Annotated in this window: 53 protein-coding genes and 1 tRNA gene (2 of these 54 cut by a window edge); 31 read left to right on the forward strand and 23 right to left on the reverse strand. The window is 68.2% G+C overall.

Annotated features, from left to right (window positions below):
* From JHW45_RS16690 to JHW45_RS16725, 8 genes are all read right to left on the reverse strand, one after another.
* Positions 1-302, reverse strand: partial view of a glycosyltransferase family 61 protein gene (locus tag JHW45_RS16690; RefSeq protein ID WP_272858707.1) — the start only. It extends 841 nt beyond the left edge of the window; 302 of the gene's 1,143 nt are visible here — the first part of the coding sequence; its start codon is at positions 300-302; the stop codon falls past the left edge of the window.
* 62 nt (positions 303-364) lie between these two features.
* Entirely contained in the window at positions 365-2,251 is a 1,887-nt protein-coding gene (locus tag JHW45_RS16695; protein ID WP_272858708.1) for an acyl-CoA synthetase, read from the reverse strand.
* A gap of 141 nt (positions 2,252-2,392) precedes the next feature.
* Positions 2,393-3,142: an LPS export ABC transporter ATP-binding protein gene (lptB, locus tag JHW45_RS16700; protein ID WP_272858709.1), complete on the reverse strand. Its 750-nt coding sequence runs from the start codon at positions 3,140-3,142 to the stop codon at positions 2,393-2,395.
* Positions 3,142-3,621: a lipopolysaccharide transport periplasmic protein LptA gene (lptA, locus tag JHW45_RS16705; protein ID WP_272858710.1), complete on the reverse strand. Its 480-nt coding sequence runs from the start codon at positions 3,619-3,621 to the stop codon at positions 3,142-3,144. The genes lptB and lptA overlap by 1 nt, the downstream gene beginning before the upstream one ends.
* 32 nt (positions 3,622-3,653) lie before the next feature.
* Positions 3,654-4,238 (reverse strand): hypothetical protein, encoded by a 585-nt coding sequence (locus JHW45_RS16710; RefSeq protein WP_272858711.1) that lies wholly within the window; start codon positions 4,236-4,238, stop codon positions 3,654-3,656.
* 4 nt (positions 4,239-4,242) lie between these two features.
* Positions 4,243-5,244 (reverse strand): KpsF/GutQ family sugar-phosphate isomerase, encoded by a 1,002-nt coding sequence (locus tag JHW45_RS16715; protein ID WP_419181815.1) that lies wholly within the window; start codon positions 5,242-5,244, stop codon positions 4,243-4,245.
* 18 nt (positions 5,245-5,262) lie between these two features.
* The gene (locus tag JHW45_RS16720; protein ID WP_272858712.1) at positions 5,263-5,877 is read right to left on the reverse strand and encodes a ribonuclease D; all 615 of its coding nucleotides are present in this window, start codon (positions 5,875-5,877) and stop codon (positions 5,263-5,265) included.
* Positions 5,878-6,021: 144 nt separating this feature from the next.
* Positions 6,022-6,106: transfer RNA gene (locus tag JHW45_RS16725), tRNA-Leu, on the reverse strand.
* 187 nt (positions 6,107-6,293) lie between these two features.
* Between JHW45_RS16725 and JHW45_RS16730 the strand changes: the two genes are divergently transcribed.
* The 10 genes from JHW45_RS16730 to queG all read left to right on the forward strand — a co-directional run bounded on the left by JHW45_RS16730 (position 6,294) and on the right by queG (position 18,848).
* The gene (locus JHW45_RS16730; RefSeq protein WP_272858713.1) at positions 6,294-7,280 is read left to right on the forward strand and encodes a complex I NDUFA9 subunit family protein; all 987 of its coding nucleotides are present in this window, start codon (positions 6,294-6,296) and stop codon (positions 7,278-7,280) included.
* Entirely contained in the window at positions 7,280-8,083 is an 804-nt protein-coding gene (locus JHW45_RS16735) for an undecaprenyl-diphosphate phosphatase (RefSeq protein ID WP_419181816.1), read from the forward strand. The genes JHW45_RS16730 and JHW45_RS16735 overlap by 1 nt, the downstream gene beginning before the upstream one ends.
* A gap of 154 nt (positions 8,084-8,237) precedes the next feature.
* Entirely contained in the window at positions 8,238-9,722 is a 1,485-nt protein-coding gene (locus tag JHW45_RS16740) for an NAD(P)-dependent oxidoreductase (protein WP_272858714.1), read from the forward strand.
* Positions 9,723-9,823: 101 nt separating this feature from the next.
* The gene (locus JHW45_RS16745; protein WP_272858715.1) at positions 9,824-10,546 is read left to right on the forward strand and encodes a hypothetical protein; all 723 of its coding nucleotides are present in this window, start codon (positions 9,824-9,826) and stop codon (positions 10,544-10,546) included.
* The gene (locus JHW45_RS16750) at positions 10,543-10,965 is read left to right on the forward strand and encodes a GFA family protein (protein WP_272858716.1); all 423 of its coding nucleotides are present in this window, start codon (positions 10,543-10,545) and stop codon (positions 10,963-10,965) included. Before JHW45_RS16745 ends, JHW45_RS16750 begins: the two co-directional genes overlap by 4 nt.
* Positions 10,962-15,509, forward strand: coding sequence for a glutamate synthase large subunit (gene gltB, locus JHW45_RS16755; RefSeq protein WP_272858717.1), 4,548 nt, complete (start codon positions 10,962-10,964; stop codon positions 15,507-15,509). The genes JHW45_RS16750 and gltB overlap by 4 nt, the downstream gene beginning before the upstream one ends.
* A 166-nt stretch (positions 15,510-15,675) precedes the next feature.
* Positions 15,676-16,182, forward strand: a complete 507-nt coding sequence (locus JHW45_RS16760; protein ID WP_272858718.1) for a DUF1269 domain-containing protein — start codon at positions 15,676-15,678, stop codon at positions 16,180-16,182.
* 74 nt (positions 16,183-16,256) lie between these two features.
* Positions 16,257-17,009, forward strand: a complete 753-nt coding sequence (mtgA, locus tag JHW45_RS16765; RefSeq protein WP_272858719.1) for a monofunctional biosynthetic peptidoglycan transglycosylase — start codon at positions 16,257-16,259, stop codon at positions 17,007-17,009.
* Between the two features lie 62 nt (positions 17,010-17,071).
* Positions 17,072-17,758, forward strand: coding sequence for an FtsZ-binding protein FzlA (gene fzlA, locus JHW45_RS16770; RefSeq protein WP_272858720.1), 687 nt, complete (start codon positions 17,072-17,074; stop codon positions 17,756-17,758).
* Positions 17,759-17,870: 112 nt separating this feature from the next.
* Positions 17,871-18,848, forward strand: a complete 978-nt coding sequence (queG, locus tag JHW45_RS16775; protein ID WP_272858721.1) for a tRNA epoxyqueuosine(34) reductase QueG — start codon at positions 17,871-17,873, stop codon at positions 18,846-18,848.
* Here queG and JHW45_RS16780 read toward each other — a convergent pair.
* Together JHW45_RS16780 and cobA are read right to left on the reverse strand one after the other, a co-directional pair.
* A complete protein-coding gene (locus JHW45_RS16780; protein WP_272858722.1) occupies positions 18,845-22,603 on the reverse strand; it encodes a calcium-binding protein in 3,759 nt (1,252 codons plus the stop codon). The two genes, queG and JHW45_RS16780, sit on opposite strands and share 4 nt — an antisense overlap.
* 122 nt (positions 22,604-22,725) lie before the next feature.
* The gene (gene cobA, locus JHW45_RS16785) at positions 22,726-23,484 is read right to left on the reverse strand and encodes a uroporphyrinogen-III C-methyltransferase (RefSeq protein ID WP_272858723.1); all 759 of its coding nucleotides are present in this window, start codon (positions 23,482-23,484) and stop codon (positions 22,726-22,728) included.
* Positions 23,485-23,644: 160 nt separating this feature from the next.
* Here cobA and JHW45_RS16790 point away from each other — a divergent pair, with 160 nt between their 5' ends.
* The 3 genes from JHW45_RS16790 to JHW45_RS16800 are packed head-to-tail and all read left to right on the forward strand — an operon-like array spanning position 23,645 to position 26,089.
* Positions 23,645-25,021 carry a cryptochrome/photolyase family protein gene (locus tag JHW45_RS16790; protein ID WP_272858724.1) on the forward strand — a complete coding sequence of 459 codons (1,377 nt, stop codon included), beginning with the start codon at positions 23,645-23,647 and terminating at the stop codon, positions 25,019-25,021.
* A 4-nt stretch (positions 25,022-25,025) separates the two neighbouring features.
* Positions 25,026-25,424, forward strand: coding sequence for a DUF2177 family protein (locus JHW45_RS16795; protein WP_272858725.1), 399 nt, complete (start codon positions 25,026-25,028; stop codon positions 25,422-25,424).
* Positions 25,424-26,089 (forward strand): SDR family NAD(P)-dependent oxidoreductase, encoded by a 666-nt coding sequence (locus JHW45_RS16800; RefSeq protein ID WP_336385796.1) that lies wholly within the window; start codon positions 25,424-25,426, stop codon positions 26,087-26,089. The genes JHW45_RS16795 and JHW45_RS16800 overlap by 1 nt, the downstream gene beginning before the upstream one ends.
* 4 nt (positions 26,090-26,093) lie before the next feature.
* Here the strand turns inward: JHW45_RS16800 and JHW45_RS16805 are convergent, their stop codons facing one another.
* The 13 genes from JHW45_RS16805 to mobA form a co-directional block, all read right to left on the reverse strand.
* On the reverse strand, positions 26,094-26,642 hold the full coding sequence (locus JHW45_RS16805) for a glutathione peroxidase (RefSeq protein WP_272858726.1): 549 nt from the start codon (positions 26,640-26,642) through the stop codon (positions 26,094-26,096).
* A gap of 14 nt (positions 26,643-26,656) precedes the next feature.
* On the reverse strand, positions 26,657-27,364 hold the full coding sequence (locus JHW45_RS16810; protein WP_272858727.1) for a tryptophan-rich sensory protein: 708 nt from the start codon (positions 27,362-27,364) through the stop codon (positions 26,657-26,659).
* 75 nt (positions 27,365-27,439) lie between these two features.
* Positions 27,440-27,895 (reverse strand): host attachment family protein, encoded by a 456-nt coding sequence (locus JHW45_RS16815; RefSeq protein ID WP_419181817.1) that lies wholly within the window; start codon positions 27,893-27,895, stop codon positions 27,440-27,442.
* A gap of 95 nt (positions 27,896-27,990) precedes the next feature.
* Positions 27,991-28,413 (reverse strand): universal stress protein, encoded by a 423-nt coding sequence (locus JHW45_RS16820; protein WP_272858728.1) that lies wholly within the window; start codon positions 28,411-28,413, stop codon positions 27,991-27,993.
* A 131-nt stretch (positions 28,414-28,544) separates the two neighbouring features.
* Positions 28,545-28,694, reverse strand: coding sequence for a hypothetical protein (locus JHW45_RS16825; protein WP_272858729.1), 150 nt, complete (start codon positions 28,692-28,694; stop codon positions 28,545-28,547).
* Positions 28,682-30,523, reverse strand: a complete 1,842-nt coding sequence (locus JHW45_RS16830; RefSeq protein ID WP_272858730.1) for an acetyl-CoA hydrolase/transferase C-terminal domain-containing protein — start codon at positions 30,521-30,523, stop codon at positions 28,682-28,684. Before JHW45_RS16830 ends, JHW45_RS16825 begins: the two co-directional genes overlap by 13 nt.
* 6 nt (positions 30,524-30,529) lie before the next feature.
* Complete coding sequence (locus JHW45_RS16835) at positions 30,530-32,599, reverse strand: 3-hydroxyacyl-CoA dehydrogenase NAD-binding domain-containing protein (protein WP_272858731.1); 2,070 nt, start codon at positions 32,597-32,599, stop codon at positions 30,530-30,532.
* Entirely contained in the window at positions 32,599-33,882 is a 1,284-nt protein-coding gene (locus JHW45_RS16840) for an acetyl-CoA C-acetyltransferase (protein WP_272858732.1), read from the reverse strand. Before JHW45_RS16840 ends, JHW45_RS16835 begins: the two co-directional genes overlap by 1 nt.
* Positions 33,879-36,173, reverse strand: coding sequence for an acyl-CoA dehydrogenase (locus JHW45_RS16845; RefSeq protein WP_272858733.1), 2,295 nt, complete (start codon positions 36,171-36,173; stop codon positions 33,879-33,881). The genes JHW45_RS16840 and JHW45_RS16845 overlap by 4 nt, the downstream gene beginning before the upstream one ends.
* 76 nt (positions 36,174-36,249) lie before the next feature.
* Positions 36,250-37,407, reverse strand: coding sequence for an SAM-dependent methyltransferase (locus tag JHW45_RS16850; RefSeq protein ID WP_272858734.1), 1,158 nt, complete (start codon positions 37,405-37,407; stop codon positions 36,250-36,252).
* Positions 37,408-37,411: 4 nt separating this feature from the next.
* On the reverse strand, positions 37,412-38,206 hold the full coding sequence (locus JHW45_RS16855) for a DUF1365 domain-containing protein (protein WP_272858735.1): 795 nt from the start codon (positions 38,204-38,206) through the stop codon (positions 37,412-37,414).
* On the reverse strand, positions 38,203-39,516 hold the full coding sequence (locus JHW45_RS16860; protein WP_272858736.1) for an NAD(P)/FAD-dependent oxidoreductase: 1,314 nt from the start codon (positions 39,514-39,516) through the stop codon (positions 38,203-38,205). Before JHW45_RS16860 ends, JHW45_RS16855 begins: the two co-directional genes overlap by 4 nt.
* Before the next feature lie 139 nt (positions 39,517-39,655).
* The gene (mobA, locus tag JHW45_RS16865) at positions 39,656-40,267 is read right to left on the reverse strand and encodes a molybdenum cofactor guanylyltransferase MobA (RefSeq protein WP_272858737.1); all 612 of its coding nucleotides are present in this window, start codon (positions 40,265-40,267) and stop codon (positions 39,656-39,658) included.
* A gap of 255 nt (positions 40,268-40,522) precedes the next feature.
* On the opposite strand from mobA, the gene JHW45_RS16870 reads away from it, so the two are divergent.
* The 18 genes from JHW45_RS16870 to JHW45_RS16955 form a co-directional block, all read left to right on the forward strand.
* Positions 40,523-41,206, forward strand: a complete 684-nt coding sequence (locus tag JHW45_RS16870) for a MotA/TolQ/ExbB proton channel family protein (RefSeq protein WP_272858738.1) — start codon at positions 40,523-40,525, stop codon at positions 41,204-41,206.
* Entirely contained in the window at positions 41,203-41,598 is a 396-nt protein-coding gene (locus JHW45_RS16875) for an ExbD/TolR family protein (protein ID WP_272858739.1), read from the forward strand. Before JHW45_RS16870 ends, JHW45_RS16875 begins: the two co-directional genes overlap by 4 nt.
* Positions 41,599-41,614: 16 nt before the next feature.
* Entirely contained in the window at positions 41,615-41,986 is a 372-nt protein-coding gene (locus JHW45_RS16880; RefSeq protein ID WP_272858740.1) for a biopolymer transporter ExbD, read from the forward strand.
* 3 nt (positions 41,987-41,989) lie between these two features.
* A complete protein-coding gene (locus JHW45_RS16885; RefSeq protein WP_272858741.1) occupies positions 41,990-42,937 on the forward strand; it encodes a TonB family protein in 948 nt (315 codons plus the stop codon).
* Between the two features lie 88 nt (positions 42,938-43,025).
* A complete protein-coding gene (locus JHW45_RS16890; protein WP_272858742.1) occupies positions 43,026-43,865 on the forward strand; it encodes a glucosamine kinase nucleotide-binding domain-containing protein in 840 nt (279 codons plus the stop codon).
* A complete protein-coding gene (locus JHW45_RS16895) occupies positions 43,862-44,632 on the forward strand; it encodes a GntR family transcriptional regulator (RefSeq protein WP_272858743.1) in 771 nt (256 codons plus the stop codon). Before JHW45_RS16890 ends, JHW45_RS16895 begins: the two co-directional genes overlap by 4 nt.
* Positions 44,633-44,673: 41 nt before the next feature.
* Positions 44,674-45,804: an N-acetylglucosamine-6-phosphate deacetylase gene (gene nagA, locus JHW45_RS16900; protein ID WP_419181871.1), complete on the forward strand. Its 1,131-nt coding sequence runs from the start codon at positions 44,674-44,676 to the stop codon at positions 45,802-45,804.
* A gap of 79 nt (positions 45,805-45,883) precedes the next feature.
* A complete protein-coding gene (locus JHW45_RS16905; protein WP_272858745.1) occupies positions 45,884-47,110 on the forward strand; it encodes a glutathionylspermidine synthase family protein in 1,227 nt (408 codons plus the stop codon).
* A gap of 20 nt (positions 47,111-47,130) precedes the next feature.
* Entirely contained in the window at positions 47,131-47,715 is a 585-nt protein-coding gene (locus JHW45_RS16910; RefSeq protein WP_272858746.1) for a DUF1190 domain-containing protein, read from the forward strand.
* Between the two features lie 368 nt (positions 47,716-48,083).
* Positions 48,084-48,821 carry a Crp/Fnr family transcriptional regulator gene (locus tag JHW45_RS16915; protein WP_272858747.1) on the forward strand — a complete coding sequence of 246 codons (738 nt, stop codon included), beginning with the start codon at positions 48,084-48,086 and terminating at the stop codon, positions 48,819-48,821.
* A gap of 190 nt (positions 48,822-49,011) precedes the next feature.
* Complete coding sequence (locus tag JHW45_RS16920) at positions 49,012-50,463, forward strand: glycosyltransferase family 2 protein (RefSeq protein WP_272858748.1); 1,452 nt, start codon at positions 49,012-49,014, stop codon at positions 50,461-50,463.
* Entirely contained in the window at positions 50,460-51,416 is a 957-nt protein-coding gene (locus JHW45_RS16925) for a glycosyltransferase family A protein (RefSeq protein ID WP_272858749.1), read from the forward strand. The genes JHW45_RS16920 and JHW45_RS16925 overlap by 4 nt, the downstream gene beginning before the upstream one ends.
* Positions 51,413-52,471 carry a glycosyltransferase gene (locus tag JHW45_RS16930; protein ID WP_272858750.1) on the forward strand — a complete coding sequence of 353 codons (1,059 nt, stop codon included), beginning with the start codon at positions 51,413-51,415 and terminating at the stop codon, positions 52,469-52,471. Before JHW45_RS16925 ends, JHW45_RS16930 begins: the two co-directional genes overlap by 4 nt.
* Positions 52,464-53,561: an acyl-CoA dehydrogenase family protein gene (locus JHW45_RS16935; protein ID WP_272858751.1), complete on the forward strand. Its 1,098-nt coding sequence runs from the start codon at positions 52,464-52,466 to the stop codon at positions 53,559-53,561. Before JHW45_RS16930 ends, JHW45_RS16935 begins: the two co-directional genes overlap by 8 nt.
* On the forward strand, positions 53,558-54,265 hold the full coding sequence (locus JHW45_RS16940; RefSeq protein WP_272858752.1) for a PIG-L deacetylase family protein: 708 nt from the start codon (positions 53,558-53,560) through the stop codon (positions 54,263-54,265). The genes JHW45_RS16935 and JHW45_RS16940 overlap by 4 nt, the downstream gene beginning before the upstream one ends.
* Positions 54,262-54,825 carry an SAM-dependent methyltransferase gene (locus JHW45_RS16945; RefSeq protein ID WP_272858753.1) on the forward strand — a complete coding sequence of 188 codons (564 nt, stop codon included), beginning with the start codon at positions 54,262-54,264 and terminating at the stop codon, positions 54,823-54,825. Before JHW45_RS16940 ends, JHW45_RS16945 begins: the two co-directional genes overlap by 4 nt.
* Complete coding sequence (locus JHW45_RS16950; protein ID WP_272858754.1) at positions 54,822-55,826, forward strand: glycosyltransferase family 2 protein; 1,005 nt, start codon at positions 54,822-54,824, stop codon at positions 55,824-55,826. The genes JHW45_RS16945 and JHW45_RS16950 overlap by 4 nt, the downstream gene beginning before the upstream one ends.
* Positions 55,827-55,961: 135 nt before the next feature.
* Positions 55,962-56,915, forward strand: partial view of a Hint domain-containing protein gene (locus JHW45_RS16955; protein WP_272858755.1) — the 5' portion only. It continues 165 nt past the right edge of the window; only the first 954 of its 1,119 coding nucleotides appear in the window; the start codon lies at positions 55,962-55,964; the stop codon falls past the right edge of the window.

Genomic DNA, 56,915 nt, shown 5'->3' on the forward strand with positions numbered 1-56,915 from the left:
TCATCCAGCGCCCAGATGCGCGACAGCGATTCCGTGATGAAATGGCCGAAATGTCCGTAGGAGATACCCGCGAACATATAAGTCCCGCTTACCCGAGCAATCGAATTGTCGTCAGGCCGCGCCGGTTCGGAATTGACAGGATCATTGCTGCTCGACCAGCTGATCGAGTTCTCGACGAATTGCCCGTTGCTGTCCAGCACACCGGAAGGCTGCCACTTGCTTTTGGTCTTCGGGCCGGGCGGCACGACCAGCCCATTCTCTAGCAGAACCAGATCGTCGGCCTCGTTATCAAGATCAAGCATCACCGTTCCGTGTCCAGGATTTGTCTGCCGTTTCTAGGATGCGCGCCGCGCTGTCGCAAGGGTCAGTCGGCCCACTCCCACGGCCGGGTGAATTCGCCCAGGCGGCGCGCCACCTCGTCCTCGTCCGCCTGGCCCTCGCGGGACAGGCGCGCGACCAGGCCGCGTTTCTTGTCCTCGACCACCTCGGCCACGCGGGCGCCGGTGCCCTGTAGCGCGGCGTCATAGACGCGGGTGATCGCCAGCCGGCGCAGGTCGGGCTTGAAGATCTTGCCGATGGCGGTCTTGGGCAGTTCGTCGAGGATCTCGATATATTTGGGGATCGCGGCGCGTTCGTGGATATGGCTGCTGGCGTGTTCGGCCAGTTCCTCGACCGTCACCCGCCCCTCGCCCACCAGTTCGACATAGACGCAGGGCAGTTCGCCGGCAAAGCTGTCGGGCTGTCCGATGGCGCCGGCAAAGGCCACGGCGGGGTGGGACAGCAGCGCATCCTCGATCACGGCGGGGTCGATATTGTGGCCGCCGCGGATGATCAGGTCCTTGGCGCGGCCGGTGATCCACAGATAGCCGTCCGCGTCCAGCCGCCCCAGATCGCCGGTCCGCAGATAGACGTCCTCGGCGAACAGGCGGTGGTTCTTGTCGGCCTCGGTATAGGTCGAGCCGGGAAAGACGCCCGGATTGGCGATGCAGATCTCTCCGATCTCGTCGGTGGCGCATTCGTGGATCTGGCCCGAATCGTCGTGGTTCAGGATGCGGACATGGGTGTAGGGCAGCGGAATCCCGACCGAGCCCACCTTTTTCAGCCCGTCCACCGGGTTGCAGCTGACCAGACAGGTCGCCTCGGTCAGGCCATAGCCTTCGGCAATCTCGACCCCCGTGGCCGACTTGAAACGGTTATACAGCTCGATCGGCAGCGGCGCCGACCCGGAAATCGCCGTCCGCAGGGTCGAGACATCGCCGTCCACCGGACGCTGCATCAGCGCCGCGATGGCGGTCGGCACGGTGATCAGGAAGGTGCACTGCCAGCGTTCGATCAGCTTCCAGAAATTGTCGAACACCCCCTCGCCGCGATAGCCGGCCGGCGTCGGCATGACCACATGCGCGCCCGAGGCGATGCACGACATCAGCACCGGATAGGCGGCAAAGACGTGAAACATCGGCAGCGGGCACATCAGGATGTCGGTTTCGTCGAACAGCAGCGTGCTGCCCAGCCAGCCGTTATAGATCATGCCGGAATATTTGTGCTGCGCCACCTTGGGCGTGCCGGTCGTGCCGCCGGTGTGGAAATAGGCCGCGACGCGATCCTGCTGCGGATCGTCGAACATCAGCTTGGTGTGTTTCTGGCCGCTGGCCGCAGCCTCGAAATCCAGCACCTCGGCCTGATGCCGGGTGCGGATCTTGGGCCGCATCAGCGGCACCAGCAGGCGTTTGGGGCCGCGCAGGTGGCGGTTCAGGTCGATCTGGATCACATGGGTGACATCGGGCGCGGCGGAAACGGCGGCGGCGGCCTTCTGGGCGACATCGGTTTTCGGGAACGGCTTCAGCGTGACCAGCACCTTGGCGCGGGTCTCGCGCAGGATGCCGGCGATGCTTTCGGCGTCCAGCAGCGGGTTGATCGGGCTGACGATGCCCGCCGTCGCCCCCGCCAGCAGGACCACGGGCGTCTCGATGGTGTTGGGCAGCAGATAGGCCACCGTGTCCTGCGGCCCGATTCCCAGGCTGCGAAACAGGTTCGCTGTCTCGGTCACACGCTCCAGCAACTCGTGCCAGCTGAGCGTGGTGGCGTGGTCGCGCGGCCCCGACAGCAGCTGAAAGCTGATCGCCGGCCGGTCGGGAAACCGCTGCGCCGTGCGGCTGAGGAAACCGTAGATCGTCTGCGGCAGGTCGCGTTCCTCATAGGGTTTTTCGTCCTGGACCCGGTTGCGGTCTTCATAGCTGCTGAAACGACTCATCTTTCCTCTCTCCCTTCGGCGCCCGAACGCCTGCCCTGTCATGCCACAATGGGACGAAGGCGGGAAACGGGGCAAGGGTCCAGCCCGGCCGCGACCTCCGGAACGCGGCGTCAGTGCGGTGGGCGCGCGCGATCCGGGCGTTTAGCTCATCCGGAAACCTTCGCCCAGATAGACCTTGCGCACATTCGCGTCGGCCACGATCTGGTCGGTGGTGCCCGACATCAGCACATGACCGTCATGCAGGATATAGGCGCGATCGACGATCCCAAGCGTTTCGCGCACGTTGTGGTCGGTGATCAGCACGCCGATGCCGCGCGTTTTCAGATCGTGGACAAGCTCGCGGATCTCGCCCACGGCGATCGGATCGACGCCCGCGAAGGGTTCGTCCAGCAGCAGGAAGCTGGGGGCCGAGGCCAGGCAGCGCGCGATCTCGACCCGGCGCCGTTCGCCGCCCGACAGGGCCAGCGCCGGCGCGCCGCGCAGATGGGTGATCGAGAAATCGCCCAGCAATTCCTCAAGCCGGTCGCGGCGATGGCGCGGATCGCTCAGCGTCACCTCCAAGACGGCCATGATATTCTGCTCGACCGACAGGCCGCGAAAGATCGACATTTCCTGCGGCAGATAGCCGATTCCCATGCGCGCGCGGCGAAACATCGGCAGCCTCGTGGCGTCGCGCCCGTCGATCAGCACCTCGCCCGCGTCGGGCGGCACAAGGCCCGCGATGCAGTAAAAGCAGGTGGTCTTGCCCGACCCGTTCGGCCCAAGCAGCGCCACGACCTCGCCGCGCGACAGCGACACCGAAACGTCGTGGATCACCGGCCGCTTGCGATAGGATTTCCGCAGCCCCCGGACGACCAGCCCGTCCCCCTGTGTCGCGGCAGCGTCGCGCATCAGTTGCCTTCGGGTTGCAGGACAGACCGCACGCGTCCGTCGACCTGCGCGGTCCCCGATCCCAGATTGACCTGCAACCGGTCGCCGGTCAGCACGTTCTGCCCCTGCGTCAGCACCACATCGCCGGTCAGGGTGACATTGCCCAATTCGACGTCATAGACGGCCTCGCGCGCCTCGGCCGCGTCGGCGCCCGACACCAGCGTCACACCGCCCTCGGCATGCAGCGACCGGATGCGGTTCTGGCCGCCTTCGCCGTATTCCACGTTGACGCGGTCGGCCGACAGGCGCATCTCGCCCTGCCCGATCACGACATTTCCGGTGAACACCGCGCTGCCATCGCCCTGATCGACCGACAGGCTGTCGGCGGCCACCTCGACCGGGGCGGTGATGTCGGCCTTCATGCCGCCGAACACGACGTTCTGCGCCATCGCCTGCGGCGCTGCGGCAAGAAACAGGGCGGTCGTCACGAAGCGCAGCATGAAACGGTCCTTCGGCAAGTCCGGGCGGTCTGTCAGGGTCGGTATATCAGACGGACGCCGCCTGAAAAGTTCAATACCGCGGCATCGTCCGCGCCGCCGCCGGGTCCGGGCACCAGTTCCATCCGTCCGGCCTCGATGCGGCCGAAGGGCGCGGTCGCCTCGACCCCGTCGCCGGCGGCAAGGCGCGACCGGTCGGTGGCGGCGTCGATGGCCGGGGCGCGCAGGGTCCAGCCCGACGAGGTCGCCATCCGCACCCCGCCGCGCAAGCCGACGACGCCATCCTCGACCCGGCCGGCGGGCGCGGTCAGTTCGGCGCGCAGCCCGTCGGGGCGTTGCCAGTCCAGCCGCACATCGCTGGCCGAGCCGGCCGCGCCCTCGCCCGCCGGGGCGGCCTGCGCGGCGCGCAGCGTCAGTTCCGCCCCGTCGCCGGTCACGGCCGAGTATTCCGGCGCGACGATCCGCGGCTCTCGCGCCATCGCCTCGGCATCGACCGTGGCATAGGGAATCTGCGGTTCGGTCTTCGGTCCGCGCGAGAACAGGAACATCGTCGACAGGATGGCCAGCGCCAGCAGGGGCAGAAGCACGCGCAGCCAGCGGACGATGCGGGTGCGGTCCATGGGGTCAGACCAGGCCGGCGCGCAGGCAATCGTGGATATGCAGGATGCCGCGCGGGGTCTGATCCTCGACCGCGAACAGGCAGGTGATCATGCGTTCCTGCATCTGGGCCAGCGCCGATTCGGCCAGCGCGTCGGGCGCGATCACCCGCGGCGCGCGTGTCATCACCTCGCCCGCGGTGCGTTCCAGCAACCCCTGCATGTGGCGGCGCAAATCGCCGTCGGTGATGATGCCGGTCAGCCGCCCCTGGTCGCCGGTCACCCCCGTCACGCCATAGCCCTTCTGGCTGATGACCAGCAGCGCGTCGGTCATCGGCGTATCCTCGGACACCAGCGGCATGTCGTCATGCATCAGGTCCCCGACCGTCGACAACAGCGCGCCCAGCTTGCCGCCGGGATGGAAGGTGCGGAAATGTTCGGCGGTGAACTGCCGATGCTCCATCAGCGCCACCGCCAGCGCATCGCCCAACGCCAGCGTCATGGTGGTGGATGTGGTGGGCACGATCCCGCGCCCGCACGCCTCTTCGGCGGCGGGCAGCACCAGCGCCACATCCGATTGCCGCAGCAGGGTCGATCCGGGGCGCGAGGCGACGCCGATCAGCGGTATCCGAAAACGCCGCGTATGCGCGATCAGATCGGCCAGTTCCGGCGTCTCGCCGCTGTTCGACAGAACCAGCGCCACATCCTCGCGCGTGACCATGCCCAGATCGCCGTGGCTGGCCTCGGCGGGATGAACGAACTGCGCCGGCGTTCCGGTCGAGGCCAGCGTGGCTGCGATCTTGCGCGCGATATGGCCGGATTTGCCCATGCCGGACACGATCACCCGGCCCTTTGCGCCCAGGATCGTCTCGACCGCCTGCTGAAACTCGGCCCCCAGACCGGCATCCAGCAGTTCCAGACCCTTCAGTTCGGTGCGGATCACCCGCCGCGCTGTCTCGATATAGTCGTTCACGCCGGCCGCCTTCCTCGATGTCCCGTTTTCCTTGCCGTCCGGGAATGTCCGCGACATCCCCGGCACCTGTCCAAGCTAATGATGGAAGATGTCGTTTTCATCCCCCCAGCCCAGCAGGTCCAGATGCGCCCGCGCGGGCAGAAAGTCGAAACAGGCCTGCGCCAGCCCCATCCTGTTCTCGCGTTTCAGGCGCTGTTCCAGCGCGTCCTTCAGCTTGTGCAGGTGCAGCACGTCAGAGGCCGCGTATTCAAGCTGCGCGTCGGTCAGGTCGAGGGCGCCCCAGTCGCTGGTCTGCTGCTGCTTGCTGACATCGACGCCGACCAACTCGCTCAGCAGATATTTCAGCCCGTGCCGATCCGTATAGGTGCGCACCAGCTTGGACGCGATCTTGGTGCACCATACCGGAGAGGTCACCACCCCGAACGCGTTTTCCAGCGCCGCGATGTCGAAACGGCCGAAATGGAAAAGCTTGACCACCTTGGCGTCGGTCAGAAGCCGGCACAGATTCGGCGCCTCGGTCTGGCCGCGTTCGATCTGGACCAGGTGCGCGTCGCCGTCGCCCGACGACATCTGCACCAGACACAGCCGGTCGCGACGCGGGTCCAGCCCCATCGTTTCGGTGTCGATGGCCACCAGAGGCCCAAGTTTCACGTCGTCGGGAAGGTCGTTGGGGTAAAGATGAATGCTCATGTCGGCTTCTGCCTTGTCTGGGTCATGTTCTCTCTGACCAGAAACCGCAGCGCGGGTCCAGCGCGCATGCCGGGTTCGCGCCCGAACGCCCGCGCCCTGCCGGCCAAAGAAAAACCCCCGCGCCTGACGGCCGGGGGTGTTTCATGGTGCCCAGGAGAGGACTCGAACCTCCACGCCTTGCGGCACACGGACCTGAACCGTGCGCGTCTACCAGTTCCGCCACCTGGGCAGGTGGTGAGCGGGGTCTTTAAAGCCACTCCTTGGGGGCGTCAATGGGGATCGGCGCAAATTTTCGGCTGCGCTTTCCAAGGCAGCGCGGCGTCGGCGCGCGGGCCGCAAACAGCGTCTTGTCTTGTCGCGCCGCCCCGGCTTGGGTATTGAACCCGAAGACGCGGCACGAAGGAGGCGAGAAGCCCATGGCGAAACTGGTCACGATCTTTGGCGGGTCGGGCTTTGTCGGCCGACAGGTGGCCCGCATCATGGCCAAGCGCGGCTGGCGGGTCCGCATCGCGGTGCGCCGCCCCGACGAGGCGCTGTTCACGCGAACCTATGGCGCGGTCGGGCAGGTCGTGCCGGTGCTGTGCAATATCCGCGACGAATTCTCGGTCCGCGCGGCCATGTCCGACGCCGACGCGGTCGTGAACTGCGTCAATATCGAGCGACCCGAGGGCAAAAGCAATTTCAAGTCCGTGTTCGAGGACGGCGCCGAACACATCGCCCGGCTGTCGAAAGAGATGGGCGTCGCCCGCATCGTCCATATCTCGGGGATCGGCGTCGATCCCGATTCGGCCAGCCGCTATGTCGCCTCGAAGGCGCGCGGCGAGGCGGCGGTGCTGGACCATCGCCCCGATGCCGTCGTGCTGCGCCCCTCGGTGATCTTTGGACCCGACGATCATTTCTACAACCGCTTCGCCAGCCTGGCGCGGATGGGGCCGGTCATGCCAATTTCCGGCGGCGCCACCCGGTTGCAGCCGGTCTTCGTGGACGATGTCGCCACCGCCGCCGCCATGGGTGCCACCGGCGAGGCGGAACCCGGCATCTACGAGCTGGGCGGCCCCGAAATCATGACCATGCGCGAGATCGTGGAGCAGGTCCTGACGATCACCCATCGCCGCCGTCTTGTCCTGAACATGCCGTTCTGGCTGGCCGGGATCGGCGCGACCGTTCTGGACCTCTTGCAGTTCGTCACCTTCGGCCTGTTCACCAACCGGATTCTGGGCCGCGACCAGTTGATCCTGCTGAAGGACGACAACGTCGTCAGCGGCAAGTTCCCCGGCTTCGACGATCTGGGCATCCGGCCCACCGCGTCCGAGGCGGTGCTGGAAGAATATCTGTGGCGCTTCCGCCCTTCGGGGCAATATGACGCGATCAAGAACTCGGCGAAGAATCTGCGCAGCTTCTGATGGAATCCAACACGATTGTGGCCGCGGTCCTGGGTCTTCTCGAGGGCCTGACCGAGTTCATCCCCGTCTCATCTACCGGCCACGTCCTTCTGGCCGGTCATTTCCTGGGCTTCAATTCGCCCGGCCGCGCCTTCGAGGTGGTGATCCAGCTTGGCGCGGTGCTGGCCATCCTTGGCGTCTATGCCGGACGGATCTGGCATATCCTGTCGTCGGCCCCGCATGATCCGACCTCGCGCCGCTTTGTCGCGGCGATCCTGCTGGCGTTTCTGCCGGCCGTCGTAATCGGCGTTCTGGCGCATGACGTCATCAAGACGGTGCTGTTCGAAACCCCGGTGCTGATCGCCGTCATGCTGATTCTGGGCGGCATCGTCCTGCTGTTCGTGGACCGGTGGGCGACCAACCCGCAGCTTTTCCGGGCCGAGGATTTTCCGCTGTCCATGGCCTTCAAGATCGGCGTGATCCAGTGTCTGGCGATGATCCCCGGCGTTTCGCGTTCGGGCGCCACCATCGTCGGTGCCCTGGTGCTGGGCGCTGACAAAAGGTCGGCGGCCGAATTCTCGTTCTTCCTGTCGATGCCCACCATGCTGGGCGCGTTCGTCTATGATCTTTACCAGAACCGCGACGTTCTGGACGCGGCGGCGCTGGACAACATCATGATCGGCTTTGCCTGCGCCTTCGTGACGGCCGTTCTGGTGGTGCGCTGGCTGCTCGGCTATGTCTCGCAGAACGGATACAGCCTTTTCGCCTGGTGGCGCATCGTCGTCGGAACCCTTGTTTTGCTGGCTTTGACGGCAGGTATGTAAGTGATACTGACGTATCTGGGCCGTCCCTCAGCAGATTTTATGCGATCGCCGCCATAAATCTGCCGGTTAGGTCAGTCTTGCTGCCTTTTCATCGTTTTCGCCTTGGTTTATCGGGGTGGAAGAGGTTTTTGACAGTCGGAAGGGTCGCGCAGCCATGGCCACGCAGAAGATGCTGACATTCGTTTCCACGCCGCGCGAGATGCCGCAAAAGCGTGGCGCGGCCGAGCGCAGCGACGACTTTCACGAGATCTATCGCGAATATGCCGCGCAGAAGGCGGCCGAGCAGGCAGGGCGGTGCAGCCAGTGCGGCGTGCCCTATTGCCAAAGCCATTGCCCGCTGCACAACAACATTCCCGACTGGCTGCGCCTGACTGCCGAGGGCCGCCTGAAGGAGGCATACGAGGTCAGCCAGGCGACCAACACCTTCCCCGAGATCTGCGGCCGGATCTGCCCGCAGGACCGTCTGTGCGAAGGCAATTGCGTCATCGAACAGGCCGGTCACGGCACCGTCACCATCGGCGCGATCGAGAAATACATCACCGATTCGGCGTGGCAGGAAGGCTGGGTCAAGGGTCCGGCCCCGGTGCAGGAACGCGCCGAAAGCGTCGGCATCATCGGCGCCGGCCCCGGCGGTCTGGCGGCGGCGGATTCGCTGCGCCGGATGGGGTTTCAGGTGACGATCTACGACCGCTACGACCGCGCGGGCGGGCTGATGACCTATGGAATCCCGGGTTTCAAGCTGGAAAAGGACGTGGTCATGCGCCGCAACCGCCTGCTGGAGGATGGCGGGGTCGAGTTCGTCCTGAACTGCAATGTCGGCGAGGATATCAGCTTCGACGCGATCCGGGGGCGGCACGACGCGGTGCTGATCGCCACCGGCGTCTACAAGACCCGCGATCTGGATCTGGACAATGCCGAGGCCGGCGGCGTGGTCCGCGCCATCGACTATCTGACCGCCAGCAACAAGGTGGATTTCGGCGACGACGTGCCCGATTTCGACGATGGCGAGCTGAACGCGCGGGGCAAGCGCGTGGTGGTGATCGGCGGCGGCGACACGGCGATGGATTGCGTGCGCACCGCCATCCGGCAGGGGGCGCAATCAGTCAAGTGCCTGTATCGCCGCGACCGCGCCAACATGCCCGGATCGCAGCGAGAGGTGCAGAACGCCGAGGAAGAAGGCGTTGAATTCGTGTGGCTTTCCGCACCCGGCGCGTTTGCCGGCCACGTCACCGGCATCGCCGCCGAGGCGCAGGAACGCGATGTGGACGGCATCGGCCAGATTGCCGGTGTGCGCGTGCAGAAGATGCGTCTGGGCGCGCCCGATGTCAGCGGACGGCAAAGCCCCGAACCGATCCAGGGCGCCGATTACGACGAGCCTGCCGAACTGGTCATCAAGGCCCTGGGATTCGAGCCCGAGGATCTGCCGACGCTGTGGGGCGTGGACGGGCTGGAGGTCACGTGGTGGGGCACGATCAAGGCGAATTTCCAGACCCACCAGACCTCGATCCAGGGCGTCTATGCGGTGGGCGATATCGTGCGCGGCGCCAGCCTGGTGGTCTGGGCGATCCGCGACGGGCGCGAGGCCGCCGAATCGATTGCCGGCTTCCTGACCGGCGAGGCCCGCGTGGCCGCAGAATGAGGGGCGCACCGACGATGCACAGACCTGACACGGCACAGACACAGACCGTACACCGACAACGCACGGTGGCCGTTGCGCGCCGCAGCCCGTCGCGCGGATATATGTCAGCATCCCTGCCCCTTCTGGCGGCAGCCGGTCTGCTGGCCGCCGCGCTGGCCGTGGTTCCGCTGCCCGGCCGCGCCGCCACCTTCACCCCGCCGCAGGGCTGCACGCTGGAGGTGACGGTGCAGAATCGCGGCTGTTCGGTCAGCCAGTATTACCGCTGCACCGCCGATCCCGAGGGCCATCAGCGCAGCGCGATCTTTGGCCAGGACGGGCTGTCGCATCTGTCGCGGATCGACGACGAGACGCGCTGGATCGAAAGCGCCGATCCGCAGACCGGCTTGCAGGATCGACTGGTCGAGGAGGCCAGGGACCATGCCAGCTTTTCCACGCTGCTGGACACCGGGCGCGACGATTTCGATTTCTGGACCCTGTCGAACACGGGCGAGCGGCTGCGCCATGTCGGCCATGACGAGCTGACCGGCGAGACGGTGCGCATCGACGGGGTCGAACTGGAAAAGACCCGGTTCGAACTGGTTACCTATGATTCCGAGGGCGAGGTGCTGATCACCCGCGAGGGGCAGCAATTCATCAGCCGCGCCATGCGCCGCTTTTACGGCGGGATCGAACGGCAAAGCGACTGGACCGGCGAGACCCGCAACACCAATGACAGCCCGGTGCTGTTCAGCTTTCCGGGCGAGACCGGCTTTGGCGAAACCACCCCGCAATTCGACTGCGATCAGCTGATAACCGGCTTGCAGATTCCGGGGTCGGGCGCATGAGCGCCACGCTGGAAGGTCGCTGCCTGTGCGGCGATGTGTCCATCACGCTGAGCGACTGGACGCCCGAGATCAGCGCCTGTCATTGCCGGCTGTGCCGCTGCGCGGGCGGCGGTCTGATGGCCGGGTTCGACGCGCCCGCCGAGGCGGTGACGGTCCGCGGCGAGGTGCGGCGGTTCCGCGCCACCGATTTCGCCGAACGCGCCTTCTGCCCGCGCTGCGGCACGAATCTGTGGCTGCGTGACGATGACGGAGATTATGAATTGTCGCCGGGCCTGTTCGAGGCAGCAGGCCGCTTTCCGCTGATCCGCGAAGTCTATGCGGATTGCGCGCAGCGTTTTGCCCGGCTTGCAGGCGATCATCCCCGGATCAGCCGCGCCGAATACGAATCCCACCACAAGCATGTGGAGACCGACCGATGACCACGTTTTCGCCCGAATGGCACGCCGAGGAACAGGCCCGCCGCGACTGGATGGACCGCAACAGCCTGTATCGGGCCGATGACGAACATTCGTCCTGCGGGGTGGGCTTTGTCGTCGATCTGGACGGCACGCCGCGCCGGCAGGTGGTGCAGAACGGCATCGACGCGCTGAAGGCGATCTGGCATCGCGGCGCGGTCGATGCGGACGGCAAGACCGGCGACGGGGCGGGCATCCATGTGCAGATCCCGGTGCCGTTCTTCCATGACAAGATCCGCCGCACCGGGCACGAGCCCGACCGCGACAAGCTGATCGCGGTGGGGCAGGTCTTTCTGCCGCGCACGAACTTTGCCCAGCAGGAAACCTGCCGGACCATCGTGGAATCCGAGGTTCTGCGGATGGGCCATTATATCTATGGCTGGCGGCACGTGCCGGTGAACACCGCCGTTCTGGGCGAAAAAGCCAACGCCACCCGCCCCGAGATCGAGCAGATCCTGATCCGCTGCGAAAAGGACATCGACCATGTCCGGTTCGAGCGCGAGCTGTATATCATCCGCCGCCGGATCGAGAAGGCAGCCATCGCCGCGCAGGTCACGCAGCTGTATTTCTGTTCGCTGTCCTGCCGGTCGATCATCTACAAGGGGATGATGCTGGCCGAACAGGTGGCCGAGTTCTATCCCGACCTGAAGGACGAGCGGTTCGAAAGCGCCTTCGCCATCTATCACCAGCGTTATTCCACCAACACGTTCCCGCAATGGTGGCTGGCCCAGCCGTTCCGGATGCTGGCCCATAACGGCGAGATCAACACGCTGAAGGGCAATCTGAACTGGCTGCGCAGCCACGAGATCCGGATGGCCAGCAATGCCTTTGGCGAGGGGGCCGAGGATATCAAGCCGATCGTGCCGGCCGGGTCGTCCGACAGCGCGGCGCTGGATGCCGTCTTCGAGGTGATGGTGCGGTCGGGGCGGTCCGCGCCGATGACCAAGACGATGCTGGTGCCCGAAAGCTGGTCCAAGGCCACGACCGACATGCCGAAGGCGTGGGCGGACATGTATGCCTATTGCAACGCGGTGATGGAGCCGTGGGACGGGCCGGCCGCGCTGGCCATGACCGACGGGCGGTGGGTCTGCGGCGGGCTGGACCGCAACGGGCTGCGGCCGATGCGCTATGTGGTGACGGGCGACAATCTGCTGTTTGCCGGGTCCGAGGTCGGGATGGTGCCCATCGACGAGGCCCAGATCCGCGAAAAGGGCGCGTTGGGGCCGGGCCAGATGATCGCCGTCGACATGTGGGACGGCCGGCTTTACCGCGACGCCGAGATCAAGGACCGGCTGGCCGCCAGCCAGCCATTCGGCGAATGGATCGAGAAGGTCGTCGATCTGAGCCTGATCATGCGCGAACTGCCCGAGGATGCGGCGTTCACGGGCGAGGCGCTGCGCCGCCGGCAGGTCGCCGCCGGCTTTACCATCGAGGAGATGGAGACGGTGCTGTCGCCCATGGTCGAGGACGGCAAGGAGGCCATCGCCTCGATGGGCGACGACACGCCGCCCGCGGTGCTGTCGAACCGCTATCGCCCGCTGAGCCATTTCTTTCGCCAGAACTTTTCGCAGGTCACGAACCCGCCCATCGATTCGCTGCGCGAGACGCGGGTGATGAGCCTGAAGACCCGGTTCGGCAACCTCAAGAACGTGCTGGACGAAAGCAGCAGCCAGACCGAGATCCTGGTGCTGGAAAGCCCGTTCGTGACCAATTCCGAACTGGCCGAGATGTGCCGCATGTTCGCCGAGAACGTGGCCCATATCGACTGCACCTTCCCCGCGGGGGCCGGGCAGGACGCGCTGGCCGAGGGGCTGGCGCGGATCCGGGCCGAGGCCGAGGACGCGGTGCGGTCGGGACACGGCCATCTGGTGCTGAGCGACGAGCGTCAGGACGCCGACCGCATCGCCATGCCGATGATCCTGGCCACCAGCGCGGTTCATTCCTGGCTGACGCGCAAGGGGCTGCGGACCTTCTGTTCGGTCAATGTGCGGTCGGCGGAATGCATCGACCCGCATTATGTCGCGGTGCTGATCGGGTCGGGCGCGACGACGGTGAACCCCTATCTGGCGCAGGATTCCATCGCCGACCGGATCTCGCGCGGATTGCTGGCGGGCAATCTGTTCGACGCGATGAACCGCTATCGCGAGGCGATCGATGCGGGGCTGCTGAAGATCATGGCGAAGATGGGGATTTCGGTCCTGTCGTCCTATCGCGGCGGGCTGAACTTCGAGGCGGTGGGGCTGTCGCGTGCGATGGTTGCCGAGTATTTCCCCGGCATGCAAAGCCGGATCAGCGGCATGGGCCTGCACGGGTTGCAGGCCAAGCTGGAGGCGCTGCACCGCACCGCCTTTGCGGCGGACAATGTCGATCTGCTGCCGGTGGGCGGCTTCTACAAGCTGCGCCGGTCGGGCGAGAAACACGCCTGGGAAGCCAACACGATGAAGCTGTTGCAGGTGGCCTGCGAGAAGGCCAGCTATGACGTCTGGAAACAGTTCAGCGCCACGATGCGGGCCAACCCGCCGATCCATATCCGCGATCTGCTGGACATCAAGCCGCTTGGCAAGCCGGTGCCGATCGAGGAGGTGGAAAGCATCACCTCGATCCGCAAGCGGTTCGTGACGCCGGGCATGTCGCTTGGCGCGCTGTCGCCCGAGGCGCACATGACGCTGAACATCGCGATGAACAGGATCGGCGCGAAATCCGATTCGGGCGAGGGCGGCGAGGACCCCGCGCATCACGCGCCCCTGCCCAACGGCGACAACCCCTCGGCCAAGATCAAGCAGGTCGCCAGCGGCCGGTTCGGCGTGACGGCGGAATATCTGAACGCCTGCGAGGAGCTGGAAATCAAGGTGGCGCAGGGCGCCAAGCCCGGCGAGGGCGGGCAGTTGCCCGGCATGAAAGTGACCAAGCTGATCGCGCGGCTGCGCCATTCGACGCCGGGGGTCACGCTGATCAGCCCGCCGCCGCATCACGACATCTACAGCATCGAGGATCTGGCGCAGCTGATCTATGACCTGAAGCAGATCAACCCGCGCGCCAAAATCACCGTCAAGCTGGTGGCGATGTCGGGCGTGGGCACGATCGCGGCGGGCGTCGCCAAGGCCAAGGCCGACGTGATCCTGATCTCGGGCCATAACGGCGGCACCGGCGCGTCCCCCGCCACGTCAATCAAGTTCGCCGGCCTGCCGTGGGAGATGGGTCTGACCGAGGCGCATCAGGTTCTGGCCATGAACCGGCTGCGCGACCGCGTCACCCTGCGCACCGATGGCGGGCTGCGCACCGGGCGCGACATCGTCATGGCCGCGATGATGGGGGCCGAGGAATACGGCATCGGCACCGCCGCGCTGATCGCGATGGGCTGCATCATGGTCCGCCAGTGCCAATCCAACACCTGCCCGGTCGGCGTCTGCACGCAGGACGAAAAGCTGCGCGCGATGTTCACCGGCAGCGCCGACAAGGTGGTGAACCTGATCACCTTCTATGCCCAGGAGGTGCGCGAGATCCTGGCCGGGATCGGCGCGCGCAGCCTGGACGAGGTGATCGGACGCGCCGATCTGCTGACGCAGGTCAGCCGGGGGGCGGCCAATCTGGACGATCTGGACCTGAACCCGCTGCTGATCACCGTCGATGGGGCGGAAAAGATCGTCTATGACCGTTCGCGGCCGCGCAACGCGGTCATGGACACGCTGGACGCCGAAATCGTCAAGGACGCCGCCCGCTTCTTCGAGGAGGGCGAGAAGATGCAGCTGTCCTATGCGGTGCGCAACACGCAGCGCACGGTGGGCACGCGCACCTCCAGCATGATCGTGCAGAAATTCGGGATGCGGAACAATCTGCAACCCGACCACCTGACCGTCCGCCTGACCGGCAGCGCCGGTCAGTCCCTTGGCGCGTTCGCCGCGCCGGGCCTGAAGCTGGAAGTGTCGGGCGATGCCAACGACTATGTCGGCAAGGGTCTGTCGGGCGGCACCATCGTGGTGCGCCCGCCCATGGTCAGCAAGCTGGTGGCCGAGGACAACACCATCATCGGCAACACCGTCCTTTACGGCGCGACGGCAGGCCATCTATTCGCCGCCGGCCGCGCCGGAGAGCGTTTCGCGGTCCGCAATTCGGGCGCGAAGGTCGTGATCGAGGGCTGCGGCACCAATGGCTGCGAATACATGACCGGCGGGGTGGCGGTGATCCTGGGCCGGATCGGCACCAATTTCGGGGCCGGCATGACCGGCGGCATGGCCTATCTTTACGACCCCGACGGGGTGGCGCGCGATTACATCAACGCCGAGACGCTGGTGATGTGCCCGGTCACGCAGGACCATTGGGAGGCGCAGTTGAAGGAACTGATCGAACGCCACGCCAAGGAGACCATGTCGCGCAAGGCCGATGCGATCCTTCAGGACTGGGACACCGAAAAGGGCAATTTCCTGCAAATCTGCCCCAAGGAGATGCTGCCGCATCTGCCCTATCCCATCGCGGCGGTCGAGGCGCCGGCGGCGATGCCGGCCGAATAGGCGTAACGGGCCTGATGACACGGGGGCGCGGTCCGGCCGGATCGCGCCCCCTGTTCGTCTGGCCGTCATGCCGGTCCTTGCGCCAGCGCGACCCGGGCAGGCGGGAACCCTGACCTGCGGGGCACGTTCCTGCCGTGGAACCGCTTACCCCCTCGGGAGAGAAATCATGTCCGAACTGATCGTCATTGCCTTCGACGACGAGACCACCGGCTTCGAGATGCGGGCCGAACTGGTCAAGATGCAGAAGGATTACCTGATCGAGATGGAGGATGCCGTCGTCGTCACCCGCAGCGGCGAGGACGACATCAAGCTGCATCAGGCCGTCAACCTGACGACCGCCGGCGCGGTCGGCGGCGGATTCTGGGGCGCGCTGATCGGGCTGGTGTTTCTGAACCCGATCCTGGGGGCGGCGGTGGGCGCGGGGGCCGGCGCGCTGGCCGGACGCTTCACCGATATCGGCGTCAACGACGATTTCATGCGCGAGGTGGGCCATTCGCTGCAACCCGGCGGCTCGGCGGTGTTCGTGCTGGTGCGCAAGATGACCGCCGACAAGGTGCTCGAGCGGCTGGCGCATTTCCACCGCAAGGGCCGGGTGTTGCAGACCTCGCTGTCGAACGAGGACGAGGAAAAGCTGCGCCACGCCCTGTCGGGCGAACAGCCGCCCGCGACCTGATCGCGCCCGGGCCCGTGCGCCCTGCCGTGCGCGCGGCTTGACGGGGCGGCGCGGGGCGTGACAAAGCCCTGTGCATGATCCTGCGCGCGATCTTCCGCCCCCCGGCGACCGATGCGGCCCCGGACACGGGCGGCAGACCCGCCGCCAGACGCTGGCGGCCGCTGCGGCGCGCGCTGATCTGGCTGCGATGGTTTGCGCTGCGGGTGCTGCTGTTGATGGCGGTGCTGGTGGGCATCTATGCGCTGGTCAATCCGCCGACGACCTGGACCATTGTGGCGGAATCGCGCGAACACCCGATCCGGCCGCGCCAATGGGTCGATCTGGGCCATATCGCCCCTGCCATGCGGCGCGCGGCGGTGGCCGCCGAGGACGCGAATTTCTGCCTGCACTGGGGCTTCGACATGACCGAGATCCGCAAGGTGGTGGCGTCGGGGTCCAGCCGCGGCGCCTCGACCATCACGCAGCAGACGGCCAAGAACGTGTTTCTGTGGCAGGGGCGCAGCTGGCCGCGCAAGCTGCTTGAGACGATCTATACGCCCATGATCGAGGCGCTGTGGTCCAAGCAGCGCATTCTGGAAGTCTATCTGAACGTGGCCGAGTTCGGGCCGGGGATCTTCGGGGTGGATGCCGCCGCGCGCAGCTACTATGGCGTGACGCCGGCGCAGCTGACGCCGGTGCAGGCCGCGCGACTGGCGGCGGTGCTGCCGGCGCCGAAATCGCGCGACGCGACCCGCGCCTCGGCCCGGTCGCGGGCGATTGCCGACGGGGCGGCGACGATTGCGCGGGATGGCCGCGCCGATTGCCTGCAAGAGGCGCGTTCCGGTTGAAACGCGGCCCCCCCGGGCTTATCAAGGCGCCGTTGCGCAAGAAGGGGGTCTCGAAGCAGTCGATGAACAACAACACGCAGACCACGCGACTTTACCATTCGATGCTGTCGCCGTTTTGCCGCAAGGTGCGGCTGGTTCTGGCCGAGAAGAAGATCGAGGTCGAGCTGGTCGAGGAGAAATACTGGGAAAACCCGCCCGACCTGAAGCGCCGCAACCCGGCCGGCAAGCTGCCGGTGCTGCGCCATCGCGGCAACATGCTGGCCGAAAGCCAGGCGATCATCGAATATCTGGACGAGGCGGTGCCCGAACCGTCGCTGATGCCGCGCCAGCCGCTGGAACGCCACGAGGTGCGCCGGCTATGCGCGTGGTTCGACGACAAGTTCAACGCCGAGATCACCCAGCCCATCCTGACCGAGCGGGTGTGGAAGAAGATCATGCGATCAGGCTATCCCGACAGCCGCGCGGTCAAGGACGGGCTGCGCGCGATCAAGGAGCATATCGACTATCTGACCACGCTGCTGGAGGAACGCCGCTGGCTGGCCGGCAACAGCCTGTCGCTGGCCGATTTTACCGCGGCGGCGCATTTTTCGTGCCTGGATTACATCTCGGACGTGGACTGGGACCGGTCAGAGACGCTGCGCGACTGGTATGCCACGATCAAGTCGCGCCCGGCCTTTCGCGGCGTGCTGGCCGATCAGCTGCCGGGCATCCACCCCGCCCCGCATTATGCCGAGCTGGACTTTGGATAAGAAAGGGGGGCGCTGCCCCCCATCGCCTGGCGGCGATCCCCCCCGGGATATTTCCGCGCCAAAGATCAAGCTTGCCCTGGCGTCCGAGGCCGAGGCGGCGGGGTTTGCGAAGATGGGGGTGACGCGGCCCGACGCGGTCCCCGAGATCGCCGGACGGTTGCAGGCCTTCCTGCGCGCCGGGCGGCACGGGCAGATGGGCTGGATGGCCGAACGGACGCATTGGCGCGGCGATCCCGCCGCGCTGTGGCCCGAGGCGCGGTCGGTCGTCATGCTGGCCGAGCTTTACACCCCCGATCACGATCCGATGGCGGTTCTGGACCGACCCGACCGGGCGGCGGTCAGCGTCTATGCACAGGGCCGCGATTACCACGATCTGGTCAAGAAACGGCTGAAGCGCGTCGGCCGCTGGCTGCTGGAGCAGGCGCCGGGGCACCAGATCAAGGTATTCGTGGACACCGCCCCGGTGATGGAAAAGCCGCTGGCGCAGGCCGCCGGGCTGGGCTGGCAGGGCAAGCACACCAATCTGCTGTCGCGCGATCTGGGCAGCTGGTTCTTTCTGGGGGCGATCTTCACCACCGTCGATCTGCCCCCCGACGCGCCCGAGGGCGAGCATTGCGGGTCCTGCCGGGCCTGTCTGGACATCTGTCCGACCGACGCCTTTCCGGCCCCGTTCCAGCTGGATGCGCGGCGCTGCATTTCCTATCTGACGATCGAGCACAAGGGGCCGGTCGATCCGGAATTGCGGCCGCTGATGGGCAACCGGATCTATGGCTGCGACGATTGCCTGGCGGTCTGTCCGTGGAACAAGTTCGCGCGCGAGGGCCGCGAGATGCGCTATCGCGGGCTGATCGGGGCGCCGCCGCTGGCCGAGCTGGCAGTGCTGGACGATGCCGGGTTCCGGGCGCGGTTTTCGGGCAGTCCGATCAAGCGGATCGGCCGCGACCGGTTCGTGCGCAACGTGCTGTACGCGATCGGCAATTCCGGCCGCGCCGAGCTGCGCAAGGTGGCGCGCGGGCTGACCGGCGATCTCGACCCGGCGGTGGCGGACGCGGCGATCTGGGCGGTGGCGCGGCTGGCCGCCCACGGCTAAAGCAGGAAGTCGTCCGCCCCCAGGGACAGATGCCCGTCGAGGCGGATCAGCATGTCGGCCCGGCCGTCGCCGTCGATCTCGGCCAGCACATGCGTCTGATCCCCGCGGTGAAGCCAGCGCAGCTGGTGGTCGTCGCTAAAGCCGCCGCGACCGACCAGGTGCAGATCCAGCGCCGACAGATCCAGACGGTCCTGTCCGGGGGTGAAATCGGCGATCCGGTCGGCCCCGCGCCCCGGCCTGCTGTCGCCGGCCGAGACGAAGCGGAACACGTCGCGCCCGCCGCCGCCATACAGGATGTCCGGCCCCGCGCCGCCGACGATGGTGTCATGTCCGGACCCGCCCCAGATCCGGTCCCGGCCGCCGCCGCCGACCAGCAGATCGTGGCCAAGATCGCCCCTGAGCGTATCGTTGCCGTTTCCGCCGAACAGCGTGTCGCGGCCGCTGTTGCCGCGCGCGACATCGTGTCCGCCGCCCAGCCGCAGCAGATCGTCGCCCGCGCCCGCGCCGTGGACGATGTCGCGGTCGCGGCCGCCGATGATGGTGTCGTTGCCCTGATCGCCGCGATAGCGGTTCACGCCGTTGCCGCCGATCAGCCGGTCATGGCCGTGCCCGCCCAGAAGGATGTCGTTGCCGTGATCGCCGCGCAGCGTGTCGTTTCCCGCCCCGCCCACCAGTATGTCGCGGTCGCGACCGCCCGACAGCCGGTCATGGCCCGACCCGCCGATCAGATAGTCGTTGCCGTTGCCACCGACCAGCGTGTCGTTGCCCCATCCGCCATCCAGCCGGTCATTGCCGGCATTCCCCCACAGCCGGTCCCGGCCGCCATTGCCGAACAGCCGGTCATGGCCGCCGCCGCCCCACAGACGGTCATGGCCCGAGCCGCCGTGCAGCGTGTCGTGATGTGCCTCGCCAAACAAAAAATCGTTGCCGCGATCGCCGTAGAGAAGATCGTTGCCGTTGCCGCCATGCAGGCTGTCATGGCCCATCTGGCCGCGGATCGTGTCGCGGCCCCATTGTCCCTTCAGCAGATCCGCGCCCCAGCCGCCGCGCAGCAGATCGTCGCCGCCGCCCCCGAACAGAAGGTCGCTGCCGCGCCCGGCGATCAGCGTGTCGTTTCCGCCGCCGCCGGTCAGGCGGTTGTTGCCGAAAAAATCCTCAAGCCAGTCGTCGCCCGCGCCGCCGTCAAGCGTGTCGTTGCCGGACCCGCCATCCAGTCGATCGTCGCCATCCTCGCCCCATAATTCGTCGTCGCCGTCGCCGCCGCACAGCGCGTCGCCGCCCGCACCGCCCCACAGCGTGTCATCGTCCGCCTGTCCCCACAGGCGGTCATCGCCGCCCGCGCCGTAAAGCAGGTCGTCGCCCGCGCCTGCGTCGAGAAGGTCGCCCCCATCGCCCCCGTCCAGAATGTCGCGGCCGGCACCCGCGATCAGCGTGTCGTCGCCGTCGCCGCCGGACAGGCTGTTGTCGCCGCGCGTATCCTCAAGCCGGTCGTGGCCGGCGTCGCCCGCCAGCGTGTCATCGCCATCCTCGCCGTCCAGAAGATCGTCGCCGTCCCCGCCCTGCAGCGCGTCATCGCCCTCGCCGCCCCACAGCACATCGGTGCCGGGACCGCCGGACAGCAGATCGCCGCCGGCCTGGCCCCACAGCGTGTCGTCGCCCTCATCCCCCTGCAGGCGGTCCGGGCCGCCGCCGCCGTAAAGAATGTCGTGCCCGGCACCGCCATAAAGGACATCGCGGCCGTCGCCGGCGATCAGCGTGTCGTCGCCCGCGCCGCCCAGAAGCCGGTTATGGCCCCAGAAATCGCGCAGCACATCGTCGCCCGCATCGCCCGACAGCGTATCGTCGCCGGCATCGCCGTCGATCCGGTCGTCGCCGTCGCCGCCATACAGGCTGTCATTGCCGTCGCCGCCTTTCAGCGTGTCGTGGCCATCGCCCCCCTGGATCAGGTCGTTGCCCGCATCGCCCGACAGATCGTCGTTCCCGCCATCGCCGAACAGCGTGTCGTTGCCATCGTCGCCCTGCACCAGATCGTCGCCATCGCCGCCGCGCAGCGCGTCGTGGCCGCCTCCGCCCAGAATCGTGTCGGCCCCGCCGCCGCCCGACACGGTGTCGTTGCCGCCCCCCGCCACCAGCCGGTCGCCGCCCTGCCCGCCCAGAAGCCGGTCGGCGCTGTCCGTGCCGAACAGCCAGCGCCCGACCGTCGAGGGATCGTCGGGCGCGACCTGTCCGGGGTCCAGCTCCGGCAGCAGGTAATGGGCGACCGGAAACATCGCGTTGGTGAAATCCTGCGGGTCCAGCGGTCGGCCATCGCGGCTGCGCAGGTCGATGGTCGTGTCCTTGTGCGTGATCCGCATGCCCCAGCCGAAGGGCTGAAGTTTCAGTTGCCAGACGCTGCGGACCGTGCCCATCAGCGACAGGTCCAGCCGGTCGGTGCGCGGGTCGAAATCCTTGACGATCACCCGCCCGCCCGCGCCGTCGATCACGAAGGTGTCGGCGCCGTCGCCACCGACCAGCATGATGTTCTGCCCGCCCGCAACCAGGATGTCGTCGCCTGCCCCGCCCTCAAGCCGGGTGGTGCCGGGGCGGGCGATCAGCAGGTCGTCGCCCGCCCCGCCGCGCACGGTGCCCGTGCCCGCCAGGATCGTGCCGCCCGGCGCGCCGGGATCGAAGACCAGCTGCGTGATGCCGGGCCGTGTCGCGCTGGTGACGAACAGCGCGATCTTGCCGTCGATCACCTGCGCGGCGATGGCGCTGACATCCTCCAGCGTCATGGCGTCGGTGTCGGCGATGGTGGCCAGATGCAGCAGCCGGCCGTCGGGCAGCAGGGTGAAGATGCTGATCCCGTCATCGGCGCCGCCCGCGAAGACATAGCCGCGACCGCCCACCACCGCGCTCGCCAGCGCGGAGACGCCGTCGAAGCGGGTGGTCAGTTCGTCCAGCACGTGATCGGTCGTCGTCAGCCGGCCATCGGCCCCCAGCCGGAACACCGTCAGCGAGGACGAGGACGAGCCGGCCATGACCAGAAACGTCTTGCCGCCGAATTGCAGCGCCTTGACGTCCGACGGGATGGCATAGCCGGTCCCTTGCAGGCCGGAATGGGTTTCGCCCGCCCCCAGCACGCCGTTTTCGGCCAGACGGTGGGTCGAGATGACATCGCCGCCCGACGAGATCGCGACCAGCAGCCGTTGGCCGCCGACGGTCAGGTCGATGATCTCGTCCAGCCCCGCGCCCTCGATCGCGCCGGTGGCGGGCAGGGTGACGGAGGAACGTGTCTGAAGCGTGCCGTCTTCCATCACCCGCCGCACGACCAGCGTCATGTCGTCCGCCCGGCCCGAATAGATGAAATCGCCCGCCGCGGTCGAGAATTGTCCCAGTGCGGTGATCCCCTGCCCGACCGGGGATTGGGCAAACAACGGATCGAAGCGGCCAAGCGAACCGCCCGCCTGCACCGGGACCGCCATCCCCTCGGCCCCGCCAAGCTGGCCCAGATGCAGGTGGACGCCGTCCGCAAGGGTCAGGACCGTCAGTTCCGGGTCGCGCTGCGGGGTGAAGCCGCGGGGAAAGGCCGTGCCGTCGATAAATCGCAGCGGCGCGTCGGCATCGGTGATCGCAAAGCTGGCGACGCCGCCGCCGGCATGGGTGGTGCTGAACAAAAGCCACTGACCGCCGATCCGCGCCAGCGCCAGATCGGTCACGTTCGACAGCCAGCCCTCATCGTCAGGCCCGTAGGTCGCCACAAGGCGATAGGAAGCCATGCCCCGCCCCCCGTGCAAACTTGTCCAACGCCCCCGAATCTAGGGGGCGCGGGCTTAAGAAGGCATGCAGGGACGGGCGCGGGACAACGCCGAAATGGGCGACATTTTAGGCATCAGGGGGGTCAGACGGGCCGGTCGGGGTCGCGGCCGAAGGCCAGCGGACCATAAAGGATCAGGCCCGGCTGGCTGACCGTGGCATCGCGCAGCATCTGCGCCAGCGCCTCGACCGTGGTGCGGACCAGCCGCTGATGGGGGTGGCCGACCGCCTCGGCGAACAGGGCGGGCGTGGTGCCGGGCAGGCCGTGGGCGCGCAGGCCGCGCGCCAGTTCGGGAAAGCTGCGCTGGCCCATGAACACGACGGTCGTGACCGAAGGATCGGCCAGCGCCGCCCAGTTGATGTCGCCGGGCAGATGCCCGGTCACGTCGGCCCCGGTCAGGAACTGCACCCGGCGCGCCGTCAGACGCCGGGTCAGCGGGATGCCCGCCGCCGCCGCCGCCGCGCTGGCCGAGGTGACGCCGGGCACGATCTGGAACGGGATGCCGGCCTCGGTCAGGGCGATCACCTCTTCCTCAAGCCGGCCGAAAATCCCGGCATCGCCGGATTTCAGCCGCACCACGCGCCGGCCCGCGCGGGCGTGATCGACCAGCAGCGCGTTCACGTGTTCCTGCCGGGCCGAGGGGCGGCCGGCGCGCTTGCCCACGGCGATCAGCTCCGCCTGCGGGCCGGCATGGTCCAGCACCGGCCCCGAGGCGAGATCGTCGAACAGCACGATATCGGCCTGTGCCAGCAGGCGCGCCGCCTTCAGCGTCAGCAGTTCCGGATCGCCCGGCCCGGCCGAGACCAGAGAGACGGAACCAGTCGGTCGTGCGGGATCGGACACGGGCAATGGGCTTTCGCTGCGGCAGACAGATGCCTGCTATAACACCGGCGACGGTTCTGACAATGCCGATGCGGCCGCGCCGGGCGCGGGAAACATCGCGCAGCCACGAAACTTTTCGGCGCGCGGCGCGTGACTGGAAGGGCAGCAGCAGGAGAGGACGATGGTGCAGATTTGCTGGTTCAGGCGGGTGTTGCGGCTGGACGACCACCCGGCGCTGGTCGCGGCGGCAAGGGCCGGGCCGGTCATTCCCCTTGTGATCCTGGACCCGGCCGAGGCGCGCGATCATCCCGCCAGCGCACAGCGTCAGGCGATGTCGCTGCCCCATCTGCAAACCGCGCTGCACCGCCACAACAGCCGGCTGATCGTCCGGCGCGGCGACCCGGCCGAGGTGCTGGAACGGATCGCGCGGCAGACCGGTGCCAAGGGCGTGCACGGCACCGAGGGCTTTCCGTTTGCCAGCGATCACGGGCTGAAGGCGGCGGTCGAACGCGGCGGGGCCACGCTGCACCTGCATCCGCTGGCCGATCTGGTGCCGCGTGCCTGCGTGCGCACGCAGCAGGGCGGCGTCTATCAGGTGTTCACGCCGTTCTGGCGCGCGTTGCGCGGGGTGGACATCCCGCCGCCGCTGGACCCGCCTCGCCTGACCCTGCCGCAGTCCTGGCCCGACAGCGACGGCCCTGACTGGCCCGAGGCGCGGGCGGCGATGGATCGCGGATGGGACGTGGTGGCCGAACATATCGCGGCGGGCGAGGATGCGGCGCGCGACCGGCTGGACCAGTTCCTGCACGGCCCGGTGACGGATTACGCCAGCCACCGCGACCAGCCGTGGCGGGGTTCGGCGACATCGGGTCTGTCCGACGCGCTGGCCGTGGGCGAGATCAGCGCGCGCCGCATCTGGCACACGGGTCTTGCCACGCGCGAGGACGGAACTCCGGGCGCCGACGATTTCCTGCGCGAGGTGGCGTGGCGCGAATTCGCGCGCGAATTGTTCCACGAAAGCCCGGACATGGGCGAACGCTGCTGGCGCGAGGGATGGAACGATTTTCCATGGAGACGCGACAACGCCGATGCGCGCGACTGGCGACGGGCCCGCACCGGCGTGCCGATGGTCGATGCCGGACTGCGCGAATTGTTCGTGACCGGCCGGATGCACAACCGGGTGCGGATGATCGCCGGCAGCTATCTGACCAAGCATCTTCTGACCGACTGGCGGGTCGGGCTGGACTGGTTCGCGCGCACGCTGATCGACTGGGACGCGGCGTCGAACGCGATGAACTGGCAATGGGTCGCGGGATGCGGGCCGGACGCCTCGCCCTATTTCCGGGTGTTCAATCCCGAATTGCAGGCGAAGAAATTCGACGGCGACGCGCGCTATCGCGACCATTGGCTGAAGCCCGATTCGCCCGGCGCGTGCGCCTTTGCGCAGGCCGCGCCGCGATCCTGGAACGTCGATCTGGTTCGCCGGCCCCTGCCCGCCCTTTCGTTGTCGCGGGGTCGGGCGCAGGCGCTGACCGCCTATGAGGATTTCAAGGAGTAGCACGATGAAAATGGCGATTCTCTATATCTCGACACTGGTGATTTTCCTGGCGGTGGACGTGGTCGGCATCAAGACGATCATCCGGCCGATCTTTGAACGCCATGTCGGCGATCTGATGGCCGATCCGCTGCGGCTTGGCCCGGCGGCGGCGTTCTATGCGTTCTATGTCGTGGGCCTGCTGTATTTCGTGTCGGTCCCGGCGCTGCGCGCGGATGCGCCGATCCAGGCGGCGTTGGCGGGCGCGTTTCTGGGACTGCTGTGTTACGGCACCTATGAATTCACCAGCCTGGCCATCCTGCGCGACTGGTCGTGGCAGCAGGTGATCGCGGACACGTCGTGGGGCGCGGCGCTGACCGGGTTTTCGGCATGGGCCGGCGTGACGATCGCGCGGATGGTCGGCTGATGCGCGCGCTGATCCTGGGTGCATCGGGCGGGATCGGCGGCGCGGTGGCCGCGCGGCTGCGCGACGGCGGCGGGCACGTCACCGGCCTGTCGCGCAGCGCGGACGGGCTGGATCTGACCGAGGCGGCGACGTTGCAGGATCACGCCACCCGTCTGGCGGGGCAGGAGTTCGACCTGATCTTCAACGCCACCGGCGCGCTGATGATCGGCGAGGACCGCCCCGAAAAAAGCTTCGAGGCGGCGCGGGCGGACGCCATGGCCCGGCAATTCGCGCTGAACGCGACGGGTGTGGCGCTGGCGATCCGGTATTTCGCGCCGCTGCTGGCCGGGGACCGGCGGGCGGTCTTTGCGTCGCTGTCGGCGCGCGTCGGTTCGATCGGGGACAACCGGCTTGGGGGCTGGTTCGGCTATCGCGCCGCCAAGGCCGCGCAGAACCAGATCATCCGCTGCGGCGCCATCGAATGGCGGCGCCGCAACGCCCGCAGCATCTTTGTCGCGCTGCATCCCGGCACGGTGACGACGCCGCTGACGGCGCGCTATGCCGACCGCTATCCGACCATTTCGCCCGCCCGCAGCGCCGAGGCGCTGTTGTCGGTGATCGACGGGCTGACGCCCCAGGACAGCGGCGGATTTTACGACTGGAAGGGCCAGCGGATCGAGTGGTGAGGCCTTAGCCCGCCAGATAGGGGGCGAAGGCCGCGTGAATCTGCCGCCCGTCGGGCTTGGTAAAGGACCCCCACGTGCCCAGGATGCGGCCCTGCGGGTCCAGCAGCACCTTGGAGAAGTTCCATTTCGGCACGAAGCCGGTCTGCTGGCGCACCCACCGATAGAACGGATGCACCTCGCCCTTGGCGACCGGCAGGATGTCGGTCATCGGCAGGGTGATGCCGTATTCGATGGTGCAGTATTCCTTGACCTTGGCGGCGTCGTCCAGTTCCTGATCGAAGTCGTTGGACGGCACCGCGACCACGACCAGCCCCTGCGGTCCGTATTCGTCCTGCATGGTCTGCATGTCGCGCAACTGCCCGGCAAAGCCGCACAGCGAGGCGGTGTTGACGACCAGGACCGGCCGACCGCGCCAGTCGGCGCTGTCCAGCATTCCCCCGTCGATCGAGGGGAAGGTGAAATGCGGCGTCGATTCGGCCGCCGCGCGACGGCTGAGCCCGGTGAAGGCGGCGGAGACCACGGTGGCAAAGGACAGAAACAGGCGGCGATGCATGGCAAGGGCCTTTCTCAGCTGCGAGTCGCCCCGAGGATACCATGCGCCGCCAGCAACACCGACCCCATGACCGCGATCAGCACGATCACGATGTTGAACGGCGAAAGATTGGCCGCGATCACCCCCAACAGCGCCCAGATGACGGCGGCGGAATAGGCCCATTCGCCGGGCTTCATCCGCTGCACCGCAAGGGCGATGACGGTGACGCCCGCCAGACACAGCACGGCGGCCCATGGCGCGGACACGATCCCGTATCCGCCCAGCACGATCCCGGCCGAGACGCCCGACGCCGCCGTCAGCCAGCCCGCATACAGTGCAACGGGGCGGATCTGCCACAGCGGATCGTCGCGCCCGGCGCGAAGAAAGGCGGTCAGCGCGAAGACCAGCATCAGCAGGATCAGCACCGTGGCCCAGACCGGCGCGCGGGCGGCGACCCACAGCCAGAAGACCCCGACCGACAGGCTGGCCAGCAAGGGCGGCCGCATCGCGCGCCAGTGATCGTCGTCGGGCCGCCGCCACAGGCCAAAGGCCGCGCCCGCGATCAGCCAGACATAGATCAGCCCCCAGATGGAAAACGCCCAGCCCGCCGGCTGGACCGGCGGGTCGTCCTGCGGCACCGGGAACTGGCCCGGATCATAGCCCGCGAAGTTCTGGAAGATCAGCGGCGAGGCGGCGAATGCCAGCGCGGCCAGCAGAACGGCGATGGCAAGCGGGTTCTTCATTCCGGTCCCCTTGTGACGGACGAATGCGACGACGCGCGCCCGCCATTTGCGCCGCGAAGCCTGAAGGCGCGGGCGTCAGCCCAGTTCCGACAACAGGATCTTTTCGATCTCGTCCACGGGATGATTGGTCAGCGTCTTGGGAACCTCGCCCACGACGCGGTCGGCGACCTCCTTGTGGATCTTGCTGCGCAGTTCGGCCAGGATCTTGGGCGCGGCGACCAGAACGATGCGGTCGAAGGCCCCGCGATGAGCGCGTTCGTAAAGCAGTTCGGCCAGATGATCGGCAAAGCGTTCCTTGGCCAGTTCGTGCCAGTCGGTGTCGTCATAGGCCGACCGCCCCTCTCCGACGCGCTGATGCTGCCGGCCGGGCCGGTTGGCGGATTGTTCGCGATCCGACGGGTTTTCCTGCTGTTCTTCGTGCCGCACCCGCAGGACCGGGTATTCGCCGTCGCCCTCGTTGACCAGAAACAGCGCCTTTTCCCCGTCGGCGATCAGAACCCAGGTTTCGTTGCTCAGCGTGTCGATCGTCATGTGCCATTCTCCCAACAAGACTGGGGACGCGCGACGGTCCCCGACAGGGGACCAACCAAGCTTGCCGCCGCCCGGTTCCTGCGCCCGCGCGCCCGTCAGGCCTCGGGCCGGACCACGAAGACCGAGGCGCGCGCGTTCCGGGCCAGCTTGCCGCCATGCGAGGGCCAGACGCGGTCGGCCATGCCGGGAATGTGCGAGGCCATCACCACCAGGTCGGCCTCCATGTCCCGCGCCGCATCCAGCAGCGCGTGATCCAGCTCGACCGCCGGGTCCGTCAGGGTCAGCGCAAGGCTGTCGGCCCTGACGCCCGCATCGGTGCCGATGCCGCGCGCGTAGTCGGCCAGCTTTCGCGCGTATTCCTGCGGATTATGCGCGATCGGGCCGGGGGTCGAGGCGGTCGCACCGACAAAGGTGATCGGCGCATCCCATTGCCGCGCCAACTGCGTCGCCACATCGACGGCGCGGCCGATCCGGTCGGCATGGGTCAGGTCGATGGGAACCATGATCTTGCGGAACATTCTTCCTCCTGCCAGCTTGCTGTGTCGCCGCGCCGCGCGGGTGCGCGGGCGGCGACCCGAGCCTATCACAGCCGGCGGCGGAATACGCCCCCACGCGGGCCATGCGCGCCAAGGCAGGCGTGTCGCGTCCATCACCTCTGCAACAGGTGGTCCTGTCCCAACCGGCGCAACGCGGTGTCCAGGCTGCCCTCGGCGGCGCGATAGCAGAACCAGCCCAGCCCCTGCCGGCGCAGCTCGCGCAGATCGTCGGAGAAGGCCGCGTATCCCCTCAACGCGGCCATGTCCTCGGCCGCGCCTCGGCGCTCAGTCGCAGCGCGCCGCGCAGCGCCAGAGCCGTCAGGCTGGTCGGAAATCCGGGCGCAAAGCCCATCCGCGTCATCGCCCGGCCTTCCTGCGGGTGCGGCCGTGCCCGCAGCGCCGCCAGCGCCAGCCGCGCCTTGCCGCCCACGGACGGCGACAGGCGTTCCAGAATCCGCAACGCCGGAAGCAGGTCCCGTTCGATCTCGCTGAAATCGGTGCCCAGGGGAAAAGCCGGCAGGTCAGCCCGCCAGGGGTCGAGCCACCCAGAGACCGTGTCGGGCAGGTTCCGCTGCGCCGCGTCGGGCAGGCGGAAATCGCGCGGCAGCTTGCCGGCCGCCATCGCCCTTGCGATCAGGTCGGGCTGGAACCGGCTGTCGGCAATTGCGATCAGCCGCGCGATCACGCCCGCGTCCGAGCGTCCGCGAAGATCGGCGATGCCGTATTCCGTCACCACGATGTCGCGCAGATGCCGCGGGATGGTCACGCTGTCGACCTGCCAGCAGATATTGCTGTCCAGCCGCGCGCCCGACCGGCGCGTCGCCGGCAGCGCGATGATCGCATGCGCGCCCGGCAGCGCAAAGGCCTGCGCGACAAAGTCGTATTGCCCGCCCACCCCGCTGACCACCTGCCCGTCGGCCACGGAATCCGACATGACATCGCCCAGCAACGAGACCTTCATCGCCTCGTTGACGAAACGCGCATCGCGGCGGGCGGCGCGGCGGGCGGCTTCGTCGCCGCGGATCTGGTTGGTGAAGCTGACCGGCATCATCCCGATCAGGTCGCGCCGGTCCTCGGGCATCTCGCGCAGGCTGCGATAGAAATCGCGGCTTTCGACGAAAAACCCGGCATGGATGGCGCGCCCGTCCACCTTGCGCTTGACGATGCCGTCCTGAAACAGCGCCAGAAGGCCGCCGACCAGCATCTCGGTCACGGCGTAAAGCCCCTGATCGAACCGGCCGCCGGCGTCCTGCCGGACCGGGAACGGGCAGGCTTGCTGGATGCCGTCCGCCCGGCCCTGATGGCGCAGGCGCAGCGCGTTCGCCACCGCATCCCCGACCGAGCCGATGCCGATCTGCAACGTGCCGCCATCCTTGACCAGCCGCGACACATGCAGGCCGATGGCGTGGCTTGCATCGTTCACCGGGCGCTTGACGGCGGAAAACAGCTCGAACGGGGCGGGCTGATCCAGGATCAGCGCGAAGTCCTCGCAGTCCAGCACCGCCCCCTCGCCTTGAAGAAACGGCAGTTGCGGGTTGATTTCCGCGACGGCCAGGAAATCCATCCGCCCCTCGGCCCGCAGGCGGAACAGATCGGCCGAGATGTCGGTATTCGACGACAGGCTGACGCGCCCTTCGCGTTCCGGCACCAGCTGCGCGATCACGTTCGGCCGGCGCGCGATCAGCACGTCCAGCGCGTCGGTATAGTTGACCGAGATATAGCTCTGCTGCGCCCGGTTCACGTCCAGCCAGTTGCCGGCCTGAAAGAAGAATTCGTTGACGGTGATGTTGTCGGGCAGCTTGCCGCGCCGCAGCAGATCGACATACAGCACCGCGGGATAGGCGCCGAACAGCCGATCCATCGCCGGCGCCAGAAACCGGCGTTCCAGATCCGAGGACGGGCGCGGCCGTTCCAGCGTCAGCGCGGTAAAGATCGACAGCCGGATCCCCGGATCGTCGCAGGCACGCCGCACCAGCGCATTGACCAGGCTGACCGGCTTGCCCAGACCCAGGGGCACGGCCAGCCTGATCTCGCCCACCGTCCGTTCCACGATCTGGCGCGCCGCCGCGTCGGGATCGTCAAGCCGGATCATCGTGGCCTACAGATCCGCCCACCCCGGATCGGGTGCGAATCGCGGATCGTGACGTTCGGCAAGCTGGTCCAGCCGCTGGCGGATCTCGGCCGGGCCGCGGGTGCGGGCGTAATGCATCGGGCCGCCGCGGAAGGGCGCAAAGCCGGTGGCGAAGACCATTGCCCCGTCCACCTCGTCCTCGTTCTTCGCGACATTCTTGCGCAGACATTCGACGCAGGCATCCAGCATTGGCAGGATCAGCCGGTCGGTCAGATCGTCGGGGCCGTCCTCATCCGTCTTCGGACGCGGCGTGCCGTCGGACCAGTCATAGAATCCCCGCCCGGCCTTCTTGCCCGTCTCGCCCGCCTCGACCCGCGCGCGCAGGCGGTCGCTGATGGGCGGCATCGGCTTGTCCAGCGCGGATTTCAGGCTTTCGGCGACGTCCAGACAGATATCCAGCCCGACCTGATCGGCCAGCGCGACCGGACCCATCGGCATGCCGAAATCCATCGCCGCGCGGTCGATCACCGCCTTGTCGATGCCTTCCTCCATCAGCACCATTGCCTCCATCAGATAGGGCGTCAGCGCGCGGTTGACCAGAAAGCCGGGATAATCGGTCACGGGTGCGGGCAGGCGGTCGATGGCGCCGCAGAACGCCGTCAGCCGGCCGATCACCGCGTCCGAGGTGGCGTCGTGGCGCACCACCTCGACCAGTTGCATCTTCGAGACCGGGTTGAAGAAATGCAGCCCGGCGAAGCGTTCGGGCTGCGGCACCGCCGCGCGCAGTTCCGACAGCCGCAGGCTGGAGGTGTTGGTGGCCAGGATCGCGCCCTGCTTCATCCGCGCGGCGGCGTCGGCGTAGATCCGTTCCTTCAGGTCCGCGTCCTCGGGCACCGCCTCGATCACCAGATCGGCGCGCGCAAGACCATAGCCTTTGGGGTCGGGCATCATCCGGTCCAGCGCGTCGCGCGTTTCGATCCCGTCCAGATGCTTGTCCTTGCACAGGCTGGCCGCGGCCCGGACGGCAGCGGCCAGGGCGTCGGGTTCCAGATCGCCCAAGGTCACGCGCTTGCCGCGAATGGCTGCCCAGGCCGCGATCTCGGTGCCCATCGCGCCTGCGCCGATCACGTGGACATGGGCGATGTCGTCATCGCCGCGCGCATTGTCCTTCAGCCCCTGCCGCAGGAAAAAGACCCGCCGCAGGTTCTTCGACGTGTCGCTGTCCAGCAGCGCGGCAAAGCTGTCGATCTCGGCCTGCTGCATGGCGGCGCGGTCTTCGCCGTGGCGTTCCCACAGATCGATCAGCGCATAGGGCGCGGGATAGTGGCGCGGATCGGCCTTCTTGCCCGTCTCGCTGCGCATCTTGCGGGCGGCAAGGCTGCGCGCCTGATCGAACTGCAACGCCCGCGCCTTCAGCCCGCGCCCGTCGCGGTCCACGCGATCGTCCAGCACCGCCTCGATCGCGGCGCGGACATGGCGTTCCTGGGTCACCAGATCGGCGATGCCCAACGTCTTGGCCTGTTTCGTGTGCGCGGTCTTGCCGGTCAGCATCAGGGTCATCGCCTCGACCGGATCGATCAGCGCCGGCAGGCGGAACGTGCCGCCCAGACCCGGATGCAGGCCCAGATTGACCTCGGGGAAGGCGAAACTTGCGCCCTCAATGGCGATGCGCCAGTCGCAGGCCAGCGCAATCTCGAACCCGGCCCCAAGTGCCGCGCCATGCACGACCGCGATGGTCGGACAGGGCAGCGCCTCGAGCCGGTCCAGAACCTCGTGTCCCTGACGCAGCAGATCGGCCGCGCCCTGATCGCTCATCCCGGCGAAACTGCCGATATCGGCGCCGGCGGCGAGCCCGCCCTGCTTGGCCGACCGGATGACGACGCCGCGCGGCGGGGACGCTTCCAGCGCCGCGACGTGATCCTGCAACCCCCGGATCACCGGTTCCGAGATCGTGTTGACCGCGCTGCCTTGGCAGTCCAGCACCAGCCAGACGATGCCGTCCGCCTCGGCCCGCCGCCAGGGGTGGCCCTCCATCCCCTCGGCCGGGCCCAGTTCCAGCTTGGTTTCGCCCAGATATGTCAGCACCGGTCCCGTCATCACACGGCCTCCAACAGCATCGCGCCGCCCAGCCCGCCGCCGATACATTCGGTGGCGATGCCGTTTTTGCGGTCCAGCCGCTTCATCGCGTTCGCCAGATGCAGCACGATCCGGTTGCCGCTGGTTCCGACCGGGTGGCCAAGCGAGATCGCGCCGCCATCGACGTTCAGCCGGTCGCGGCCGATGCGTCCGAACGCATCCTCAAGCCCCAGCACCTGACGGCAGAAGCCGGGATCGTCCCACGCCGCCAGACAGGCCAGTACCTGCGCGGCAAACGCCTCGTTCAGTTCCCACAGCCCGACATCGTCCACCGACAGGTCGTGGCGCTGCGCGATGGCGGTGGCGCACAGCACCGGCCCCAGCCCCATGACCGAAGGGTCCAGCGCCGACCATTCGCTGTCCGCGATGCGCGCCAGCGGGGTCAGGCCATGTGTCTCGACCGCCTGCTCCGAGGCGACGATCACCCATGACGCCCCGTCGGTGATCTGGCTGGCATTGCCGGCCGTCACCTTGCCATAGGGCGGCTCGAAGGCGGGTCGGGGCTTGGCCAGCCCTTCCATGTCGCTGTCGGGGCGCACGCCGTCATCGGCCAGATAGGCGTTGCCGTCGGTGTCGAAGGCCGGCATCACCTCGTCCTCCAGCCAGCCTTCCTGTTGCGCGCGGGCCAGCCGATGATGGCTTTCCATCGCATAGGCATCGGCGGTCTTGCGGTCGATGCCAAAGCGGAAGGCCAGGATCTCGGCCGTCTGGCCCATGTTCAGATCGGTGACCGGGTCGGTCAGACCGCGTTCCAGACCGACCACCGGTTTGAAGAATTCGGGCCGCACGCCGGCCAGCGCCCGCGCACGCTCCATCGCGCCTTTGGCCTGCGACATCCGCCCGAACCATTCGACCGCGCCCTGACGCAGGACCAGGGGCGCGTGGCTCAGCGCCTCGGTGCCGCCGGCCAGGATCATCTCGTGCTGGCCGTCGCGGACATAGCGATAGGCGGTATCGATGGACTGCATCCCCGATCCGCAATTGATCTGCACGGTGAACGCCACCATCGCCTCGCCCAGCCCCAGACGCAGGGCGGCGACGCGGGCCGGGTTCATCTCGTCCGCGATGACGTTGACGCAGCCAAGGATGACCAGATCGAACAGACGCGGATCGAAGGGCTGGCGCGCCAGCAGCGGGCGGCCGCATTGCACCGCCAGATCGACCGGCGTGAACGGCCCCGGCTGGCCGCGCGCCTTCAGGAACGGGGTGCGGGCGCCATCCACCAGATAGACGGGTCGGGTCATTGGGCTGCGACCTCCTTTTGCCGGTCCCTGTCGTGACGGTCCTTGTCTTGCCGGCCGTTGTCTTGCCGGTCGCTGTCGAAACCGGCGAAATAGCGTGCCAGTTCCTCGGGCGTGAAATCGTCCACCGCGATGACCCGGTCGACCAGATCCTGCATCCGCGCCAGACGGTCGCGGTCGTCCAGCGAGATGATGCCGGCGGCAAGCCCGCTGTCGGGATCGTGGCCCGCCTCGCGCAGCCGTTTGCTCAGCGGGGCCAGCGTCGTCACCCGATCGTAGGCCTGGTTCAGCACGGCGATGCCGTCGCGCGCGCAGCCCGAATGGACGCGCCCGGTGATGCGGTTGCGGGTGGCCGAGGGTTCGAAGATCAGATCGGCGCATTTGCGCACCGTGTCGTCATCCGGCCCGCGCGCCGCACCGCCGGGCAGGGTCAGCATCCGCGCCACGACAGCGGCCCACCGTGCGGGGAAATTCGCCAGAACCTCGTCCATCGCGGTGCGGATACGGGCGAACGACCCGGCGGCGGCATGATCCAGCAGCGGCAGATCGGCCTCGGGGCTGCCATCGTCGCGCCAGCGTTTCAGCGCGGCGGACAGCAGATACATCTCGGACAGGATATCGCCCATGCGGGTCGAAATCATCTCCTTGCGTTTCAGCGCGCCGCCCATCGTCAGCAGCGCCAGATCGACGACCAGCGCATAGCAGGACGACCAGCGCGCCAACTGGCGATAGATCGGGGCGACCTTGCCGGCATCCGACGGCGCGGGGGCCAGCCAATTGCCCGACCACGACCGCAGCCAGCTGCGGCCCAGATTGCGCAGGCTGTGGCCGACATGCGCCCAGAACGGGCCGTCGAAGGCATCCAGGCTTTCGCGGTCGTCGCGGATTTCCAGCGCCTTCATCTCGTCCAGCAGATGCGGATGCGCGCTGACCGAGCCCTGACCGAAGATGATCAGCGAGCGGGTGACGATATTGGCACCCTCGACGGTGATGCCGATGGGCACGGCGCGATACAGCGGCAGCAGGTAATTCGACGGCCCGTCGATCACTGCCTTGCCGGAATGGACGTCCATCGCATCGTTCAGCGCCTCGCGCATCCGGGTGGTCGCATGCGCCTTCATGATCGCCGAGATGACCGACAGGGCGTGCCCCTCGTCCAGACCGGCGCAGGTCAGGCGTCGCGCGGCGTCCATCACATAGGCGTCGGCGGCCAGTCTGCCCATGCAGACCTGCACGCCGCCGAACTTGCCGATGGGCAGATCGAATTGCTGGCGGATGCGGGCATAGGCCCCGGTCGTGTGCGCGCACAGCGCAATCGCCGCGCAGCCCATCGACGGCAGAGAGATGCCGCGCCCCGCCGCCAGCGCGCTCATCAGCATCATCCAGCCGCGCCCGGCATAGTCCAGACCGCCGATGATGTTGTCCAGCGGGATGAACACATCCGTGCCGGTGGTGGGGCCGTTCATGAACATCGTGGTCGAGGGGATGTGCCGCCGCCCCGTCTCGACCCCCGGCAGATCGGTCGGCACCAGCGCGCAGGTGATGCCGATATCGGGGGTGTCGCCCAGCAATCCATCGGGATCGCGCAGCTTGAAGGCAAGGCCCAGAACCGTGCAGACCGGCGACAGTGTGATATATCGCTTGGCCCAGTTCAGCCGGATGCCCAGCACCTCCTCGCCCTGCCATTCGCCGCGCTCGACGATGCCTTCATCGACCATCGCCGAGGCGTCCGAGCCCGCCTCGGCACTGGTCAGGCCAAAGGCGGGCAGTTCGCGCCCGTCGGCCAGACGCGGCAGCCAGTGATCGCGCTGCGCGTCGGTGCCGAACTGATGCAGCAATTCGCCCGGCCCAAGCGAGTTCGGCACCATCACCGTCACCGCCGCCGCGACCGAACGTGTGGCGATGAAGCGCACGATTTCCGAATGGGCATAGGCGGAAAAGCCCAGACCCCCGTATTTCCGGTCGATGATCATGCCGAAGAACTTGTGCCGGCGCAGGAAGGCCCAGCATTCGGGCGGCAGATCGCCGTCCTGCTGGTTGATGCGCCAGTCGTCCAGCATCCCGCACAACTCCTGGCACGGGCCGTCGATGAACGCCTGTTCCTCGTCGGTCAGGGTGGGCGCGGCCACCGCGTGCAGCCGGTCCCAGTCGGGGTTGCCGGCGAAAAGCTGCGCCTCCCACCAGACATCGCCGACGCTCAGCGCCTCGGCCTCGGTTTCGGACAGCGACGGCATCGCCTTGCGCGCCCATCTGTGAATCGGGCGGGTCAGCCATTTCTTGCGGAACTCGGACATCGGAAAGCCTCCGACGATCAACCCGTCCGGACGCCGCGGGTTCCCGCGACCTGCGAATCGGCGCGGGCAGATGGCGTCAGGCGTGGGCCAGCCGATACTGGACGACGTCGGTGCGGTTCACCCGGAACGAGGCGGCACATGCCGCCAGATAAAAGCGCCAGACGCGGATGAACGCCTCATCGAAGCCCAAGGCGCGGATCTGGGGCAGGTTCGCCTCGAACCGCTCAAGCCAGTCGCGCAAGGTGCGGGCATAGTCGGGGCCGAAGCCGAACGCATCCTGCACCACCAGCCCCGCGCGCTGCGCCCCCGCCTCGAACCGTGCGGGCGAGGGCAGCATGCCGCCGGGAAAGATGAAGCTGCGGATCATGTCGCCGCCCTTGCGATAGCGCGCGAAATAGCGGTCGGCGACGGTGATCACCTGCACCATCGCGCGGCCGCGCCGGGCCAGCAGCTGCGCCAGCTTGTCGAAATAGACCGCCCAGTATTTCTCGCCCACCGCCTCGAACATCTCAATTGAAACGATGTGATCGAACTGGCCGGTCTGGTCGCGATAATCCTGCAACGCGATCTGCGCATCGCGCCCCAGACGGGCGCGCGCATACTCGGCCTGTTCGGTGGACAGCGTCAGCCCCCTTGGCGCGAAATCGCCCCGCGACAGCGCCCGTTCGGCAAAGCCGCCCCATCCGCAGCCGATCTCGAGCAGGCGGCCCGACCGGCTGGCCAGGTTGTCGATGATCCGGTCGTATTTGCGCTGCTGCGCGCCGGCCAGATCGTCGCCCACCCCGTACAGCGCCGAGGAATAGGTCATGCTGGGGTCCAGCCACAGCCGATAGAAATCGTTGCCCAGATCGTAATGCGCCTGAATGTTGCGCCGCGATCCCGCGCGGGTGTTGCGGTTGAGGAAATAGACCGTGCGCGCCGCCAGCGCGTTCAGCCAGCCGCCATAGATATAGCTGTCCAGCACATCCTCGTTCATCAGCGCCATGCGCAGCAGCGATTCGAGGTCGGGCGTGTCGCACCAGCCGTCGCGATAAGCCTCGGTCAGGCCGATATCGCCCTTCGCGGCCAGCGCGGCGACCATGCGCCAGTCGCGGATGACCAGATGCGATTGCGGTCCCGGCGCGTGGCCACCAAAGTGGTGGACCGTGCCTTCCGGCGTCTCGACCTCCAGCGTGCCGAACCGGATCCCCTCGGCCGTCTTCAGAAATTCGCGGGCGAATCTGCGCTCCAGCATCGCGTCATTCCCCTTTCCCGTCCGTCCCCTGCACGCGCGAGACGCGGCGCGACAATTGCGGCGGCTTGCGCAGATAGGCGATCCCGCGCGCCCTGATGCGCGCGGCCTGCAAGTGTATCAATGCAATCACTTTCTGCGACTGGAACGGATGACGCAAGGCTGCACGGCGCACCGATGCGCGCGTCAGATCGCGCGCCGGACCCACCATCGAGGTGCCCAGCATCCGCGACCCGTCCGCCGCCAGCCAGTCGATCCAGGCGCCGAAGCGGCCCGGCCCGGTGTCGAAGCGGAACCGATACCCCCCCGAGCGCGGCAGGAAGGGCGAGACATGGAACAGCTTGTCGCCGTGCAGCCGGTCGCTGGCGGTGATCGTGCCGCGATCCGGGCGATGGCACAGATAAAAATGACGCTCGCCAAAGGTGTTCGACACCTCGGCCAGCACCGCGCGCAGATCGGCCGCCGGGTCGCGGCACAGCCAGAAGCTGACCGGGTTGAAGCCATGGCCGGAACTGCGCGGCAGCGTGACCAGCGTCACATCGTCGGCGTCTTCAAGCCCGGCGGGCGCCAGCAGCCCCGCGATGAAATCGCGCAGCGGCCGGCCGTCGCGGTCGCCGTAATCGCGCGACCGGATCGACCACAGCCCGGCGCGATCCACGGCCAAGGGCGCCTCGCGCCGGTCGATCGCCGCGATGGGCACCGCCACATAGGTGGCAAAGTAGCGGAAATCGCGCGCCACATCGCCGCGTCGTCCGTGCCAGATGCGCGCCTCGATCAGCGCACCGTCCCACAGGCTGGTCATGCGGCTGCCACCTCTCCGGCCCAGGGGTCCTGCCCCAGGGGCCATTCGATCCCCATCGCCTGCGCCACCCGCAGCGCCGACAGTAACCCGTCCTCGTGAAAGCCGTGACGGGTCCATGCGCCGGCATGATACACCCCGCCCCGCCCCTGGATCGAGGGCAGGCGCGACTGCGCGCGCATGGCGGCCTCGTCGAACAGCGGATGGTCCATCATGGCGTGGTCGTGGATGTCGCGCGGCTCGAATTCGGGGTTTAGCGTCACGATCAGCGGGCGCGGCGTGCGCAGGTTCTGCAACCGGTTCATCCAGTAGGACAGGCTGATCGGCGCGCCCGGATCGGGCCGGCGCGCACGGGTGATATAGTTCCACGCCGCCCACGCCGCCGGACGGCGCGGCATCAGCCGGGTGTCGGAATGCAGGACCATGTGATTGGGCTGGGTGTGAAAACGCGACAGGATCGCGCGTTCCTCGGCATCCGGGCGGTCCAGCATCGACAGCGTGCGCGGCGCATGGGTGGCAAAGACCACGCGGTCGAACCGTTCAGGACCACGCGGGCTGACGACGGTCACGCCCTGATCGTCGCGGATCACCCGAAAGACCGGCGTTGCCAGCCTGACGGCCCCGCGCAGCCGCGACAGGATCGCCCGCACATAGGTCTGCGCGCCGCCGCTGACCGTGCGCCATTCCGGCTGGCCCGCGACCGACAGCAGCCCGTGATTGTCGAAGAACCGCACAAAGCTGGCCGCCGGAAAATCCAGCATGTCGCCGGTGGGCGTGGACCAGATCGCCCCCGAGATCGGCAGCAGGAACAGATCGCGGAAATCCGCGCCCAGACGCAATTCCTGCAGCATCGCGCCAAGGCTGTGGCCGCTGGCGTGATAATCGGTCGCGCGGCGGAAAAACCGCAGGATGTCGCGCAGCATCAGCAGATGGCGCGGGTCCACCGCCCGTCGCCGTTGCGCGAACAGCGCGGCGGTGTTGCCGGTCCCGTATTCATAGCGGCCGCCCCCGAAACTGGCCGAGAACGTCATGTCCGACGGCTCGGTCGCCACGCCCAGATGATCCAGCAGCGGCATGAACAGCGGATAGGTGCGCCGGTTGCACACGATGAAGCCGGTATCGACCGCCGTGCCGAAAGCCTGCGCGGTGCGGGCATGGCCGCCGGGGCGCGGCCTGGCTTCGAACAGGGTGACATGGTGGTGCGGGTCCAGCAGCCACGCCGCCCCCAGCCCCGAAATCCCGCTGCCGATCACCGCGATGCGGCGCGGGGACGTGGTGGGTCGGAACGGTCGGGCGGGCATGCGGATGGTCACGGCAAATCTCCTGCTGTCGTGACCAGTCACGCAGGGCGGCGGCAAAAAGGTGCATCGCAATATGCGCCTGTGGATGAAAAATGCTCCGGCTGGACGCGGCGCGCGTCCTGCAAGGGCAGAAAGGCAGGGTCGCGACGCCCTATCCCGCCGCGATGGCGCGGGCGCGTTCCAGATCGTCGGGCGTGTTGATGTTGAAGAACGGGTCGAACGGATCGCCTGACCAGATGGCGCGTCCGGGATCGTGGGCCTGCGCGAACCCGCCGACGCGGCGCTGCCCTGCGCGCAGCGCGGCGCGCAACCCCTGGCGCAGCGCGGTGGGCCACAGGCCGAAGGTCGGATGATCCGACACCCGCCCCTGCGCGTCGCGGCTGGCCGCCAGCGCCAGCCCCGACCGGCCCGCCTGCGCGGCCAGCCGCGCGACCAGATCGGCGGGAAAGAACGGCGTGTCGGCGGCCACGCTGATCACGGCGGACGCCCCCTGCCCCGCGGCCCAGTCCATTCCCGCAAGGATGCCGGCCAGCGGCCCGGGCCGGTTTGGCACGCTGTCGGCCAGGATCGGCAGGCCGTATCCGGCAAAGCGCGCCGGATCGCCGTTCGCGTTCAGCGCCACCTTGCCGCATTGCGGCCGAAGCCGGTCGAGGACGCGGTCCAGCAGCGTTTCATCGCCGATCCGCAGCAACGCCTTGTCGCCGCCGCCCATGCGCGTGGCGCGGCCTCCGGCAAGGATGACGGCAGGGATCGTGGAGTCCATCGGGTGACTGTGCCGCCGGGCACGCCAGGCCGCAAGGGGCGGCGGCAGGCCGTCGCGCCCGGCCCCCTGCCTATTCTTGACACATTTTATCGGATTCTATACCCGAGTCCGCATCGACCCTGTCGCAGCCCTGTTCCCTAAGGGGATACCGGCCGCGCCCGAAAACCTGCATCATGGCACCGGACGCCCGATGCCCACGCGAATGCCCTGCCACGACGGCCGGTTGTGCCGGCCCAGCCCCGGACGGAGACCGCCATGACCCAGATCGCCCCCGCCTTCGCGCAACTGCCGCTGCTGGCGATGATCCGCGACGGCGGCTGGACGATGTGGCTGATCGCCGCCCTGTCCGTCGCGATGCTGGCCGTGGTGCTGTGGAAGATCTGGTCGTTGTGGCGTCTGGGGATGTGGGGCGGCAGCCATTCGCGCCGCGCGCTGGATCTGTGGTCGCAGGGACGCCGCTCCGAGGCGCTGGCCGAGGTTCGCGGCCGCCCCTCGGCCCGTGCGCGCGTCGTGCAGGCCGCCATCGGCACCACGCTGGACCCTTCCATCGACGACAAGACCGCGCGCGAGGAAACCGGGCGCGTCGCCCGCCAGACGCTGTATCGCGCGCGAGAGGGGCTGCGGGCGCTGGAACTGATCGCCACCATCGCGCCGCTTCTGGGGCTTCTGGGCACGGTTCTGGGGATGATCGCGGCGTTCCAGGTGTTGCAGGAATCGGGTAACCGTGCCGATCCCTCGGCGCTGGCCGGCGGGATATGGACCGCGCTGCTGACCACCGCCGCCGGCATGGCGGTGGCGATTCCGGCGGGCATCGCGCTCAGCTGGTTCGAATCGCTGGCCGACCGGCTTCAGGCCGATCTTGAGGATCTGGCGACGCGCGTGTTCGTGAAATCGCCCGCCGCACCGCGCCGCCCGCGCCTGTTCGAGGCGGCGGAATGACCGGCGACACCCTTGATTTCGGGCCGCGCCGGCATCCGCGCCGGATGTCGCTGACGCCGATGATCGACGTCGTCTTCCTGCTGCTGATCTTCTTCATGCTGTCCTCGCGCTTTGGGATGGATGCGGTTCTGCCGGTGACAGGCGGGGCCGAGGGCACGGGCAGCGAATGGCAGGGTGCGCCACGGCTGGTCGATATCGCGCCGGCGGGGGTCAGTCTGAACGGAGTCGCCATCGACCCCGAGGCGCTGGTCGCGGATCTGTCGGCGCTGATGCCGGCGGACGACGCCGCCGTCATCCTGCGCCCGCATCAGGGCGCCGATCTGCAACGTCTGGTGGACGTGATGGACAGGCTGCGCGCCGGCGGCATCGCCAACATGATCCTGGTCGAGTAGAACGATGCGGATCGACATGCCCCGACGCCGCCCGCGCGGCGAAACCATCATCCCGATGATCAACGTGGTCTTTCTGCTGCTGGTCTTCTTCCTGCTGACCGCGCAGATCGCCCCGCCCGAGCCGTTCCGCCTGTCCCCGCCCGACGCTGCTGACGCGGACCTGCCCGCGCGCGACCGCGACGTGCTGTATGTCTCGGCCAGCGGCCAATTGGCCTATGACGCGGCGCGGGGCGAAGAGGTCTGGGCGATGGTCGCGGCGCGGCGGGATGACGGGCCGCTGGAAATCCGCGCCGACCGCGCCGCCGATGCCGCCGGCATCGCCGCGCTGCTGCGGCGTCTGCACCGGATCACCGACACCGGCGCGCAGCTGGTCGTGGGCGGGGGCTGAGCCATGGCGCGTCGAGTGGCCGAGATCGCCGGTTTTCTGGTCATCGCCACGGCCCTGCACATGACGGCGGCCGCGACGATCCTGCCGGATCGGCCGGCGGCCGGGCCTGCGCGCGATGCACCCGCCGCCGCGCTGACGGCGGGATCGGGCCAGATGGCCGATCTGGTCGCTCAATGGGAACAGCCGCCGCAGGCCGCGACGACGACCGCCGATCCCGCGCCGCAGACGGAGGCGCAGGTGGACGCCGATCCGGCGATCTCGCCGCCCCGCGCCGACCGCGCCCGGGTGCTGGCGGCGATGCCTGCGCCGCGTCCCGCCGCGCCCGATGCCAGCCCGGCGCGGCCGAACCTGCCCGAGCCGCCCCAGGACCGGCCGGCACCCATACCGCCCGACCTGCCCGATCTGCGCAGCTTTGCACCGCCGCAGATCCGGGTGGCCTCGCCCCTGCGGCTGCAGGCTTCGGCCCGGCCCGAACGCCGCCCCGCCCGGTCACGACCGCAACCCGAACCGCAACCCCAACCGCAGCCCCGGCGGGCCGAGCCGGCAGCGGACCGGCAACCGCAGCGGCAGGCGGCGCAGCCCTCCGCCCCGTCGCGCGGCGGCGGCGCCAGCGGGGTCGCCACGCAGCGGTCATCGGGCGGCAATGGCGGCGGCAGCGGCATCAGCGCCGGACAGCGCGCCAGCCTGATGGCGCGTTGGCAGGGCCAGCTGTCATCGTGCCTGTTACGCAGCATCGCGCGCACATCCGGCGCGGCAGGCGCGCGCGGCAGCGTCGCCTTTACCATTTCCCGCAACGGCCGGGTGCAGGGCGCCCGCGTCACCGGCTCCACCGGCAACGCCCGCGTCGACCGAGAGATCTCGCGCGCCGTCCAGCGGGCCCGCTGCCCCGCCGCCCCGGCGGGGCTGACCGACGCCAGCTATACCTTTGCCCAGCCCTTCAACATCCGCTGACCGCCGTCACCGCAGGCGCTGGCCGCCTGAGAAATCTCCGTTCCGCTTTCCACCTGGCCTTGCTATCTACACCGCCAAGGAGGCCGCGATGGCTGTGTTTCTGGGAATCGACGGGGGCGGCAGCGGCTGTCGGGCGGCGCTGGCCGATGCCGGCGGGCGGGTTCTGGGGCGCGGTCAGGGCGGGCCGGCCAATATCAACACCGATGTCGACGGCGCGGCGCGCAGCATCATGCAGGCGGCGGATCAGGCGATGGCCGGCATCGCCGCCGATCCGCGCGAGGTGGTGGCGACTCTGGGACTGGCGGGCGGCACCATGCGCGCGGCGACCCGGCGTCTGGCCGCGCTGCTGCCGTTTGGCAGGATGCAGATCGTCAATGACGGCATCACCACCGCGCGCGGTGCGCTTGGCCCGGGTGACGGCATCCTTGCGGCCATCGGCACCGGCTCGGTCTTTGCGGTCCAGCGGGGCGGGCAGATCCGTCAGGTCGGCGGGCGCGGCTTTCTTCTGGGCGATGAGGGCAGCGGCGCGGTGCTGGGCCGCACCCTGATGGCCGAGGCGATCTGGGCCGGAGACGGCTTCGCGCCGATGACGCCGCTGCTGCGCGCGATCCTGGACGAACATGGCGGGATCGAGGGGATCATCGAATTCGGCAACCGCGCCAGCCCGGCGGATTTCGGGGCGCTGTCGCCGCGCATCGCGGGTGCGGATGATCCCGCCGCGCGGCGCATCCTCGACGCCGCGGCCGATCAGGTGCGCCACATTCTGACCACCCTGCAGGACGGCGACACCTTGCCCGTCGTCTTTGTCGGCGGGCTGGGGCCGCATTACGCCGCCCGGCTGTCGGGCCTTTGGCCGATCCGGCCGGCGCGGGGCAGCAGCGTCGATGGCGCCCTGGCCATGGCCCGGCAGATGGCGCAGGCGGCATGAGCGACCTGTTCACCCCCGAGGCGTTCAGCGACAGCAGCGGCGGCCCGCTTTACGTGCAACTGCACCGGCGAATCGCGGACGCCATCGCCTCGGGCCGGCTGAAGCCCGGCGACAACCTGCCGCCCGAACGCGATCTGGCCGCGATGAGCGGGCTGTCCCGCGTGACCATCCGCAAGGGGGTCGAGGCGCTGGTCGCCTCGGGGCAATTGGTCCAGAAACGCGGCTCGGGCACGTTCGTCGCGCCGCAGGTCGAGCGGCTGGAACAGGCCCTGTCGCTGCTGACCTCGTTCACCGAGGACATGGAGCGGCGCGGCCGCAGGGTCGAAAGCCGCTGGATCGCGCGCGGGCTGCAATCGCCGGCCCCCGAAGAGGTGATGGCGCTTGGGCTGGGCGCGAACGATCTGGTCGCGCGGCTGGAACGGGTGCGGATGTCGGACGGTGTGCCGCTGGCCATCGAACGCGCCTCGCTGCCGGCCACGGTCCTGCCCGATCCCGATGCGGTGGATCGCAGCCTTTACGCCCTGCTTGAGGCGCGCGGCAAGCGCCCGGTCCGCGCGGTCCAGCGCATCTCGGCGGCGAACCTGATCGCCCGCGACGCCGATCTTCTGGGCGTGCCGCCGGGCGTGGCGGGGTTGCGGATCGAGCGTGTATCGTATCTGCCCAACGGGCAGGTCGTGGAATTCACACGCTCGCTGTATCGCGGCGACGCCTATGATTTCGCGGTCGAACTGAAACTGTCGCCCGAGGCCGAAAGACCGCCGACATGACCCGCCGACATGACCGGCAGAACGATGAAGGAGACGATCCGATGAACCAGATCATCACCGGCGCGCGCATCTTTGACGGCGAACGGTTTCTGGACGATCACGCCCTTGTCCTGGCCGAGGGAAGGATCGACGCGGTTCTGCCCGCGTCAGACGCCGGAACCCCCACCCACACCGTCAGGGGCATCGTGGCGCCGGGATTTCTGGATCTGCAGATCAATGGCGGCGGCGGGCTGATGGTGGACGGCACGACCGATGTGGCGGCGCTGCGCGCGATCTGCGCCACCCATCGCCGGCTTGGCTGCGCCGGCGTCCTGCCGACGCTGATCACAGACGCGCCCGAGGCGACGGCGCAGGTGATCGCCGCGGGGATCGAGGCTGCGCAGGCCGGCGTTCCGGGGTTTCTTGGCCTGCATCTGGAAGGCCCGCATCTGGACCCGCGCCGCAAGGGCGCGCACGATCCCGCGCTGGTGCGGCCGATGGACGATCTCGATCTGGCCCGCCTGTCCGACGCCGCCCGCGCCCTGCCGGTGCTGATGGTCACGCTGGCCCCCGAATCGGCCAGCCCGCAGCAGATCGCGGCGCTGTCGGGCGCGGGTGCCGTCGTCAGCCTGGGGCACAGCGATTGCGATTATGACACCGCCTGCGCGGCCTTTGCCGCCGGGGCTGGCTGCGCGACGCATCTGTTCAACGCCATGAGCCAGATGGGCCATCGCAGTCCCGGTCTGGTGGGCGCGGTTCTGGCGGGCGACGGCTTTGCCGGGCTGATCGCCGACGGCATCCACGTCCATCCCGCCGCGATGCAGGCGGCATTGCGCGCGCGGCCCGACGGCATCTTCCTGGTCAGCGACTGCATGGCCTTTGCCGGCACCGACATGACCCGGATGACGCTGAACGGCCGGCCGGTCCTGCGCCGCGACGGGCGGCTGACGCTGGCCGACGGCACGCTGGCCGGGGCCGATCTGCGCATGGATCAGGCGGTCGGGACCCTGGTCACCAAGGTCGGCATCGCGCCCGAACGCGCGCTGGCGATGGCGACATCGGTTCCGGCACGGGCGGTCGGTCTGGACGACCGTTACGGCCGCATCGCCGAAGGGCGCGCGGCGGATTTGATCCTTCTGGACGACGAATTCGCGCTGAAGGCGGTGTGGGACGACGGCTGGCAACCGGTCTGAATCCGTAAAACAGGTGGGAAGACCGCAACCGACGCGCTTGTGTCTGGCCCCGCGCCCCTGCGCAGGCTAACACATCTGCATGGACAAGATCATTCTGCCCGAACGCCCCGACTGGCGCGAGACCGCGAAAGAGCTGGGCTTTACCTTTGCCGACATGCATGGCGAGCCTTATTGGGACGAATCCTCGGCCTATCGCTTCGATCTGCGCCAGATCGAGGACGATATCGAGGATCCCTCGACCCAGCTTCATGCCATGTGCCGCGAGGCGGTCGAAACCATCGTCGGCAGCGAGGATCTGATGGGGCGGATGGGCATCCCCGACCGGCACCGCGATCTTGTCGCCGACAGCTGGCGCCGCAACGAGCCCGAGATCTATGGCCGCTTCGATCTGGCCTATGACGGCACCGGGCCGGCCAAGCTGCTGGAATACAACGCCGACACGCCGACCTCGCTTTACGAAAGCGCCGCGTTCCAGTGGCGCTGGCTTGAGGATCAGATCGCGGCCGGTGCGCTGCCTGCGGATGCCGATCAGTTCAACCGCATCCACGAGGCGCTGGTCGAACGGTTCCGCGCGCTGTTCGATCCCGGCACCGACCTGCATTTCACCGCCATCGCCGACAACCCCGAGGATTACGCCACCGTCGAGGCGATGGGCTGGGCCGCGCGCGAGGCCGGGATGGGCGCGCATTACAGCGATCTGGACAAGATCGGCGTCAGCCCCGACGGCCAGTTCGTCGATGCCGAGGACCGGGTGATCGGGACGCTGTTCAAGCTGTATCCGTGGGAGGATCTGTTGCAGGACGACTATGCCGACCGGATCGCCGGATCGGGCTGTCTGTTCCTGGAACCGGCATGGAAGGCGCTGCTGTCGAACAAGGGCATCCTGCCGGTTCTGTGGCAGATGTTCGAGGGGCATCCGAACCTGCTGCCCGCGTTCTTCGCCGACGACGTGGCCGACGCGCTGGCCGCCAACGGCCGGCCGTTGCGCCATGTCGCGGCCAGTTTCGACCGCGCCGCCGACGCGCTGCGCCGCGCCCATGTCGTCAAGCCGATCTTTTCGCGCGAAGGCGCCGGGGTGCGCATCGTCGAGGCGGGCGACGTGATCGAGGCGTCGGAAAATCCCGATTACGACAGCCATCCGCGCATCGTGCAGGGCTTTCAGCCGCTGCCGGATTTCGGCGGATTTCACCCGGTGATCGGGGCCTGGGTGGTCGGCCATGAATGCGTGGGGATGGGCGTGCGCGAGGATCGCGCGCGGATCACGCAGGATCTGTCCCGCTTCAAGCCTCATTTCATCGCAGACTGAACCGCGTTAGGATGAATGCCATGAGAAAACGTTCCAGAACCGTCGCGCTGGCCATTGTCGGTGCCGCATCCTTTGCGGTTGCGGGCTGCCGCGACGAACAGGTCGATGCGCAGGCTTTCCCCGATCTGGCAAGCTGTCAGGCGGCGGCGGGCGAGGCCGGGATGTTCACGCCAGAGCAGTGCGAGCAGGCGTTTGCCGAGGCCGAGACGCTGCATGTCGAGGCGGCGCCGCGCTATGACAGCCTGGCCGTCTGCGAGGAGCAGCACGGAGAGGGCAATTGCGGGTCCGAGGCCGAGCAGGTGCAGAATGGCGGGTCGGGCAGCATCTTCATGCCGCTGCTGGCGGGCTATCTGATCGGCAGCATGCTGGGCCGGGCGGGCGGCGGAATGGCCGCCTCGCAGCCGATGTATCGCAACGGGTCGGGCGGGTTCACCAACGCCACGCGGACCAGCAATTTCTCGGCCAATCAGGGGCGGGCGTCGATGAGCAGCCAGCAATTCGTGCGCCCCGCCACGACGGCGGGCAAGGCGCCGATGTCGCGGGCGACGGCGGCCTCGCGCGGCGGGTTCGGGCGCACGGGCGGCTCGCGCGGGTTCGGCGGCTGATACGTCTGCCGGCGCAGCGGCGCGGTGTTGCACGCGCAACGTGCGTTGCGTGATGCCGCAGGGCGGGCGCGGGCGCGGTCCGGGCCTGCATATGCTGGGGCAAGGGCTGTGATATGCGTGCACCGGCGCGGCACCGGGGCGGCACAGAGTGTACACAGCTTGCGAACGCTGCGTTGCGCGGGTGCGAGATGCGGACGCCGGTGCCGGTGCCGGTGCCGGTGCCGGCAGGGCCGGGTGCCGCCGCGCACGATCCCGCGCACCCTGCGATTCGTATCCAAGAAAGCGGGCTTCATGGCGGCGGCGATCGCGGCTATCCTGCGCCGGATCGTCCGGCCTTGGGTGCCGGCGCAGAAGGTGGGATATGTTCGATGGGTCACGAGTCGAGTTGTCTGGTCGCCAAGCTGTCGCATTATGTCACGCTGACCGATGCCGACCGCGAAAAGCTGGCCACGTTCGAAAAGACCGAACGCAGCTTTGCCGGCGGGACCGAGATCCATCAGGGCGGCGACGAGAATCGCGAACTTTACGTCGTGAAACGCGGCTGGGCGTTCAGCTATACCGACCTGCCCGACGGGCGGCGCCAGATCGTCAAGATCCATCATCCGGGCGATGTCATCGGCTTTCCCGATGTCGCGCTGAAACACACCACGACCACGCTGCGCACGGTCGAGGATGTGTGCCTGTGCCCGTTTCCGAAATCCGCGCTTGACCTGATCCTGCGCGAGGCGCCGCGCCTGTCGGCCTTGTTGCTGTCCATCGCGCTGCGCGATCAGGTGGTGTTCATCGACGTGCTGCGCGCGATGGGACGGATGAGCGCGCGGGAAAAGATCGCCTATATGCTTCTGGACCTGATCGCGCGGCTGCGCATCACCAACCCCGGCATGACCGACACGTTCCGGCTGCCGATGAACCAGGGCCAGATCGCGGATTATCTGGGCCTGACCAATGTCTATGTCAGCAAGACCTTCATCCGGCTGGAACAGGACGGGCTGATCCGGCGGCACGACGGGTATGTGCAGATCCTGGCCGAGGAGCAGATGATCGCGCTGACGGATTTTCAGGACCGTTACGCGCAGATGGACACGTCGTGGTTTCCGCAGGCCTGAGCCGGCTTTAATCCAGTTTCATGCGCGACGCGCGAATTTCGCCATTCTGGGCGCTTGCCCCGGATGGGCGGCAGGTCGGGCGGGAACCGCCGGTTGGCGATGATCGTTACGGGCTGAAGCCGATCCGGATGCGGTACAGGCTGCTGAATCACGAGAGAAAATCTGCTCGTTGACGCCTTGGGGGTGAACGATGAAACGTCGGCTGGCGACAGTTTGGGGCGCGGTGATCCTTGCGCTGTGGGTACCCTTATTCGGAGTGGCCATTTGCCTGGCCATTCTGATCCTGCAACTGGCGCTGATGGTCATGCGCCCGATCATCGCGCGGCTGCCGGCGCGCGCCATCGACAATCCCGGACCCGCATCGCCGCCCTGGTTCTCCGTCCATGTGGCCACCCATGCCGAGCCGCCCGACATGGTGATCCGGACGCTGCGCGCGCTGCTGGATCAGGACTGGCCGGACCGCGCCTTCGAGATCGTGGTGATGGACAACAACACGCGCGATCCGGCGCTGTGGACCCCGGTTCAGGCGTTCTGCGCCGCCCATCCCGGCCGGATCACCTTCCTGCATCGCAAAAATGTGCAGGCTGCCAAGGCCGGCGCGCTGAACATCGCGCTGGCCCATACCGCGCCCGCCGCGACCCATATCGTGACGGTCGATGCCGATTACGTCGTGCGGCGCGATTTCCTGTCCACCGCCGCCGCCGCGCTGCGCCGGACCGGCGCCGATTACGTGCAGTTCCCGCAATCCTATGCCGACACCGAGGCGACCGCGCCCGGCGTGAACGCCGAGCTTGAGGAATATTTCCGCACCGACGCCACCAACGCCGACGAAGCCGATGCGGTGCTGCTGACCGGCACGCTGTGCGTGATCGCGCGCGACGCGCTGATCAGGGCCGGCGGGTGGCAGGGCGTGACCACGACCGAGGATGCCGAGATGGGCGTGCGGCTGTGCGATACCGGCCATGTCGGGCGGTTCGTGAACCGGATCGTGGGTCAGGGGCTGCTGCCGATGTCGCTGAAGGATCTGGAAAAACAACGCTATCGCTGGTGCAGCGGCAATTTCCAGACCTTGCTGCGCCATTCGGGCACGATCCTTGGCGGCGCGAGGCGGCTTGGGCTGCAAAAGCGCCTGGCCATCGTGTCGCAGCTGACGGCGTGGTTCAACCTGACGCTGATCCCCTGCCTGCTGCTGCTGGTCTGGTTGGCGATGGGGCGCGAATCGACGGCCGAGGTCGTGCTGGCGGCATCGGTCATCGTTCTCAGCCTGTGCGACATCGTCTTGCGGGTCGTGGGGCGGGGGCTGCGCGACGGGTTGGGCTGGCCGGTGATATGTCATGCGCTGGCCTGCCGGATCGCGCTGGCGCCCCGTTCGGCGATGGCCACGTTCGATGCGCTGTGCGGAAAGAGGCTGGCCTTCGTCGTGACCGACAAATGGGGCAAGGTGGCCGGGCGGGCGCATGTGGCGCATGGGCTGTTATGCGCCGCGTCGCTGGCCGCGCTGGCCGCGCTGCATCCGGTCCAGCCGCTGGTCGTGGTCGCGCTGCTGACGCTGGCCCTGCCGCTGCCGGCGGCGGTGATCACCGACAGAAGTCTGCGCAGCTATCGCGCGTCGTGCCTTGCCGCGCGCGAGGTGGCCGCATGACCCGCGATCCGCTGGCCCCCTTGGTCGATATCGTTGTTCCCACGTGGAACCGCGCGCATCTGATCGCGGGCGCGATCCGCGCCGCGCTGGATCAAAGCTGGTGGAACATCCGCGTCACGGTGATCGACGATGCCAGCACCGATGCCGCCCAGGATGCGGTGGTGCCGTTCCTGTCGCATCCGAAGTTCAACTATGTCCGGCTGGGCCGCAATCTGGGGACGGCGCAGGCCAAGAATGCGGGTCTTTTGCTGACCGATGGCGATGCCGTCACCTTTCACGATTCCGACGACATTCCGCATCGCGACAAGGTTCTGCGTCAGGTCCGGGTGCTGAGCGCGCAGCATATCGGCGCGGATGGCTGTCTCAACTGGGCGATGGCCGACAAACGCGCGGGTCAGACCCTGCAGGTCGGCGTGGTGCTGACGCATCACGAGTTGATCCTGCCCGACGGGCGGCGGGTCGAGATCCGGCGCGATCTGTCGTTGCTGGACGATGTGTTTCCCAATCTGCAGATGGGCAGCCAGGTGCCGGGCGAATGGACACACATCAATTCGGGCCTGTTCCGCGCCGACGTGTTCGCCCGCCTGGGCGGGTTCGAGGACTGCATCGAGGAGGATCGAGAGTTGCGCAACCGCCTGATCCTGAACGGCGAGATCGTCTGGATCGTGCCCGAATTGCTGCTGACCAAGATCGAGACGCCGGACAGCCTGACGCAATCGGCGCGGTCAGATTACGACAGCGCCCGGCGGCGGGCGGATCGGCAGATGGTCTGGCAGAAGGTCGCGGTCTGGCGCGACAGCCGCCGCGTGGACCCGGTTCCGGTGGACATTCCCGATCTGGATGTGCGCCTTGTCAGCAACCCCGCCCTGCTGCGCCGCCGCGACATGCCGGTCAGCCCCGCCACGGCCGCGCGGCTGGACCGCATCCTGCCCCGGACGGTGGCCGCGCAATGACGGTGCTGCGCCATCGCGCGCGCCTTCGCGTCGCCATCGTCGATACGTGCAGCGCGAAGGGATACGATCTGCCCGATCTGGCCGCGCACGGGCTGGGCGGGACCGAGGCCACGATCCTGCGCGTCGCCGTGGCGCTGGCGCCACAGTTCGGCGTCACGCTGTATCAGAACGGACGCGCGGCGCAGGCCCTGTCGCGGGCGGGCCGGCTGTGTCCGCTTGCGGCGGCGTTCGCGGGTGCGGGGGCCGATGTCATCGTCGTCGTCAACCGCTGGAAGGTCGCGCTGAAGCTGCGCAGGCGGCATCCGGACACGCCGATCTTTCTGTGGCTGCATGTCCATCCGGGCCGCCACAACCGCGCCATGGGCGCAGCGCTGCGATCTGCGGATATCGCGGTGATCTGCGTGTCGGCCAGCCATGCCCGCACGCTGACCGCGTTTCTGGGGCCGCAGGCGCTGCCCCGGATCGGCTTCATCCACAACCCCATCGCCGACGATCTGCACCCCGACGACACGCCGCGCGATCCGGACCTGCTGCTGTTTGCAAGCTCGCCCCACAAGGGGCTGACCGAGGTGTTCGGGCAGTTCCGCACGCTGCGCGCCAGCCTGCCGAAACTGCGGCTGGCGGTGGCCGATCCGGGCTATCTGCGGTGGGCGACCGGGCCGGCGCCCGAAGGCGTGGTCTTTCTGGGCGCGCTGCCGCATCCGGCGCTGATCGCGCAGATGCGGCGGGCGCTGTGCCTGTTCTATCCGCAGACCGGGTTTGCCGAAACCTTCGGGCTGGTGCTGGCCGAGGCGAATGCGGTGGGCACGCCGGTGCTGGTCCATGACGGGCTGGGTGCCAATGCCGAGATCGTGCGCGATCCAGCGCAGCGCGTGGACGGGCACGATCCCGACCAGATCCGCGCCCGGATCGAGGCCTGGCGGCGCACCCCGCCTTGCGCAACGCCCGATCCCGCGTTCAGACTGCGCCGTGTCGCGCAGGACTGGGCGCGGCTTTTGTCGGGGGCGATGCGCACCCCCGCCGCAGCGACGCAAATCGTGGAACACCATGCCTGACGCCGAAGCCACCTTCATCACATCCCCCGCAGCGCAAGCCGGCCCCGTCCCGGCCCGCGTGCTGGCGGCGCTGTCGGCCGCCGCCGACGCCGAGGAGCGCGGCGCCGCGCCCATCGCGGCGTCCGTCGACCTGCTGCGCCGGGCCGGTCTGCTGGAGGATGACGGCACGGCCGATCCCGCGCGCACCGCGCGGGCGCTGATGCAGGTGGGCGGGGTCAATCTGTCGGTGGGCCGGTTGTGGGAAGGCCATGTCAACGCGCTGCACCTGATTCGCCTGCGGGGAACGTCGGCGCAGCGCGACCGCGTGCGCAAGTGGCTGGCGCAGGGTGCCCTGTTCGGCGTCTGGGGCGCGGACGGCGTGCCGCCGGTCACGCTGTCGCCCGGCGGCGCGCAGCTGGTGGGGGTCAAGAATTTCGCCTCGGGGCTCGGCACGCTGAGCCATGCGCTGGTCACGGTTGGGTCGGGGCCGGATGTGCGCCTGGCGCTGATCGAGGTGCGCGCCGGCGACCGTGCCGACCTGTCGGGCTGGACCGTGCCGGGGATGCGGGCGACCGCGTCGGGCAGTTTCGACATGACCGGCATCGAGCCGGGGCCGGACGGGTGGATCGGCGGGCCGGGCGATTACCTGCGCGAACCCTCGTTCGTCGGCGGCGTCTGGCGCATCGCGGCGTTGCAGGCCGGCGCGTCGGCGGGGCTGGTTGACCGGGCCGCGGCATCGCTGCGCGAGACCGGGCGACTGGCGGCCGAGGCGCAGAAGACGCGGCTGATGACCGCGCTGATGCGGGTCTGGGCGGGCATGGCGCTGACCGAACGCGCCGCTGTCGCCGCATCCGATCCCGCGATCGCGGCCGAGGATGCGGTCAGCCTGTCGATCTCGGCCCGGCTGTTCACCGAAGAGGCCGCGCTGGCCGCCATCCACGCCGTCGAGCAAAGCCTTGGCCTGCGCCATTTCGCGCAAGGTTCGCCCACCGGGCGCATGGCGCGGGACCTGTCGGTCTATCTGCGGCAGGCGGCGCGCGATGCGTTGCTGCAACAGGCGGCCGATCACGTGCTGGGCCGCGATGGCGGCATCGGGGGCCTGCCCGCATGAACGACGCATCCGCAACACGATTGGCCGGTGTGTTCCAGGGGCGCGAACCGCTGGTCGTGCTGGCGCCGCATCCCGACGACGAATCGCTGGCCTGCGGTGCGCTGCTGGCGCGGGGCTTTGCCGGCGCGGGGGCGCATGTCATCTGCCTGACCGATGGCAGCGCCAGCCATCCGGCGTCACGGCAATGGCCACCCGACCGGCTGGCGGCGCGGCGGCGGGCCGAGTTGTCCGAGGCCGTCAGCCGGCTTGGCGGCGCCAAGACCGACCTGACATGGCTTGGCCTGCCCGACAGCCGCCTGCATCTGGCCGACCCGATGCGCGTGGCGGAGGATCTGGACCGGATCGTCACGGGGCTTGGCGCGGCGCATGTCTTCGTGCCCGCCATCGAGGATCATCACGCCGATCACAAGGCGACATTCCGCATCGCCCTGATCCTGCGGCAGCGGCGGCCCGATCTGACATTCCATGCCTATCCGGTCTGGTCGCGGTGGGACGAGCCCGATTTCGCAGCCATGATCGCCGCCCGCGATCCGGTATTCGTGCCGCCGGGCCGCATGGCCGGCCGGAAACGCGCCGCGATCCACGCGCATCGCACGCAGATGGGCCGGATCGTGCGGGACGATCCGTTCGGATTCGTGCTGCCGGACGCGATGATCCGGCGGTTTCTGGACGAGGACGAGATTTTCTGGAGGATGCCGGCATGAGCGTGGGACGCGATCATCTGCTGTCGGTCTATGCCCAATCGTCGGACCCGTGGAATTTCGCCACAAGCGCCTATGAGCAGCAGAAATTCGCGGCGACCTGCGATGCGCTGCTGCGCCCACGCTATCGCGCGGCGTTCGAGTTGGGGTGCGGCAACGGGCAGCTGGCGCGGCATCTGGTGGGACGGTGCGACCGCTATACCGGGATGGATGCGGTCGCCGTCGCGCTGGAGGCGGCGCGGCGCACGGTGCCGCAGGCGCGGTTCGTCCAGGGTTTCTATCCCTGCCCGCTGCCGGGCGACGGCTTCGATCTGCTGATCCTGTCCGAGATCCTGTATTTCCTCGATGCGCGCGACCTGCGCCGGCTGGCCGGCGACATTGCCGCGCAGTTTCCCTTGGCCGAGGTGATCTGCGTGACCTGGCTTGGCCCGACCGGGCACGAATTGCAGGGCGAACAGGCGCTGGCGATCTTTGCCGCGGCCCTGGAGACGCATGATTTCACCCTTGTGACGCGGCACGACCGGTATCGGATCGACCGCGCCCTGCCGAAGAAGCCCGTATGAGCCGGGCCTTGGACAAGGACATTGCCATCGTCATCCCGGCGCGCAACGAGGCGCGGCGCATCGGGGTCGCGCTGCGCGCGCTGGCCGGGCAGTCGCCGGACCGGGTGCGGGTATTCGTTATGATCAACAACACCACCGACGCGACCGCCCGCGTGGCACGGCGACAGGCTGCGCGATGCGGGCTGGATCTGACGATCGTTCAGCGCAGTCTGGACCCCGGCGAAGGCGTGGGCGCGGCGCGGCGGATCGGATGCGCGGCGGCGCTGCGCGGGATGCCCGGACTGCGCCATATCCTGAACACCGATGCCGACTGCATCGCCGCGCCGGACTGGGTCGCGCGCAATCTGGCGCATCTGCAGCGCGCCGACGCCGTCTGTGGCCGGATCGAGCCGATCAGCAGCGAGGCCGAGGTGCTGGCGCAGATGGACCCGGTCGCGGCACGGAACGAGGGCATCTATGCCGCGCTGGTCCGGGAATTCCATGCCCGGCACGCGCCGCATTGCGCGCATCTTGGCGGCACGCACGGACAGGCGGCGGGGGCCAGCCTGGCGGTGACGCGGGCCGCCTATCTTGCCGCCGGCGGCTTTGCGCCGCAGCCGTGCGGCGAGGATCGCGACCTTGTGCGACGGCTGGGCCAGACGCGGCGTCGGATCGTTCACGCCGACGACGTGATCGTGCAGGCATCCTGCCGCCTGACCGGGCGCGCCCAGGGCGGCATGTCCGATGCGTTGCGATGGCGCGTGGCCGGCGGCGATTACCTTGTGGATGACGGGCTGCCCCGCGCCGACACCCTGCTGAGTGCGCTGAAAACCGGCACTCTGGGCGCGTGGCCGCCGCTGGTGTCCGGGCAGGACCGGCTGCTGGCCAGCGAATTGCCGCGTCACATCGACATGCTGAGCGCCTGGCTGAACGATGGCCATATGCCCGCCGGTCCGCCCTGCTCCGAAAGCTCTGCGGCGGGGTCGCCGTCGCGCGCGTTCGCGACCGCCGCCAAGGGCTGAGCCGGCGCGGGAAAGCGTGGCTGTGGCCGGGCGGACACGGTTAACGCCACGCGCAGGACGCCGGGCACATGGCTGAAGACGCGGGTGCGTTTTCATGCAACCTGAACGCGAAATCAGGTTTGCGCGGGAATCAGCATGACCGTCTCTGCCTTCGACGTGAACGCGTTCGTCTACAACACGCGGTTGAGCGTTCCGCCGCCGGGCGCGTCGTCCACGGTGACGATGACCAATGTCGATGCGAACATCAACAAGCTGTATTATTCCACGATCTCGGCCAACGCGACGAACGACGCCAATGGCGACGGGCGGTTCAACGTGGGCGAGACGGTGACGCTGACCGATCATGTCGGATCGGCGCAGAACGTGGTGAAATCGGTCACCACCCTGAACGTTCTGGGCAGCGGCAGGTTTACCTGGACCAGTTCCCTTGCACCGGGATTCGGCGGGACGGCGGATGTGCTGGTCACGTCGGACGGGTCGAAAACCTATCTTGTCTTCGTGAACGGCGACCAGCGCTCGCATTACGACAACAACCACGATCGGACGGGGGCCAGCGGACCGCGCATCGGGGAGTTGATCAACAGTAGCACGCTGACATGGCGCGCGGTCGGCTATGAACCCGGCGAAGGTCCACTGTGTTTCGGGCGCGGCACGCTGATCGACACGGATCGCGGCGGCGTCGCGATCGAGCTTTTGCGCGTCGGCGACCGGGTTCTGACCCGCGACAACGGTGCGCAGCCGATCCGCTGGATCGGGTCGATGATCCTGACCGCAGGGGCGCTGGCCGCCGATCCCAGGCTGCGGCCCATCAAGATCACGGCGGACAGCCTGGGTGCCGGGCTGCCGGCGCGCGATCTGGTGGTCTCGCCCCAGCATCGGGTCGTCGTCCGTTCGAAGATCGCCAAGCGGATGTTCGACGCGGACGAGGTGTTCGTGCCGGCGGTCAAGCTGACGGCGCTGCCCGGCGTGTTCGTGGATACCGAGTGCGGCGAAGTCGAGTATTTCCACATGCTGTTCGACCGGCACGAAATCGTCACCTCGAACGGGGCGCAGACCGAAAGCCTGCATACCGGCAGGATCGCGCTGCGC

This window comes from Paracoccus stylophorae (assembly GCF_028553765.1).
In the GTDB taxonomy this organism is placed as follows: Bacteria; Pseudomonadota; Alphaproteobacteria; order Rhodobacterales; family Rhodobacteraceae; genus Paracoccus; species Paracoccus stylophorae.

Coding starts and splice junctions, on each gene's coding strand:
- JHW45_RS16695 (WP_272858708.1), bottom strand. CDS start 2,251: ATGAGTCGTTTCAGCAGCTATGAAGACCGCAACCGGGTCCAGGACGAA.
- lptB (WP_272858709.1), bottom strand. CDS start 3,142: ATGCGCGACGCTGCCGCGACACAGGGGGACGGGCTGGTCGTCCGGGGG.
- lptA (WP_272858710.1), bottom strand. CDS start 3,621: ATGCTGCGCTTCGTGACGACCGCCCTGTTTCTTGCCGCAGCGCCGCAG.
- JHW45_RS16710 (WP_272858711.1), bottom strand. CDS start 4,238: ATGGACCGCACCCGCATCGTCCGCTGGCTGCGCGTGCTTCTGCCCCTG.
- JHW45_RS16715 (WP_419181815.1), bottom strand. CDS start 5,244: ATGTCGCGGACATTCCCGGACGGCAAGGAAAACGGGACATCGAGGAAG.
- JHW45_RS16720 (WP_272858712.1), bottom strand. CDS start 5,877: ATGAGCATTCATCTTTACCCCAACGACCTTCCCGACGACGTGAAACTT.
- JHW45_RS16730 (WP_272858713.1), top strand. CDS start 6,294: ATGGCGAAACTGGTCACGATCTTTGGCGGGTCGGGCTTTGTCGGCCGA.
- JHW45_RS16735 (WP_419181816.1), top strand. CDS start 7,280: ATGGAATCCAACACGATTGTGGCCGCGGTCCTGGGTCTTCTCGAGGGC.
- JHW45_RS16740 (WP_272858714.1), top strand. CDS start 8,238: ATGGCCACGCAGAAGATGCTGACATTCGTTTCCACGCCGCGCGAGATG.
- JHW45_RS16745 (WP_272858715.1), top strand. CDS start 9,824: ATGTCAGCATCCCTGCCCCTTCTGGCGGCAGCCGGTCTGCTGGCCGCC.
- JHW45_RS16750 (WP_272858716.1), top strand. CDS start 10,543: ATGAGCGCCACGCTGGAAGGTCGCTGCCTGTGCGGCGATGTGTCCATC.
- gltB (WP_272858717.1), top strand. CDS start 10,962: ATGACCACGTTTTCGCCCGAATGGCACGCCGAGGAACAGGCCCGCCGC.
- JHW45_RS16760 (WP_272858718.1), top strand. CDS start 15,676: ATGTCCGAACTGATCGTCATTGCCTTCGACGACGAGACCACCGGCTTC.
- mtgA (WP_272858719.1), top strand. CDS start 16,257: ATGATCCTGCGCGCGATCTTCCGCCCCCCGGCGACCGATGCGGCCCCG.
- fzlA (WP_272858720.1), top strand. CDS start 17,072: ATGAACAACAACACGCAGACCACGCGACTTTACCATTCGATGCTGTCG.
- queG (WP_272858721.1), top strand. CDS start 17,871: ATGGGGGTGACGCGGCCCGACGCGGTCCCCGAGATCGCCGGACGGTTG.
- JHW45_RS16780 (WP_272858722.1), bottom strand. CDS start 22,603: ATGGCTTCCTATCGCCTTGTGGCGACCTACGGGCCTGACGATGAGGGC.
- JHW45_RS16790 (WP_272858724.1), top strand. CDS start 23,645: ATGGTGCAGATTTGCTGGTTCAGGCGGGTGTTGCGGCTGGACGACCAC.
- JHW45_RS16795 (WP_272858725.1), top strand. CDS start 25,026: ATGAAAATGGCGATTCTCTATATCTCGACACTGGTGATTTTCCTGGCG.
- JHW45_RS16800 (WP_336385796.1), top strand. CDS start 25,424: ATGCGCGCGCTGATCCTGGGTGCATCGGGCGGGATCGGCGGCGCGGTG.
- JHW45_RS16805 (WP_272858726.1), bottom strand. CDS start 26,642: ATGCATCGCCGCCTGTTTCTGTCCTTTGCCACCGTGGTCTCCGCCGCC.
- JHW45_RS16810 (WP_272858727.1), bottom strand. CDS start 27,364: ATGAAGAACCCGCTTGCCATCGCCGTTCTGCTGGCCGCGCTGGCATTC.
- JHW45_RS16815 (WP_419181817.1), bottom strand. CDS start 27,895: ATGACGATCGACACGCTGAGCAACGAAACCTGGGTTCTGATCGCCGAC.
- JHW45_RS16820 (WP_272858728.1), bottom strand. CDS start 28,413: ATGTTCCGCAAGATCATGGTTCCCATCGACCTGACCCATGCCGACCGG.
- JHW45_RS16825 (WP_272858729.1), bottom strand. CDS start 28,694: ATGGCCGCGTTGAGGGGATACGCGGCCTTCTCCGACGATCTGCGCGAG.
- JHW45_RS16830 (WP_272858730.1), bottom strand. CDS start 30,523: ATGATCCGGCTTGACGATCCCGACGCGGCGGCGCGCCAGATCGTGGAA.
- JHW45_RS16835 (WP_272858731.1), bottom strand. CDS start 32,599: ATGACGGGACCGGTGCTGACATATCTGGGCGAAACCAAGCTGGAACTG.
- JHW45_RS16840 (WP_272858732.1), bottom strand. CDS start 33,882: ATGACCCGACCCGTCTATCTGGTGGATGGCGCCCGCACCCCGTTCCTG.
- JHW45_RS16845 (WP_272858733.1), bottom strand. CDS start 36,173: ATGTCCGAGTTCCGCAAGAAATGGCTGACCCGCCCGATTCACAGATGG.
- JHW45_RS16850 (WP_272858734.1), bottom strand. CDS start 37,407: ATGCTGGAGCGCAGATTCGCCCGCGAATTTCTGAAGACGGCCGAGGGG.
- JHW45_RS16855 (WP_272858735.1), bottom strand. CDS start 38,206: ATGACCAGCCTGTGGGACGGTGCGCTGATCGAGGCGCGCATCTGGCAC.
- mobA (WP_272858737.1), bottom strand. CDS start 40,267: ATGGACTCCACGATCCCTGCCGTCATCCTTGCCGGAGGCCGCGCCACG.
- JHW45_RS16870 (WP_272858738.1), top strand. CDS start 40,523: ATGACCCAGATCGCCCCCGCCTTCGCGCAACTGCCGCTGCTGGCGATG.
- JHW45_RS16875 (WP_272858739.1), top strand. CDS start 41,203: ATGACCGGCGACACCCTTGATTTCGGGCCGCGCCGGCATCCGCGCCGG.
- JHW45_RS16880 (WP_272858740.1), top strand. CDS start 41,615: ATGCCCCGACGCCGCCCGCGCGGCGAAACCATCATCCCGATGATCAAC.
- JHW45_RS16885 (WP_272858741.1), top strand. CDS start 41,990: ATGGCGCGTCGAGTGGCCGAGATCGCCGGTTTTCTGGTCATCGCCACG.
- JHW45_RS16890 (WP_272858742.1), top strand. CDS start 43,026: ATGGCTGTGTTTCTGGGAATCGACGGGGGCGGCAGCGGCTGTCGGGCG.
- JHW45_RS16895 (WP_272858743.1), top strand. CDS start 43,862: ATGAGCGACCTGTTCACCCCCGAGGCGTTCAGCGACAGCAGCGGCGGC.
- nagA (WP_419181871.1), top strand. CDS start 44,674: ATGAACCAGATCATCACCGGCGCGCGCATCTTTGACGGCGAACGGTTT.
- JHW45_RS16905 (WP_272858745.1), top strand. CDS start 45,884: ATGGACAAGATCATTCTGCCCGAACGCCCCGACTGGCGCGAGACCGCG.
- JHW45_RS16910 (WP_272858746.1), top strand. CDS start 47,131: ATGAGAAAACGTTCCAGAACCGTCGCGCTGGCCATTGTCGGTGCCGCA.
- JHW45_RS16915 (WP_272858747.1), top strand. CDS start 48,084: ATGGGTCACGAGTCGAGTTGTCTGGTCGCCAAGCTGTCGCATTATGTC.
- JHW45_RS16920 (WP_272858748.1), top strand. CDS start 49,012: ATGAAACGTCGGCTGGCGACAGTTTGGGGCGCGGTGATCCTTGCGCTG.
- JHW45_RS16925 (WP_272858749.1), top strand. CDS start 50,460: ATGACCCGCGATCCGCTGGCCCCCTTGGTCGATATCGTTGTTCCCACG.
- JHW45_RS16930 (WP_272858750.1), top strand. CDS start 51,413: ATGACGGTGCTGCGCCATCGCGCGCGCCTTCGCGTCGCCATCGTCGAT.
- JHW45_RS16935 (WP_272858751.1), top strand. CDS start 52,464: ATGCCTGACGCCGAAGCCACCTTCATCACATCCCCCGCAGCGCAAGCC.
- JHW45_RS16940 (WP_272858752.1), top strand. CDS start 53,558: ATGAACGACGCATCCGCAACACGATTGGCCGGTGTGTTCCAGGGGCGC.
- JHW45_RS16945 (WP_272858753.1), top strand. CDS start 54,262: ATGAGCGTGGGACGCGATCATCTGCTGTCGGTCTATGCCCAATCGTCG.
- JHW45_RS16950 (WP_272858754.1), top strand. CDS start 54,822: ATGAGCCGGGCCTTGGACAAGGACATTGCCATCGTCATCCCGGCGCGC.